The organism is Gluconacetobacter sacchari (assembly GCF_014174255.1).
GTDB classification, from domain to species: domain Bacteria; phylum Pseudomonadota; class Alphaproteobacteria; order Acetobacterales; family Acetobacteraceae; genus Gluconacetobacter; species Gluconacetobacter sacchari.
The window spans coordinates 56,512-114,182 of sequence record NZ_JABEQJ010000002.1; the positions used below are offsets into that span (position 1 = coordinate 56,512).

50 protein-coding genes (2 of these 50 only partly in view) are annotated in these 57,671 nt (G+C 60.8%); 23 read left to right on the forward strand and 27 right to left on the reverse strand.

Features of this window, described 5'->3' with window-relative positions; genetic code table 11:
- On the forward strand, positions 1-741 hold the end of the coding sequence (locus HLH48_RS02000) for a DUF6504 family protein (RefSeq protein ID WP_456305406.1). Its footprint begins 780 nt before the window's first position; 741 of the gene's 1,521 nt are visible here — the last part of the coding sequence; the start codon falls outside the window, past its left edge; it ends in the stop codon at positions 739-741.
- Complete coding sequence (locus HLH48_RS02005) at positions 738-3,908, forward strand: error-prone DNA polymerase (RefSeq protein WP_246386723.1); 3,171 nt, start codon at positions 738-740, stop codon at positions 3,906-3,908. The genes HLH48_RS02000 and HLH48_RS02005 overlap by 4 nt, the downstream gene beginning before the upstream one ends.
- 305 nt (positions 3,909-4,213) lie before the next feature.
- Here HLH48_RS02005 and HLH48_RS02010 read toward each other — a convergent pair whose 3' ends face one another.
- Positions 4,214-4,798, reverse strand: a complete 585-nt coding sequence (locus HLH48_RS02010; protein WP_182995830.1) for a recombinase family protein — start codon at positions 4,796-4,798, stop codon at positions 4,214-4,216.
- Positions 4,799-4,908: 110 nt separating this feature from the next.
- On the opposite strand from HLH48_RS02010, the gene HLH48_RS02015 reads away from it, so the two are divergent.
- From HLH48_RS02015 to HLH48_RS02035, 5 genes are all read left to right on the forward strand, one after another.
- The gene (locus HLH48_RS02015) at positions 4,909-5,238 is read left to right on the forward strand and encodes a hypothetical protein (protein WP_182995831.1); all 330 of its coding nucleotides are present in this window, start codon (positions 4,909-4,911) and stop codon (positions 5,236-5,238) included.
- A gap of 345 nt (positions 5,239-5,583) precedes the next feature.
- Positions 5,584-6,237 (forward strand): hypothetical protein, encoded by a 654-nt coding sequence (locus HLH48_RS02020; RefSeq protein ID WP_182995832.1) that lies wholly within the window; start codon positions 5,584-5,586, stop codon positions 6,235-6,237.
- 29 nt (positions 6,238-6,266) lie between these two features.
- Positions 6,267-7,253, forward strand: coding sequence for a hypothetical protein (locus HLH48_RS02025; protein WP_182995833.1), 987 nt, complete (start codon positions 6,267-6,269; stop codon positions 7,251-7,253).
- 80 nt (positions 7,254-7,333) lie between these two features.
- Positions 7,334-7,978 carry a hypothetical protein gene (locus HLH48_RS02030; protein WP_182995834.1) on the forward strand — a complete coding sequence of 215 codons (645 nt, stop codon included), beginning with the start codon at positions 7,334-7,336 and terminating at the stop codon, positions 7,976-7,978.
- A 204-nt stretch (positions 7,979-8,182) separates the two neighbouring features.
- Complete coding sequence (locus tag HLH48_RS02035; protein ID WP_182995835.1) at positions 8,183-8,980, forward strand: hypothetical protein; 798 nt, start codon at positions 8,183-8,185, stop codon at positions 8,978-8,980.
- 73 nt (positions 8,981-9,053) lie between these two features.
- On the opposite strand, the gene HLH48_RS02040 is transcribed toward HLH48_RS02035, so the two are convergent.
- The 7 genes from HLH48_RS02040 to HLH48_RS02070 all read right to left on the reverse strand — a co-directional run bounded on the left by HLH48_RS02040 (position 9,054) and on the right by HLH48_RS02070 (position 15,515).
- Complete coding sequence (locus tag HLH48_RS02040) at positions 9,054-10,136, reverse strand: hypothetical protein (protein ID WP_182995836.1); 1,083 nt, start codon at positions 10,134-10,136, stop codon at positions 9,054-9,056.
- Between the two features lie 102 nt (positions 10,137-10,238).
- Positions 10,239-10,859, reverse strand: a complete 621-nt coding sequence (locus HLH48_RS02045; RefSeq protein WP_182995837.1) for a hypothetical protein — start codon at positions 10,857-10,859, stop codon at positions 10,239-10,241.
- A gap of 175 nt (positions 10,860-11,034) precedes the next feature.
- Positions 11,035-11,235: a hypothetical protein gene (locus HLH48_RS02050; protein WP_182995838.1), complete on the reverse strand. Its 201-nt coding sequence runs from the start codon at positions 11,233-11,235 to the stop codon at positions 11,035-11,037.
- A 70-nt stretch (positions 11,236-11,305) separates the two neighbouring features.
- Positions 11,306-14,092 carry a type IV secretory system conjugative DNA transfer family protein gene (locus HLH48_RS02055; protein WP_182995839.1) on the reverse strand — a complete coding sequence of 929 codons (2,787 nt, stop codon included), beginning with the start codon at positions 14,090-14,092 and terminating at the stop codon, positions 11,306-11,308.
- Between the two features lie 73 nt (positions 14,093-14,165).
- Positions 14,166-14,318, reverse strand: a complete 153-nt coding sequence (locus HLH48_RS02060; RefSeq protein ID WP_182995840.1) for a hypothetical protein — start codon at positions 14,316-14,318, stop codon at positions 14,166-14,168.
- 53 nt (positions 14,319-14,371) lie between these two features.
- Positions 14,372-14,812, reverse strand: a complete 441-nt coding sequence (locus HLH48_RS02065) for a hypothetical protein (protein ID WP_182995841.1) — start codon at positions 14,810-14,812, stop codon at positions 14,372-14,374.
- 4 nt (positions 14,813-14,816) lie between these two features.
- Positions 14,817-15,515 carry a hypothetical protein gene (locus HLH48_RS02070; protein WP_182995842.1) on the reverse strand — a complete coding sequence of 233 codons (699 nt, stop codon included), beginning with the start codon at positions 15,513-15,515 and terminating at the stop codon, positions 14,817-14,819.
- A 605-nt stretch (positions 15,516-16,120) separates the two neighbouring features.
- Between HLH48_RS02070 and HLH48_RS02075 the strand changes: the two genes are divergently transcribed.
- From HLH48_RS02075 to HLH48_RS02090, 4 genes are all read left to right on the forward strand, one after another.
- Positions 16,121-17,887, forward strand: a complete 1,767-nt coding sequence (locus HLH48_RS02075; RefSeq protein WP_182995843.1) for a ShlB/FhaC/HecB family hemolysin secretion/activation protein — start codon at positions 16,121-16,123, stop codon at positions 17,885-17,887.
- Positions 17,888-18,944: 1,057 nt separating this feature from the next.
- Entirely contained in the window at positions 18,945-19,286 is a 342-nt protein-coding gene (locus tag HLH48_RS02080; RefSeq protein WP_182995844.1) for a hypothetical protein, read from the forward strand.
- Positions 19,243-20,007, forward strand: a complete 765-nt coding sequence (locus tag HLH48_RS02085; RefSeq protein WP_182995845.1) for a nucleotidyl transferase AbiEii/AbiGii toxin family protein — start codon at positions 19,243-19,245, stop codon at positions 20,005-20,007. The genes HLH48_RS02080 and HLH48_RS02085 overlap by 44 nt, the downstream gene beginning before the upstream one ends.
- 32 nt (positions 20,008-20,039) lie before the next feature.
- Complete coding sequence (locus tag HLH48_RS02090; protein ID WP_220794969.1) at positions 20,040-20,915, forward strand: Fic family protein; 876 nt, start codon at positions 20,040-20,042, stop codon at positions 20,913-20,915.
- A 38-nt stretch (positions 20,916-20,953) separates the two neighbouring features.
- On the opposite strand, the gene HLH48_RS02095 is transcribed toward HLH48_RS02090, so the two are convergent.
- Together HLH48_RS02095 and mobF are read right to left on the reverse strand one after the other, a co-directional pair.
- Complete coding sequence (locus HLH48_RS02095) at positions 20,954-21,256, reverse strand: helix-turn-helix domain-containing protein (RefSeq protein WP_182995846.1); 303 nt, start codon at positions 21,254-21,256, stop codon at positions 20,954-20,956.
- Between the two features lie 108 nt (positions 21,257-21,364).
- Positions 21,365-24,550, reverse strand: a complete 3,186-nt coding sequence (gene mobF, locus HLH48_RS23490) for a MobF family relaxase (protein WP_182995847.1) — start codon at positions 24,548-24,550, stop codon at positions 21,365-21,367.
- 111 nt (positions 24,551-24,661) lie between these two features.
- Here mobF and HLH48_RS02105 point away from each other — a divergent pair, with 111 nt between their 5' ends.
- The 6 genes from HLH48_RS02105 to HLH48_RS02130 all read left to right on the forward strand — a co-directional run bounded on the left by HLH48_RS02105 (position 24,662) and on the right by HLH48_RS02130 (position 33,027).
- Positions 24,662-24,937, forward strand: coding sequence for a hypothetical protein (locus HLH48_RS02105; protein ID WP_182995848.1), 276 nt, complete (start codon positions 24,662-24,664; stop codon positions 24,935-24,937).
- Between the two features lie 302 nt (positions 24,938-25,239).
- Complete coding sequence (locus HLH48_RS02110) at positions 25,240-25,809, forward strand: hypothetical protein (protein ID WP_182995849.1); 570 nt, start codon at positions 25,240-25,242, stop codon at positions 25,807-25,809.
- A 178-nt stretch (positions 25,810-25,987) separates the two neighbouring features.
- Positions 25,988-26,749 carry a nucleotide-binding protein gene (locus HLH48_RS02115; RefSeq protein ID WP_182995850.1) on the forward strand — a complete coding sequence of 254 codons (762 nt, stop codon included), beginning with the start codon at positions 25,988-25,990 and terminating at the stop codon, positions 26,747-26,749.
- 14 nt (positions 26,750-26,763) lie between these two features.
- Positions 26,764-27,387 (forward strand): hypothetical protein, encoded by a 624-nt coding sequence (locus tag HLH48_RS02120; protein WP_182995851.1) that lies wholly within the window; start codon positions 26,764-26,766, stop codon positions 27,385-27,387.
- A 27-nt stretch (positions 27,388-27,414) separates the two neighbouring features.
- On the forward strand, positions 27,415-27,669 hold the full coding sequence (locus HLH48_RS02125; protein WP_182995852.1) for a hypothetical protein: 255 nt from the start codon (positions 27,415-27,417) through the stop codon (positions 27,667-27,669).
- 105 nt (positions 27,670-27,774) lie between these two features.
- The gene (locus HLH48_RS02130; RefSeq protein WP_182995853.1) at positions 27,775-33,027 is read left to right on the forward strand and encodes a beta strand repeat-containing protein; all 5,253 of its coding nucleotides are present in this window, start codon (positions 27,775-27,777) and stop codon (positions 33,025-33,027) included.
- 359 nt (positions 33,028-33,386) lie between these two features.
- Here the strand turns inward: HLH48_RS02130 and HLH48_RS02135 are convergent, their stop codons facing one another.
- Entirely contained in the window at positions 33,387-34,283 is an 897-nt protein-coding gene (locus HLH48_RS02135) for a helix-turn-helix domain-containing protein (protein WP_182995854.1), read from the reverse strand.
- Positions 34,284-35,189: 906 nt separating this feature from the next.
- On the opposite strand from HLH48_RS02135, the gene HLH48_RS02140 reads away from it, so the two are divergent.
- Entirely contained in the window at positions 35,190-36,161 is a 972-nt protein-coding gene (locus tag HLH48_RS02140) for a phage antirepressor KilAC domain-containing protein (protein WP_182995855.1), read from the forward strand.
- Positions 36,162-36,718: 557 nt separating this feature from the next.
- On the opposite strand, the gene HLH48_RS02145 is transcribed toward HLH48_RS02140, so the two are convergent.
- From HLH48_RS02145 to HLH48_RS02200, 12 genes are all read right to left on the reverse strand, one after another.
- Positions 36,719-38,173 (reverse strand): DNA-primase RepB domain-containing protein, encoded by a 1,455-nt coding sequence (locus tag HLH48_RS02145; protein ID WP_182995856.1) that lies wholly within the window; start codon positions 38,171-38,173, stop codon positions 36,719-36,721.
- 22 nt (positions 38,174-38,195) lie between these two features.
- Positions 38,196-38,576 carry a hypothetical protein gene (locus tag HLH48_RS02150; protein WP_182995857.1) on the reverse strand — a complete coding sequence of 127 codons (381 nt, stop codon included), beginning with the start codon at positions 38,574-38,576 and terminating at the stop codon, positions 38,196-38,198.
- Positions 38,573-38,926 carry a hypothetical protein gene (locus HLH48_RS02155; RefSeq protein WP_182995858.1) on the reverse strand — a complete coding sequence of 118 codons (354 nt, stop codon included), beginning with the start codon at positions 38,924-38,926 and terminating at the stop codon, positions 38,573-38,575. Before HLH48_RS02155 ends, HLH48_RS02150 begins: the two co-directional genes overlap by 4 nt.
- Before the next feature lie 30 nt (positions 38,927-38,956).
- The gene (locus tag HLH48_RS02160) at positions 38,957-39,331 is read right to left on the reverse strand and encodes a hypothetical protein (protein WP_182995859.1); all 375 of its coding nucleotides are present in this window, start codon (positions 39,329-39,331) and stop codon (positions 38,957-38,959) included.
- Positions 39,332-39,353: 22 nt separating this feature from the next.
- Positions 39,354-39,770 (reverse strand): hypothetical protein, encoded by a 417-nt coding sequence (locus tag HLH48_RS02165; RefSeq protein WP_182995860.1) that lies wholly within the window; start codon positions 39,768-39,770, stop codon positions 39,354-39,356.
- Positions 39,745-40,128 carry a helix-turn-helix domain-containing protein gene (locus HLH48_RS23645; RefSeq protein ID WP_306309970.1) on the reverse strand — a complete coding sequence of 128 codons (384 nt, stop codon included), beginning with the start codon at positions 40,126-40,128 and terminating at the stop codon, positions 39,745-39,747. Before HLH48_RS23645 ends, HLH48_RS02165 begins: the two co-directional genes overlap by 26 nt.
- Entirely contained in the window at positions 40,058-40,840 is a 783-nt protein-coding gene (locus HLH48_RS02175; protein WP_182995861.1) for a hypothetical protein, read from the reverse strand. Before HLH48_RS02175 ends, HLH48_RS23645 begins: the two co-directional genes overlap by 71 nt.
- A gap of 1,080 nt (positions 40,841-41,920) precedes the next feature.
- The gene (locus HLH48_RS02180) at positions 41,921-44,596 is read right to left on the reverse strand and encodes a DUF927 domain-containing protein (RefSeq protein ID WP_182995862.1); all 2,676 of its coding nucleotides are present in this window, start codon (positions 44,594-44,596) and stop codon (positions 41,921-41,923) included.
- Positions 44,597-44,779: 183 nt separating this feature from the next.
- Positions 44,780-45,109, reverse strand: coding sequence for a relaxase domain-containing protein (locus tag HLH48_RS02185; RefSeq protein WP_182995863.1), 330 nt, complete (start codon positions 45,107-45,109; stop codon positions 44,780-44,782).
- A gap of 41 nt (positions 45,110-45,150) precedes the next feature.
- Positions 45,151-45,459: a helix-turn-helix transcriptional regulator gene (locus HLH48_RS02190; RefSeq protein WP_182995864.1), complete on the reverse strand. Its 309-nt coding sequence runs from the start codon at positions 45,457-45,459 to the stop codon at positions 45,151-45,153.
- A 640-nt stretch (positions 45,460-46,099) separates the two neighbouring features.
- Positions 46,100-47,047 (reverse strand): glycosyltransferase family 2 protein, encoded by a 948-nt coding sequence (locus tag HLH48_RS02195; protein ID WP_182995865.1) that lies wholly within the window; start codon positions 47,045-47,047, stop codon positions 46,100-46,102.
- Positions 47,048-47,211: 164 nt separating this feature from the next.
- Entirely contained in the window at positions 47,212-48,585 is a 1,374-nt protein-coding gene (locus HLH48_RS02200) for an O-antigen ligase family protein (protein ID WP_182995866.1), read from the reverse strand.
- 305 nt (positions 48,586-48,890) lie between these two features.
- On the opposite strand from HLH48_RS02200, the gene HLH48_RS02205 reads away from it, so the two are divergent.
- From HLH48_RS02205 to HLH48_RS02215, 3 genes are all read left to right on the forward strand, one after another.
- The gene (locus tag HLH48_RS02205; RefSeq protein WP_182995867.1) at positions 48,891-49,844 is read left to right on the forward strand and encodes an NAD-dependent epimerase/dehydratase family protein; all 954 of its coding nucleotides are present in this window, start codon (positions 48,891-48,893) and stop codon (positions 49,842-49,844) included.
- Positions 49,844-50,818: a glycosyltransferase family 2 protein gene (locus HLH48_RS02210; protein WP_246386746.1), complete on the forward strand. Its 975-nt coding sequence runs from the start codon at positions 49,844-49,846 to the stop codon at positions 50,816-50,818. Before HLH48_RS02205 ends, HLH48_RS02210 begins: the two co-directional genes overlap by 1 nt.
- 242 nt (positions 50,819-51,060) lie before the next feature.
- Positions 51,061-51,963, forward strand: a complete 903-nt coding sequence (locus HLH48_RS02215) for a cellulase family glycosylhydrolase (protein WP_182995869.1) — start codon at positions 51,061-51,063, stop codon at positions 51,961-51,963.
- 105 nt (positions 51,964-52,068) lie between these two features.
- Here the strand turns inward: HLH48_RS02215 and HLH48_RS23495 are convergent, their stop codons facing one another.
- The 4 genes from HLH48_RS23495 to HLH48_RS02235 form a co-directional block, all read right to left on the reverse strand.
- Positions 52,069-53,418 carry a glycosyltransferase family 4 protein gene (locus tag HLH48_RS23495; RefSeq protein ID WP_220794971.1) on the reverse strand — a complete coding sequence of 450 codons (1,350 nt, stop codon included), beginning with the start codon at positions 53,416-53,418 and terminating at the stop codon, positions 52,069-52,071.
- 64 nt (positions 53,419-53,482) lie between these two features.
- Positions 53,483-54,070, reverse strand: a complete 588-nt coding sequence (locus HLH48_RS02225; protein WP_182995870.1) for a phosphatase PAP2 family protein — start codon at positions 54,068-54,070, stop codon at positions 53,483-53,485.
- Positions 54,067-54,744, reverse strand: a complete 678-nt coding sequence (locus HLH48_RS02230; RefSeq protein WP_182995871.1) for a P-loop NTPase family protein — start codon at positions 54,742-54,744, stop codon at positions 54,067-54,069. The genes HLH48_RS02225 and HLH48_RS02230 overlap by 4 nt, the downstream gene beginning before the upstream one ends.
- Positions 54,744-56,180 carry a GumC family protein gene (locus HLH48_RS02235; protein ID WP_182995872.1) on the reverse strand — a complete coding sequence of 479 codons (1,437 nt, stop codon included), beginning with the start codon at positions 56,178-56,180 and terminating at the stop codon, positions 54,744-54,746. Before HLH48_RS02235 ends, HLH48_RS02230 begins: the two co-directional genes overlap by 1 nt.
- A 102-nt stretch (positions 56,181-56,282) precedes the next feature.
- On the opposite strand from HLH48_RS02235, the gene HLH48_RS02240 reads away from it, so the two are divergent.
- Both HLH48_RS02240 and HLH48_RS02245 read left to right on the forward strand, forming a co-directional pair.
- A complete protein-coding gene (locus tag HLH48_RS02240; RefSeq protein WP_182995873.1) occupies positions 56,283-57,098 on the forward strand; it encodes a polysaccharide biosynthesis/export family protein in 816 nt (271 codons plus the stop codon).
- A gap of 86 nt (positions 57,099-57,184) precedes the next feature.
- Positions 57,185-57,671, forward strand: partial view of a glycosyltransferase family 32 protein gene (locus HLH48_RS02245; protein ID WP_182995874.1) — the 5' portion only. Its footprint extends 446 nt past the window's final position; only the first 487 of its 933 coding nucleotides appear in the window; it begins with the start codon at positions 57,185-57,187; the stop codon falls past the right edge of the window.

Sequence of the window (57,671 nt, forward strand, 5' to 3'; positions counted from 1 at the left end):
CGCTATATCGGCAAGCTGGTTCCTGTCCTGTGTGAGGGGCTGGATGCGAGGGGCGACGGCATCCGCATGCTCGACCTCCTGTTGCACCGGGTGGACAGCCAGACCCAGATGATCCGGATCGCCACGGCCCGGCCGGCAAGGGACGCGAAGCATCTGACGCGCCTGCTGTGCGAGAAGATCGAGACGATCGATCCGGGCTATGGCATCGAGCGCATGGAACTGGTCGCCGTCCTGGCCGAGCCGATGGAGGTCAGGCAGCGGGTTTCCTCGCTGATCGAAGAGGAAGAAGCTGACATTTCCGGCCTGATCGACACGCTGGCCAATCGCGTCGGCGGGGAATCCCTCTACCGGTTTGCCCCTGTGGAGAGCGACATCCCCGAGCGGTCAGTCTGCCGGGTGCCGGCACTGGCTCCGGATGACGGCACCACCTGGCCGGCCGGATGGCCACGACCGACCCGGCTGCTCTCCCGGCCGGAACCTGTCCAGGCCATGGCCGAACTGCCGGACCAGCCGCCGATCTTCTTCATCTGGCGCGGCATCCGGCATCGCGTGCGTTGCGGCGACGGACCTGAGCGCGTCTTCGGCGAGTGGTGGCAGGGCGATGCGGAACTGACGATCGCACGGGATTATTTCCGGATCGAGGACACGGCCGGCGACCGATTCTGGGTCTTCCGCGAGGGCGACGGCGAGCATGGAGAAACCGGCTCGCAGAGATGGTTCATGCACGGACTGTTCGCATGACCCGCTATGCCGAGCTTCAGGTCACCAGCTATTTCTCGTTCCTGCGCGGGGTGTCGTCGCCTGCCGAACTGTTTGCCCAGGCCAAGCGCCTCGGGCTCTCCGCCATCGGGATCACCGACCGCAACACGCTGGCCGGAATCGTCCAGGCTCATATCGCCGCGAAAGATACCGGCATGCGGCTGGTGGTCGGATGCCGGCTCGACCTCGCCGACTTTCCGCCGGTCCTGGTCTATCCGATGGACCGTGCTGCCTATGGCCGCTTATGTCGGCTGCTGTCGATCGGCAAGGCGCGCGCCGGCAAGGGGAAATGCCTGCTGAACTGGGCAGACCTGGCCGAGTGGGGCGACGGGCTGCTGGCCGTGCTGGTGCCTGATGTCGCCGATGATGACTGCGCCCTGCATCTGCGGAAGCTGCGGGATGCCTTCGGGGACCGGGCCTATATGGCACTGACCCTGCGCCGCCGGCCGAATGATCAGATGCGGCTCTATGAATTGGCGAACCTGGCCCATGCGCGCCGGGTGAAGACCGTCGTCACCAATGACATCCTGTTCGATATCCATGACCGCCGCATCCTCCAGGATGTCGTCACCTGCGTCCGGCACAACACGACCATCGACCGGGCCGGCTTCGTCCGTGAGCGTCATGCCGATCGCTATCTCAAGCCGCCCCAGGAAATCGCGCGCCTGTTCGGTCGGTATCCCGAAGCGATCGACCGGAGCATGGAGATCGTCGAACGCTGCCGGTTCAGCCTCGACGACCTGGCCTATCAATATCCGGACGAAATCACGACGCCAGGCCAGACACCCCAGGAGGCACTAGAGGCCCTGACATGGGAAGGTGCCCGCGCCTTCTATACGGATGGCATCCCCGAGGACGTGGCCGAAATCCTCCGTCATGAACTGGCGCTGATCGGGCGCATGTCCTACGCGCCCTACTTCCTGACGGTGAACAGCATCGTCCGCGAGGCGAGGCGGCGGGGCATCCTGTGCCAGGGTCGCGGATCGGCGGCCAATAGCGCCGTCTGTTTCGTGCTGGGGATCACGGCAATCGATCCATCGCGGACGACATTGCTGTTCGAGCGGTTCATCTCGGAAGAGCGGGGCGAGCCGCCGGACATCGACGTGGATTTCGAGCATGCCCGTCGCGAGGAAATCATCCAGTGGATTTATGACCATTACGGTCGCACCCGCGCGGCACTGACCGCCGTGGTCACCCGGTATCGGGCCAAGGGGGCTCTCCGGGATGTTGGCAAGGTGATGGGGCTGCCGGAAGACCTGATCTCCCTGCTGTCGAAACAGATATGGGGCTGGTCGCGCGAGGTCGATGCGGAGAAATTCGCCGAGACCGGAATCGACCTGACCGACCGGCGTATCCGTCTGACGCTCGATCTGGCGCGTGCCCTGATCGGCGTGCCGCGTCATCTGTCGCAGCATCCGGGTGGCTTCGTGCTGACCCACGACCGGCTGGACGAACTGGTGCCGATCGAGCCGGCGGCGATGGATAACCGTCAGACCATCGAATGGGACAAGGACGATATCGACGCGCTGAAATTCATGAAGGTGGATGTGCTGGCACTCGGCATGCTGACCTGCATGAAGAAGAGCCTCGACCTGCTGGCCGAGCATAAGGGGCAGGCGCTGACCCTGGCCACCATCCCGGCCGAAGACCCGCGAACCTACGCCATGATCCGCAAGGCGGACACGATCGGCGTGTTCCAAATCGAATCCCGCGCCCAGATGTCGATGCTGCCGCGCCTGAAGCCTCGGACCTATTATGACCTGGTGATCGAGGTCGCCATCGTCAGGCCCGGTCCGATCCAGGGCGACATGGTTCATCCGTATCTGCGCCGGCGGGAGGGATTGGAGCATCCGGACTATCCGACGCCGGAACTGGAAGAGGTGCTGAAGCGGACCCTCGGCGTGCCGCTCTTCCAGGAACAGGTAATGCAGGTGGCCATGGTGTGCGCCGGGTTCACGGCGGCCGAGGCGGACGGCCTGCGCCGGGCCATGGCAACCTTCAAGAACACCGGCACGGTATCGAAATTCCAGACCCGTTTGCTCGAAGGCATGAGGGAGAACGGCTACCCGGAGGAATTCGCCGAGCGCATCTACCAGCAGCTTGAGGGCTTCGGCTCCTACGGCTTCCCGGAGAGCCACGCCGCGTCGTTCGCCATCCTGGCCTATTCGTCATCGTGGATGAAATGCCGCCATCCGGACGTGTTCCTGGCCTCATTGCTGAACAGCCAGCCGATGGGCTTCTACGCGCCGTCCCAGCTTGTCCGCGACGCTCAGGCTCATGGGGTGGAAGTCCGGCCGATCTGCGTGAACCGGTCCCGGTGGGATGCCACGCTGGAAGGGCCGGAACGGGCAAACGGCCTGTTCGCCGTCAGGCTTGGCATGAACCTGGTGAAGGGACTGGCCAATGAGGATGCCGCGCGGATCGTGGCGGCGCGTGGGAATCGGCCTTTCGCATCGATCGATGATCTGTGGCGACGATCCGGCGTGAAGGCCGCTGCCCTGACCCATCTGGCCGAGGCCGATGCATTCCGTCCGGGGTTCGGGCTGGCCCGGCGCGAGGCATTGTGGGCCATCAAGGCGCTACGGGATGAACCGTTGCCCTTGTTCGCGGCTGCGGCCATCACGCGGGAGGCCGAGGAACCCGATGTCCTGCTTCAGCCCATGCGGGCCGGCGCCGAGGTTGCGCGGGACTATAACCGTGTCGGCCTGACCCTGCGGGATCATCCGGTCGCCTTCCTGCGGGATGATCTGCGCCGGGAAGGCGTCCTGTCATGCCGGGACGCCATCAGCGCCAAGGACGGCAAGCGGATGACGGCAGCCGGAATCGTCCTAGTGCGCCAACGGCCGGGATCGTCCAAGGGGGTGGTCTTCATGACGCTGGAGGATGAGACGGCGACGCTGAATGTCATCGTGTGGGCGGACGTGTTCGAGAAGTTCCGGCCGGTGGTGCTGTCCGCCAGCATGGTGGCTGTGAAGGGACGGCTTCAGAAGGAGGGGGAGGTGATCCATCTTGTCGCCTTGGAGATTGTCGATCGATCTGCGCTGCTGGCGGATGTCGGGAATCGGGCGGGGCGTGGGGATGGGGTCGGGATGGGGGCGGATGAAATCGACGGCGATCTGATCGCGATTAGGGCGCGGAATTTCCACTGAAGCTGGGGGCTGGCCGTGTTCCTCCGGAGGGCGGACGGTGAAGCCTCTCTGGGGGGATTGTCCGGCTGCCGCCGGATGTGGCGGTTACGGGACTGCTGGCGGCCAAGGGTCGATGAGCGGCACCGTGACGCGGATAGGGACGTGACCACGATCTCCCGGCGGAGCCGGGTATCCCGTCAGCCTCTTCCGAGGCCCCCTTCAGCCATCTGCATAAGCGCCAGGACCTATGACATCGCCGAAGAGTCAAAAACGGTGGTTTCCGGGTTCCGGTCAAGCACTCATGTTTTGATCTCATTATTAAGTGTTCAAAAAGCGGCTTTTTGGTGAGCATTCTGGGCTGTGAGACGCTGCACCGTCGAGACCGAGACGCCCAGGACGCTGGCAATCTGCCCGTTCGTGCTGCCTGTCGCCGCCATCTCCAAGGCGTGGTCCTTCTGTCTGCCCGACAGTTTCGGCCGCCTGCCCAGCTTCCTTCCCGCCGCCCGCGCAGCCTCCAGGCCAGCGATAGTCCGTTCCTTGATGATCTCCCGTTCGAACTCGGCGAAAGCCGCCAAGATGGTCAGGAAGAGGCGTCCGTTTGGCGTGTTCGTCTCAACACCGACGTTCAGAATCCGCAAGTTGATAGAACGGGCGTTTAGAATCCGGATCAGCCCAATAACGTCTGCTGTGTCGCGTCCCAGCCGGTCCAGCTTCGCCGCCACCAGGCTGTCTCCGGCCTCTAGTGTCCGCAACAAGGAGGACATGCCGGGACGCGACAGGGCGGGCACTCCGCCAGAGATAATGTCCTGGGTAATCATGTCGTCAGACAGTCCCTCCCGTCGTAACGACAATATCTGCGCGTCGTTTGTCTGACTATCCGTTGATACCCGCGCGTAACCGAAACGTCTCATGCTCAAAAACCTCGTTTTCAATCTGTGGTTCTGGGCGCGCCTGAATACGACGCGGGCATGTTCAAAAACCACGGATTCTGGTCACTGCAATCAGTGTAGCGTGGCCAGAAATGCATTTCATATTTCTGGCCACACTGCGTTCGGGCTTTGGCTACGGGGATGATGGGCGGCAGATGAAAAGTCATCAAAAGAAAATGTTTCGTATCAAGGGGGCGGTGATTGCCGCCCTTTCCATTTATGCATCCGGAGCGTTCCTATTTTCTTCGGCGCAGGCTGAATCGCCCCGTGAAGACCAGACCCGTTATGGGGTGGCGTCCGGAAGCGGGCCGCTCAATACGCTGCTTATCAACGGCCACCCCACGGCCCCCAGGATCGCCGGGAACAGCGCCCTGTTCGTCGCCAAGATCGCGGAAGCCTGGCCGCCGACATCCTGCTACTGACCTCCGTCGGCGGCCAGGCTTGCGACGCACAGTATGCGATCGTCAAGGTCACGCCGACCGGAATCAAGCCTCCGACGGCATTTTTCGGAAATTGCATCTCCGTCCGGCCAACGATCTCCGGGCAGACCATTACGATGAAATTCCCCCGGAACGTGGGACGCTACGCCACCATCCCGGCTGAGATCGACGCATACGACATCGCGACCGGCCAGATGACGAAGAATGGGAAGCCGATCAGCACGGTGTGCCGGCTCGATAACGGCGTTTGCCAAGGATAATCCGACCGTAATCTGCCGGCAGCACAAAACAACCCAGTAATGCAAACGAACTGTCAGGATTCACAGAATGAATATCAGAGACGTGTCGCTGCATTTCGATCGCATGACCGGCGTGATGATGGCCTATATCGGCACATTCGCCATTTGCGTCATCGTGTGCGCGGTAATGGGGGAATACTCTCTGCTGCTGGGATATTTTCTGGTGACGTGCCTGACTCTGTTCCAAATTCAGGCATGGCTCGGAAAACTCATTGCGCGTCGGATGTTCGGTGACCCAATGGCCGCGTTTCCGAAAATGTATGGTGAACTGTTTGCCCACCCACCTGTGCAGATCGATTACAGACTCGATTTCGACAATTACCTGACTGCCATCTGCTACGACGGAGAGTTCCTTTATATCGTTGACAAAAACAAGATGGTTACGCTGAAATGGAGTGATGTAAGGTCGTGGTCATGGGAAATCATCGATCCTGCCGTGCAGGTAACGACCGCCAACACACCAGGTCTCGCAGTGCAGGGGGCAGTCAACGATGCCTGGGCCAATCTGGGACCGAGGGTAAACGCGATCAAGAGCAGCGGTATCCGGCTGACCGTCAAGGACGTCAACCACCCGCAATGGTTCTACAACACCGGGAAAGATAAAAAGGCCGAGGCGGTCTGCCGGAAATGGGAAGAGATTTTCAGGCAGTTCAGCGACGGATCGCTCAAGATCGCGGCCTGATCGGGCGATAGCAACAGGGGGGCAGGATCATGGGACCGGAAGAGCTTTCGATCATTATGAGTCCGCAATTTATCAACGCGACGTTCCGTGCGGGCGAAGACTGGTATAACAACCTGATGGAGCGGAAGCGGGCAGTTGAGCAGCAGGCGCAGGAGGCTGCACGACAAAACCAGCTTCATGCCCTCCGCGCTGCCAACGCGAATCTCTGGCAATTCAACTCCGACCTCCTGCGTGAACTGTCTAACAAGCGGCTGGAGAATCGGGAGCAGAGCGCAGCACTGAGTGTCGCCGAGCGTGATCTATTCCTAGCTAATGCTGCGAACGCTGGACTCAGTAGCCGACTGGAACAAGTGACGTCGCCACCCAAGCCCGTCGGAGCCGTGCCTGATCTCGCGACGTTCACGTCCGACCTGCAAGCCAGTGTCCAGCGTGCCATCGCAAACGAACAGAAGCGAAAGGCCGATGAAGCGGCCAGCGCAGCGATGGCGAGTGAGCGTCGATCTCAGGAACGCATTCTGGCGCAAGCACAGGCCCAGGCGCAGGAACTGGCACAGGTCCGGGCCGAGAGAGATGAAGCAAAAACCGGTTTGGAGGCCGCCAGGGCGGACGGCTATCGGCTCCAGTCGGAGGTTGATCTGGCCACGAGTGCCCTGAAGACGAAGGATATTCTGGTCACCGCTCTCGAAGCCGAACGCCGGGACAACGCGCTGGCGGCTCAGGCCATCGAGGCGGCGGGTATGACGGTGATGTATGTCACGGCACAGGCGATGGAGGCATGGGCGGCCCAGGGCAAGGCGCCGATGCTCGACAACCTGATGACTTCGCACACCAAGGCTGGCGGTCGTCCGATGACGATGCGGGAATACCTGTGGTTTGCGACGCTGATCAAGGAGATGAAGGCGCGCGATGTTCCCGATCACCTGATCCGCGCCCGCTGCCCCGTGGACGGGATCGAGGACTTCCTGGCACGGGAGGTAGTCGTGTCGGATCGGAAGGTGGCGTTGACCCTGCCCTGAGATGGGGCCGGCGCGGACGGGCGAGAGCCGATCACGTCATATTCTGAACGCAACGACCATTATAACTGGGGATGCATGTCATGGCCGAGATCATCAATCTGAATAGAACGATCCAGCACAGAAGCCGCATGAGCGTCTTTGTGGGCTACCTGACGGTGGACTGGAAATGTCATGCCTTCGCCGCCGAGACCAAACGCGAATGTATGCGCCAGATGGCCCTGTTCATCTGCGAAATGGACGAAATGCACCGTGCGGACGTGCGGGATTATCCGGAAGTCGCGGCGTTGCGGCCATATTATTACTCCGGTGTTGTTGCGTCGAATGACATCTGTCGGATCGCATCTCTTGCCGAGATCGATCCTGACCATCTCGACGCAATGTTCGTTGACGCGATCGATGCATATCTCGTCGATCCAGATGTCCGGATCACATCCCACGCGACCCCCGTTGTCGTGCCTGTCCACGGCGTCGATTTCGGGAATGCGCTGCATGCGGCATTTGTCGAAAGCGAAAGCGGGATCGCCGGACATGTCAGCACGAAGAAGGAAGCGGCGCAGGTCTGGATGACGGATTACGTCCGAGACCAAATGAACATGACCGTGCCCCAGGCGGAGCGGCAGTTTCGGAACTGGAACGACGGGTTCCTGGATGTCGTGCAGCTTCGGCTGTCTCCCAACCTCCAGACCGTCGTCACGCTCGCCTCGCTGACGCCTACGGCGGGCTAATCAGAATCATCGGATTCAACCCGTCCGCTCTTTGACCTGATAGCGTTAATACCCCGGAACCCCGCAGGAAACAGCCATTCCTGCGGGGTCATCCGTGTGTTTGACGTGGGGGTCGGGATGGTGCTGCCGGGCTGCTGGTCCGGGCATTGTCGGGGCCGACATTACAATCAACTGGAGAGCCACGAGAGGCCCCAGGAGATTGATATGCACGACAGAAGCACCCATTTTGACGATGCAGAGTCCGGTTTTATCCGTGACCTGATGCATTTCACACTCGACGAACCCGACGTTCAGCCGCTCGTCTGCGCGAGCCGTGACTTGGATTTCTACTACGGCGCGGAGGGGCCGGATAGCGTCGGTCCGCTCTGTGGCGTGCCAGGTCGCGAGCCGATCCCGTCCACCTCTGCCGATCTCCGCTATGAAGACCGAAAGTGCATTCTGACCGTCCAGGAGGCAAAAATCCTTCGCTGGACGCAGAGGAATTTCGATCAGTCGGGGCGGAATATCTATCTCGCCCTGATCGCGCTCAGAGTGATGATCGGTGCTGAGTCACCGACGATTGCGTGCTATCGCTGTCAAGTGAGTGATGCCGTCGTGTATCCGGACCTGCCTGTACAAATGGCGTTGATGTCTGTCCTCGGTGTGCATCGCGATGACGTGCCGGCCTGGGCGGATATCGTTCATGCGCTTGCTCGGGCGACCGGTCGGGTCAAACAGGATGTCAAACCGCTGAAGCTGCTCCTGCTGCGCCTGTTGAGCGGGATACTGTTGAACATTGTGGACGCCCGCACGAGCGCCTTGAATACGCCCGGTTTTAATGACCGATCTGGCGAAGTCGAGGATCGCGTGCGGGCCATTATCGAGACAATACCTAAACGTGACCTCGCCGAGAGTGGGGCTCATGGCCAGGCCGGACGGGCGTCGGAGGGCGGAAAGAGGCCGACGCCCGCGCCACGAGGGCCGAGGCCACGTCCGCGCTCGCCTCGGCCCAGGATGTTCTGAGTATGTATTCCCCGTCCCTGCATGCGCGGAGACGGGGAATACGCCGCCAGGTTCTTGCGGCCCTGAGACGGCATCAGCGACGCTTGTGTGCCGCCTCATCCTCCTTGTGCTGCGTCGCCTGGTGCTGGGCGAACGACTGGTCGGCTTTCTCGATCTGTCGCTCAAGAGCCGTTTTCGGCGCGGTCTTCACGTCCTGAGACGACCCTCCCAGCGTCATCTCCGGCTCCAGCTTCTGCTCCTGTCCCCTGTCCTCGTCGGGGTTGCGGGACAACTTCGCGGCGTCACGCTGCCGGTCCAGTTCGCCCTGTGGCAGGATGTGCGCGGCTTCCCGGCCCAGGAATTCAGCGTCGGACCGGCCCTGTTCGCGCTCGTCGGGCTGCTGACCGATGTGGGGGCCGGGCGGGGTCAGTTCGCGATCACGAGACTGCCCGGCGCGGCGCTCGTGATCCTCGTTGAAAGATTCGTTGGCCTCCTGCTTCTGATCACGGGCGTCACGCATCTCTGCAAGCCGGTCTTTGAGTTCATCCGCGTTGGGTCGCCGGTCGATTTCCTGCTCGACCTCCTTGACGTTATCGCGCGCGTCCTGGGCGAAATGCCGTTCCTCGACGGTGCGCCAGTCGTCGGTCAGGCCCCGCGCATCAGCCACGGTCCTGGCACGCATCACCGCATCGTCGGCCTCTCGGGCCTCGCCCTGCGCGTCGTTCTTCAGGTCGAAGGAGGGCTTGTCGGGCGATTTGATCAGCGCATCGATGTAGGGGCTGTTCGATGCATCCAGCCGCTCATTGTATGTTTTCCGGAGATCGTCGTCGCTCATTCCGATCAGCGACTGCCAGTCTCGTTTCGTCGCAGAATCGTCCGGCAGTTTGTCGGCCATGTCAGCGACATCGCGGATATGCCGTTCGCGCTTGACTTCCGCCTTGTCGATTGCTTCAGCCAGGTAGCCGTCGCAATCCTGAGAGTATTTGTCCCACAGACCGGCCTCTGCCAGCAGATCGCGGTCGGACATTTTCGCGTAGTTCTCGTTACGCTCATCAGCCGATGCCGGTGCGGAGTCCGCGCCAGGGAACCGCCGGCTGAGAACAATGTTGTTTCCGGTCGTCCGCAGGGCGCTCTGTTCCCGTTCCTCAGCAGCAAGTTCTTCAGCAGTGCGTTCCATTTTATTCATCCATTGTCTTTACCGTCAGCATCATCGCCGCCGGTTACGACGAAGCCCCGTGTCGAGGCCCCCTCGAAACCAGCAGGGAAGTCGCCTCGCCGGTTATCGGGTGACCGCCCGTTTCTCATTTCGCTGGTCAGTCTGATGGCTGGCGTAAGCGCGATCCGCCATATCGATCTGACGTTCGAGCGACGTTTTCCGCGCGCCAGCAATGGGCCGGTATGGAATCCCTGGCCTCGGCGGCAGAACGGACGCCCTCTGTTTCGCTCCCTGTGCCTGCTGCCGTCCGCTAGAATCCTGTCGGGTCGGCACCTGCACATTTGTAGCCGTCTCCGGAATCCGCGTATCTGAAGCGGCCTTGTCCTGGCGCCAGGTGTCCGTGATCCCACGCGCGTCGCCGACCGCTAATGCTCGCAGATGTGCCCGGCTCGGGAATGGCTCGCCTGGCTTGGCCGAGAACATCCGGTCATCGATTTCTTTTTGAAGCCGATCCGCCGGCATTGAGAAAAGAGCCTCGTAATCTTGACGGCTTTCCGTCTCGTGCCCTTTGGTCTTCACCATGAAATGCAGGGAATACCGCTCGTCCGCGCGTTCTTTCTGTGCCTGCTGCGGCGAGAACAGGTCGGCCGGGGCGGTGTCGGCAAAACCGACGTCAGCGTCGCTCACTTTCTGGAAGTGCCGCCGATACGTCTGTTTCAGGATGTCGTCTTCGTTGAATGACACGATCATTCTCCGTATATTTGCCGGCGTGTTGTTCGCTCGGGCATCCAGGCCGTCCGGGACGGGCGACGGGCGGCCTGGATGACTGAGTGATGAATTGATTGTCTCTATATTATATCGTGGATTTCAAATTTCCGGGGTGGAGGCCGGGATGGGCAGTCCGGGCCATCCATGTCGATCAGTTCGCCCAATCGTCGTCGGTGTTGTCGCCGTCGTCCGGCCCGGTCGGGACGTAGTTGCCAGGGATGATGACCGGCTGCTGAACGCTGACCGGCTGCGGAACGACCGATCCCGTGGCCGGCGGAAGCCTGGGGGGCTGGCTTGGGGAACATGCAGCCAAGATCAGAAGACCGGCCGCGAGGATGAATTTCTTTGTCATTTCATTGTCTTCCAAATTTCCGGGGTGCAGTGATGGAGACCCAGACTGTCCATCCGGGCCTCCATGACGATCAGGCGGCGAGGTCGATCACGTCGATCGTGTGACCGCCGGCGCGCTGGACATAGGCAAGGGCGAAATTGGAGCCCTGCTTGATGTCCGTGGCGGTGAAAAGCGGCTTGTTTTCAACGCCATGTCCGCGCATTTCGCGCTCTTTGTCTTCCTGGCGCCAGTAGGCGTCCTTGATCGATCCGGTCACAGCGTCCGCGTTGTCGCTGTGTTTGTTCGCGTAGTATCGCAGGATGAATCTCGGATCGAACCGCTTGAGCGGCCGCATCTGATGGGTTTCCAAGCCGGGCTGGGCCGGACGGAGGCTGATCTGTTCAGCGCCGGTCAGGAATGGAACCGGCAGGTCCGGGAACTCGATCTCGCGCTGCCCCTGGGTCTCGAAATATTCGTCATCGACCACCAGACCACGCAAGGTCTCGCCGGCCATTTTCTGGAAATATTCGAGCGTTTCCTGCTCTTCGATGCGGAGACAGACCTTGGTGCGCAGGTTGTTCAGGAGGTCCTGCGTGTGCTTCTCACCGAGCCTCTTCTGCAATGATGGCAGGCCCTGCGTCGCCGCAACCATGAAGACGCCGGTGCTTCGTGCGATATTGAAGAACTCAGCATCGGATTCGCTGCCGCCCTTGGTCGCCAGCATCTGGAACTCATCGACGAGCAGGGCCACCGACTGCCGTTTCGCGGCCTCCGGATCGGCGATCTGGCGTTTACGGGCTGCGATAAACAACCTCGTTTTCAGCCACACCGCCACCACCTGGCCGACGGTGCCCCATTCACTCTCGCCGATGGCGACGGCGAGAATCCCGCCGTTCAGGGCATAATCGACGTCGGTGATCTGGTCGGGCGGGAGCAGGCCGGAGGCGAAACGGGCTGCGACCGGTGGGGCGCCCGAGAATTTTCCGGTGACGCTCGACACGTTTGCGATGATTCCGGACCGGGTGTCCTGGGCCATTTTCTTCCACTCGCCGAGCGCATAATCGCCGGAGATCGCGACCTCGCGGCTGTTGATGAGGTCGCCCAGTTCCTGGTCCTTGCCGCTGTCCGCAATGAGTTTTCCGTGCGCCGCAATGCGCCGGAATGCTGCATCGAGCGCATCAGGGTTGGTTGCGAGGTGCGCGATGCCCTGAAGGCTCCAGGGGCGGAAGTTTTTCCAGGTCGCGTCGGAGTCATCCGAATCATCGCCCTGGTCCGCTCCCTCGGCAGCGGCAGGTTGAGCGGCAGGCGGCTCATCGAAATCGCCCGACGACAGGAGGTCTTCCCATGACGCCGACGCATCGGACACCGCATCGTCAACCTCCGCTGCGTCAGGTTCTTTGGCGCTCTCGGGAAGCGGCACGATCTTTTCGAGAACGCTCGCGATCACTGCCGAGTGATACACGATGATGCTGGCCTGCTCTGACCAGAAAACGTCCTCTTTTTCGCCGATTACCTGCGCCGACACCGTTTTCAGCATCGTTGCGACTTCGAGAGGGGTCATGCCCGCAACCAGGTTCACGCCGTAATGACCGTCGTCCGTTCCCAGCACACGGAGATCGCCACGGCCCGCCAGTTCCGGCAATGAAATCAGGTCTTTATACAGGACCCCCTTGCCGTCGGTGATGTAGCCGCCGATCCGGCGAGGGGGCGTGCCATCGGTCGGCTTGTCCCACGTCGCGCCGAAAATGCGCCGGGCCATCGGCTGGAGGAACGCGCGGGTTTTGCCTTCGCCGGTGCCTCCGAAAACGATGACGTGCTGGCGGATGGATTCCGCATCGAGCGCGACGTCCTGACCGACACCTGGCGACCGCATCGAACCACGGGCGCGCGCGATGCCGGTCGCCACACCGACTTTGATCACCGGCGCATCAGGATTCATCAGGGCCAGATCGACCTGCCTCGCATATGCCTCCTGCTCGGTGGCGCGGATATCCGCCCGGTTCTTGTATGCGACGATCGCGTCCCGCGTGGGTGTCGCCAGCGCCGACGATGCACGGGCGAAATAAGACTGGAGCCCGCGCACGACGTTGAACAGGGCCAGACCGGGGGCCATGACCGCCGCTGCAAGCAGGGCCAGGCCGAGGGTGCCGGCGGCCGAGACAGCGGTCGTGATGATGGCGTCTGCATACCACGCGATCTGAGGGATCAGCGCGTGCAGTTCACCCGAGCGCGCCCAGTCCGGGTAAGGGAGCGCACTGTGCAGGCCGGTCAGGCAGACAGAGAGCAGGGCCGCCGCCGCGAAGACGACAGCCATGCCGGCGGAGTAGCGGACAGACCGTTGAATCTGGGTGCGCGCGATTGTCGAGATTGCGTCGATCGTCAGATGGCGCCAGGCGAGCCAGGTCACTGGGATACCGCCGGGGAGCCGCCCATCCCAGGTCGGGGGGCGCACGAGATCGTCGGGGATGTTGCGATACAGCCAGCGGTAGCGATCCTCCGGCCACGTCGCGTTTGCGGCGGCGCGGATATCGCCGTCCAGGAGAGGATTGCCCGTGCCCGCTGTCCGGGCTGCGAGCCATTTGTCCAGGCGTGCGGGCTCGCAGAATGCGTCGATGCGGCTGGTCACGCCGTGGGGGATCAGGCGGTCGATCAGGCGGCTCCACAGTCGGCCTGCGATCCGCCGGGGCGCGCGAGCGGTGCGCACGGTCAGACGGCCCAGCAGGGGGACGAAACATGCGACGGCCGCGAACAGGGCGCCGCCGACAACGACCTCGCCGAACGAGGACATGATCGAGTAGGGCATCAGCGTCGAAGCCAGCGCCGTCGTGCTGTCGAGGCTTGCCAGATTCCGCGCGAGGTTCTGCTGAAACAAATCCATTGTCGTATCTCTCCATAGAGTGTGCGGTGACCGGAGCGGTCGATGCCGCTCCGGCTCGATGGGGCGGGTTGGGTCAGCCCATGTTTCCGCTGACCAGAGCCGCGATGCGGACGTTCGTCGAACGGGCGTCGTATGCCGCGGCGGCGCGACCCCAGGCGACCGTTCCGGCCGACCCAACGGCGCCGGTGATGACGATGGCGATTGCAGCGGCGATGATGATTTTCATTGTTCTAATTCCTTGATTTCTTTGCGGCATGCTTGCGGTGTGAGTGGGGTCGATCAGGTCCGCTTCGGACGGAGATCAGCGGCCAGCCCCTTCGCGCAGGCTTCGTGACGAAGAGCAGCCAGGCGGCGGTCGGGACGGGCCGAGGCGTGGAGGGCGGCTTCCTCGCGGCTGATGCAGACGTTCAACCCAGTGCGGATTGTGGGCGCATCGCTCGGCTGCATTTCGGCGAGTTCGAGCAGAGCGGCATCGACGGCATCCGCGTTCTGGCGGGCGCCCACATAGTTCGCGGCGGTGTCGGGAACGGACATGATGCGGTCGTTGATGAACTGGCCGATCAGATGCGGCTGTGCGGTCGCGCTGGTGTCGTCATTCAGCGTGATCGAGGGCAGCCCATCGACATGGACCGGCCCACAGGCGGACAGAGCCAGCAGGGTTCCCAGGCTGTATGCTGTCGCGATCAGGCGACGGGTTGAGCGGTAATGACTTGAGAACATTGTCTTATTCCATCTCGGTCATGCCCGTGAGCAGATCGCGGACGCATGTGCGGTTGAAATCGAGCAGATCGAGTTGAGCGCTGCCGCGAACGATGTGATCGGGGGCTGCTGCGCGCAGTTTTGCGAACATCGCCTCCCGCCGGCGGCCACACGCTTCGTAGCCATTGGTTACTCGACTGCTGATTGTTGGATTTGGATCATTGACGAGACCGGTCATGATCTCGTCGATCTTGCGGCCCATGGCAGCGCCCTGAACGGTGTTCTCAGGCCGGCTCATGCGGCCAATCGAGGCCAGAGCAGCGGTCACCGCCGGAGAGGACACTGGGACGGCCGGCGCAGCGACCGGGGCTGGGGCGGCGGACTGAGTGGCCGGTGCCGAAGTCGAAGACGCCTGCGCTGCCGATGCGGCCTGAGCCTGGGCCTGGGCCTGGGCCGCATGTTTCCTGGCCTCGGCGGCGGCGAGGGCGGCCTGGGCGCGGGCATCGGCCGCCCGCTGATACACGATCTCGTCAGCAGTGAATGCACGATCGAACCACGCCGGCATCGTCAGCGCATGGCCGCCGACGCCGGAGATGGCAGAGAGCGCGAGGACGATACCGGCGCCGTAGGAGACCAGGGCGGGCGTGTAGAACGGCCGCATTGCCGCCCTGACACGGTGCCCGGCGACGTGGCCGGGCGTGATCAATTTTTGGAACTCCTGCATGTGAGAACTCCAGTGTTAGCGAGCGAGGATCGCATCGCCGTCACTGTTAGATTATCACGGAAGTTGCACACTTACCTGTCGTGAGCCGGTTTCCAGGGAGGCCGCCACTCACCTCGATGCGGAAAAGAGATGAAATATAAAGGGTAATTGCGATATTGATGGTAAGTGACTGATTGCATTATTGATTTATCGCCGCGCTAATCCTTGAAAATATTGCGTCGGGAACTGGTCTGTTTTGAATCGGCGAGTTTCTGGTGCCTGCCGAGGTGCGCAGAAATGGCGGAAAACGGCCATTCCTGAAAACGGATTCCAGGAAGATTCCGAATGGATTCCGGCCGATTCATTTTTCTCGAAAAAATATTTGTGACGCTGGGGAATGTCGGAATCCGGGGGGCGATCGGATGGTCGGATTCCCGGCGGATTCAGAGAAGATGCTATTCGCTGAATGACATAACCATCTGAAAAGGCGCGATAATTATTAATGAGGTCTTCATTGGTGCCTTGCCGAGCTTGGCCGAGAACGGAATCTGGAGAGAGAGGCACTTACCATAGTTCCGAAAGCCAATGTGTAGTCCGTCGATTGTCGCGGATCGGCTTCGGAGATTATGACGATGATGCGCCGAAATATGGTGGTTACTGCGTCCGCGATTGCGATGATTGTCGGATGGAGCGCAAATGTTTACGCGCAGGCATATAACAGGGTCGCACCGCATGCGGCCGACGTGTCCAGCCCGGTCCTGGCGAGCGAGCCGGCGGTGACGCCGAATCTACTGCCGGATACGGAGCAGGTAGGGACGAAACGGCTGCTGGGGATATCCGTGGTTCCGCCGGGTCTGGACGGATGGCAGGGGGCCGGTGACGGGGTGTTCGTCAGTCGGGAACTGGACGATACGCTGAGGGGGACTTCGTTCCAGGCGGCGATGCGGGCCAGGATCGGCAAGCCGCTGACGATGGCGGACATCAATGCCGTGGTGGACGCTATATATAAAGAGTATCGCCGAGCCGGTCGGCCATTCCTGTTTGTGTCCATCCCGCCGCAGAAAGTCTCTGGGGGCCACATCCAGATCGTCGTTGATGAGTATCGCGTCGGGAAGGTGAGCGTGAGCGGGAGCAGGTGGTTCCGGACTGCTGATCTGCTGAACGTCGGCGGGCTGGAGAGCGGGCAACGGCTGACGTTGGGGCGGGAGCAGGAGGCGCTGGATCGACTGAATGGCAATCCATTTCGGTCCGCCGTTGCCGTCACGTCGTCCGGGACTGAGCGAGGTCAGGGCGACGTGACGCTGAAAGTCTCCGATCACATGCCGCTGCGCGGATACGCCGGGTTCGATACGGGCGGAACACCTATCCTTGGCAGGCAGGAATGGTTCCTGGGTGGCTCTGTGGGCCGGTTGCCGCTCGACGGGACGCTGAGTTACCAGTTCACCCATGCTGTCTCTGAGCGGTATTCAGCGCATGCCCTGAACTACTCGATGACCCTGCCGTGGCGCGACCGCATCCAGGTCTTCGGCGATTACGCATGGGAGCGCCCGGAGATCAGCATGGGGAGCGCGCTGGGGCCGATCCGCATGACCGAGAACGGCCATTCCGGGCAAGCGTCGATCAGGTATCTCCACGATTTCCGGCCATTGTTCCTGGGTGACGTTCTGATCAGGCAGCAGCTTTCTGGCGGATTCGACTACAAAACGACGAACAATGCGATCGAGTTCGGCGGGGTCAATGTTTACGCGGGCAGTGCTGAAGTCGCGCAGTTTCCGATCTCGTATCTGGTCGATGAGACGGACAAATGGGGTCGGACGACCTTCCGGAACACGTTGACGTTTTCTCCGGGGGGCCTGACCGGGGGCAATAGCAAGAAGGCCATGCAGGCCATCGTGCCGGGGGCGCGGTCGGATTACGTCTATGACACGATGTCGTTGTCGAGGCAGACGTATCTGCCGCTCGGGATGTCCTGGTCGATGGATGCGGTCGGGCAAGTCGCCAGTGGGAACCTGATGTATAGCAACCAGATCGGGCTCGGCGGCCTCTATACGACGCGCGGGTATTTCACGTCCTCTGCATATGGGTCGGTGGGTGTGACGGTGCAGAACGAACTGCACTCGCCGGCCTGGAGTGTCTGGAGGGGGTGGGATACGGAGCAGATCGGGGCGTTTGTCGATTATGGACATGTCTCGCAGGTGAAACGGATTCCCCAGGGAGTGAATCGCCTGGACCTGGCGTCGGTGGGGCTGGATGCGAAGATGAAAGTCAGGGACTACCTGGATGTGACCTTCAATGTCGGGTGGCGGCTCGCGGGGATGCCAGCGGAAAGGCGGAGTGAGGGCTACGGCGACCGGGGCGCGTTCGGGAATGTCGCAGTGACAGTCGGATTCTGATTGCGAGAGGTAACACCGAGGCGACAGGTAACACGAGTGGTAACAGAGAATTCTGTGTCGTATCAGTGCGTTATTGAGGCGTGTTACCTCTGTTACCGGTGTTACCTCGGTTTTTGGGAGAGGGCTGTAGTGTGGGTGGAAAAATAAATAATTACCGGAGCAGCCTGGACGGACCGCATTGAGGGGGCAGGCATTGTTAATTATTTTCGTCTCGCGTGAAGGTGTCCTTTTTGACTGGTAACAGAGGTAACACTGGTAACAGATATAAAGAATGGCGGTTTTCTGCCGTTTTCCAGGCATTGAGTGTTACCTGTGGTGTTACCTCTGTTACCACTGAGGGGCAGGAACGGGGCTGCCTTGGGGACGGTTACGGGATTTCTGAAGGGGGCGCTGAGAGACGCTCGGGGGATGCCCGGCTGCCGCCGGGGGTGGCGGTGATGGGGCATGTGTAGGGCTGACTAGATGATGGGTTCAGCGACCTGCTGCCGAATGCCATCTTGATGCTGATCATTCATCAAGCCGCCCGGCGGAGCCGGGAATACCAGAGCCACGCTCCGCGAGGCCCCCTTCAGCCATCTCATAAACGCCTCACACAGCCCCCGAGACCTACATCAGAGACCTACAGACCTACATGGACCTACAGCCTAAACGCCATGTAGGTCCCTCGAAAAAGCGCGGAAGACTGCCACTTTTCGGCTACGAGACCTACAGACCTACATGATTCTTAAAAATACATATTTTACGCGGGGCATCCTCCCGCCTCCAGCCGCCCGCCGCGCCTCGTGTCGCCATACGTCAACGCGATGCGTATAACAGCGTGTTTTCTGCCGGTTATGTAGGTCTGTAGGTCTCGTGGCATGTTGTCTAATAATATCAATGCGTTGCGTGGGACCTACATGCGTTTATGATGTAGGTCTCGTGTGGGTCTCTGCGGTGACCCATGTAGGTCTCCACAATAGACGGTCGCCGGGCATCCTCTCGTCGCTTATCGTTCTCCGGCTCGACCGGGTGTGCTATGAATCTGCGAACTCAACCGGCCACCAGGAGGGGGACCGCAATGACGCTCGCATCATCTGACCGCCTCGCCGATCCTGATGGCCGTGCCTGGCTCCGGGCCGCACTCAAGACGGTAAACGCCCCTCTGCCGGTCGAGACAACTCCGGAAGACCTGGTGCATTACGTCCTGGACGATCATCCCGACCTCCATGCCGCCGTTCGGATCGGCGCGCTGATCGATGAGGTTCCCGGCCGGACCATCGCCAACCTCGTTTCCCGACACGTCTTCAGTTACAATGAGTTGAATGCCGCAATGGAGCGCATCCGCTCCGTTGGCATCGATGTGACGGGGACGGAAAATGGGCGCTGGGTCTCAGAGATGGCAGGGTTCGAGGTGGTTTGAACTGCTGCCCGATGCGATCCGCATCCTCGACGCTGCCGGGCATAAGGACTGGACGTTCGGGGGCGGGACGGCTCTCGCGCTCTGGCTTGATCACCGGGTCAGCTACGACATCGACATATTCACCCGAGGCAGTCTGATCCACCTGACCTCCCAGTTCTGCCCGGAGACCAAGCGTGTGCTGGGAGCCGATGGGCAGTCCCAGTTTCCGGGCCATTATCTGAAACTGGAACTGGAGGGCGGTGAGATCGATTTCCTGACACCACCCCCGCTGACCCGCAGCCCGACGCAGGAGATGCGCCTCGAAGACATTCTGGCCCATGCTGACGTGGTGGACGCCGGGCCGGCAGGTGACAGGATCATCAACGTCGAGGTTCCGACAGAAATCCTGACACGCAAGATCATGTTCCGGGGACAGGGGTTCAAGCCGCGCGATGTGTTTGACCTGGCGGCCTCTCTGCGATGGTCGCCTGATGTCCTCGTGCCAGCCGTCGAGGTGTTCAAGGTCCAGCCCGATGCTCTCGAACAACTGGGGACCCGGCTGACCATGATGCGGCCCGTTTATGAGAAGCAGGCTCAGGAGGTCATCAATCCGCGTCCTGGATACGAATATCTACTGTCAGTCGATGCGATTGACCTAAGCCTTGCCGGAATCAGCCGGATCAAGGGGATGGTGGTCGAGCCTGATCCGGGGCTGGAGCCGGGGCCGGCTCTATCTCCATAACGGACTGTCTCTTTGACGGGCGAGGGCGGAATATGAGCGACCACGACCTTGACCGATGCAAGGCAAACATCAGCGCAATGCGGCAACGGCTTGGTGAGATCAGGCCGCTGGCGTCTGACGCCATATCTTATGTCCGTCGGTTTTATGACATCGAATTCGTTTACGAGTCGAATGCGATCGAAGGAAACACGCTGACGCTACGAGAAACGTCAGAAGTCATCGAGCACGGCATTGCAATCGGGTCGAAGCGATTGAAAGACTACATCGAGGCGATCGACCATTACGATGCCGTCCTGCTGATGCGGAGCCAGGCGGAGAGGCGCGAGATTGCGATACGAGAGGGTGACATCTGCGCTCTGCATCAATGCGTCGTCGCCAGGAGCGAGCCTCATGTTGGAGGCCGCTATAGCGAATTCCAGCGGCGGATTGCCGGGTCAGGGGTGGTGTTTCCCGACCCTTCGGAAATTCCCGACCTGATGTCGCAGTTCGGGCAAGACCTCTCACGGATCGCGGCTGACGAAGAAAACTTGCCGGAACGCGCATTCGACGCCCATCTTCGGCTTGTCTCAATTCACCCCTTCTCGGATGGAAACGGCAGGACCGCCAGGCTGTTGATGAACCTGATTCTCCTGCGTGCAGGCTACCCAATGTTGTCCATCAAACCGGAAGATCGTGGCGCTTATCTCGACGTGATCGAACATGCGCAACTGAACAATGACGACAAGCCGTTCCAGGAGTTCATGCACTTCAAGCTGGAGCGCGGAATGTCGTCCTATCTGAGCGCGATCATCGAAAATACCCCGGCGTTGAGGGATATCAGTCCAGGCGACAACGTGCCTGCCGGCGAGACGAACAAGACAACGAGCCCACGATCATCTGATCAGGGCATGTCGCCGCTCAGGCCCTGATCGGATGCTGCCATCTGTGTCGCTCCCGTGAGGCCGTCTCATTGGAACTCTTCATCCAGGAATGACTTCCGGTGTTTTTCCATCGTGATAGCGAAACGGCTCGGCCCCTGCTGTTCCTGCGCGGCTGCCTCGGTGGATATATCCCCAACAACGATCCCCAGCGCCGACATGACCGCCAGGGCGCGCCCCAATTCGACCGATGTGTGCCCTCGCTCAAATGCGATGACCCAGTTCCTGGTCTGCCCGGAAAGCTCCGCGAGCCGCGCCTGCGACATACCAAGACTCTGACGCCTCGCCTTGGCTACGTAGCGAAACTCAAACTGCGTTGTCAGTTTTATCATGGTTCCCTCCCACCGATCGGGCTGCCCAGAATGTAAGGATGCACGCTATACCGTGCAACGAAGTGATGCACGGTTTAGCGTGCATGTGTGTGGCCGCGAGGTTGACGGTCACCGCCCACGGACCATCCCCTCCGCCCGGTGCCGTGCCGCCTCAGCTTCGGCCCGGCGCCTGGCCTCGGCCGCAACCTTTTCCGCCTCAGCCGCCGCTTTGGCCGACAGCCCGTCCGTCACCGCCGCCATCGTTTTTTCCGCCGGAGCCACCCTGTCCGGCGCGGGCACATTCTCATTGCCCCACGCCTCCTTCAGCGCTTCCATCCGCTCTTCAGCCGACTTTGGCGCTTCCTTGATACGCTCCAGAGCCACCCGCCGCATCTCGATGTCGTTCCGAACAGCCTCCTGAGCAGACGGCGCGGATGCCCATGCGTGCCGGTCCATCACGAAGTCGGCAGCGTTGCCCTTTTCGCGGCTTTGCTGTCCCTCGTAAACGATTTGCCGGACCACCGTCTCGCGATCGACGGCATCCCCGACATCGCCCCGGTCGGCCGCATCCGGGGCCTCCAAGTGGCCCTCGTCGCTGATCGTCGCAGTCACTCCGTCGCGCCGGATGCGGTTGTCCCTGACATTCAGGCCGATGCGCGTGACATCAGTATAGAGACGGCAGTCCTCGCGGTGTCTGGTCATCCCCACGTAGAGCGATTCCCTGTCCAGCCCGGCCGCGTTGAGAACATACGCCCTGTCCACCGACGCACCCTGGGCGGAATGCGCCGTGACGGAATATGCATGCTGGACACGCAACGGTCTGGTATCCGGCTCATTATCCTCGGCCAGCGACAGCCGCTCTAGGTCACTCCATCTCGTTGTCACCTCGAATCCGCGCTCAAACACTAGAGTCACGACAGGCTGGCCATCCGCATTGTCCCGACAGACGTCGCGAACAACCGCAACATCGTTGTTCCGGATCATGTCCTGCCCAGCCTTGATGTTCTCGCCGAAAATTATTCGATCTCCGGCCGCCAGCGCCATCATTCCGACCACAGGTTTCCGTCCCCGGCTCAGTGCCTCGATCTCAATATCGTCTCCAGCAATCCGTCCCTCCTGACGCAGCAGGGCACGCAGATCGGAGTTCAGGTTCCGGACCTCATTATGTGTCCGGGCCAGGACCATGCGCGTTCCGGCCGGGTTCCGACGAACGTCATCGAGATAGTCCCCGATCAGGCGGCCCCGTAGTTCCTGACCTTCGCCGATGACGATCCGTCCGTGGCTATCATAAGCGCGAACAGCTTTCTCGATATCACCCGCCGCGAAGTCCCGGCTAGCCTGCCGCTGCCAGTCTGTTCTCTGTCGCCGGATTTCATCGATGCGTTGCGCTCCCAACGTTTCCGCCAGAAGCCGCATTGGCGACCCAGGGGCTACCGGCTTCAATTGCCGAGTGTCGCCGGACAGGATCACCTTCGCGCCGACCCTGGCTGTCTCTCGGAGCAGTTCTCGCATTTCCGCTGTGCCGACCATTCCGGCTTCATCGAGGATCACGACATCGTTCCGGGTGAGCTTGATTGCCTGTCCGTGCCGGTCGTCGGCAATGCGGTTCAGGAATGACCTCAAGACCGCCGCTTGCGCCTGATCGGTGTTCGTGTCCTTGGCGATAACCGATACCGCCTGGTGGCTCGGCGCGGTCACCCAGACACGCATTCCAACATCCCGAGCGGCCTCGGCGGCGGTCCCCAAGGAGAATGATTTTCCAGTCCCGGCTGAGCCTTCGACGACAGATACACCGTCACGATTCAGCGCGTGCCTTACCAATGCCGCCTGCTCGTCAGATATGGTCCCCCGGCCGGCAATGGCCCGGTCAACGATGTCACGCGATACGAATTCCCGCTCACCACGCCTGGCGAGTGCGATCCGGACGATCTCCCGTTCCGCGTCGATCATCTCGGGCGTTGCGTAAAACCGTTCGTTGGTCCTTGCGCTGACACCTCCCGTCAACTCGATCAGGTGTCCCGATCGGCGGGCGGCATTGGCCTGCTCGATGGCGTGATCGACGGTGACGCCGCGTCCCTGATGATGCTCCAGGACCGTTCCGATCAGGCGTCGATCCTCGATCACCGATTCCGTCGATGTCAGTTCCGTCAGTGCCCGCTGGAATGCCGTCTGTTTGTCCTTCGGTTCGTCCTTGGCGATGGAAGATGCAGCCAGCGCGGATTCCCAAACCGACTCCCGTGTCCAGCCTTCCTCGCGCATCTCTTTGTCCCACCGCTCACGCAGTTCGGCGCGCGTCGGCATGTCTGCTTTCGATCCCCTTGTCGCCATTGAGATGTTAGCCGCCGCTTCGCGATGGATTTCTGTGTCGATTCCCATCTTGGAGGCTGCGGCTTCGATAGCAGCGCGGCGCTTCGAGAATTTCTGTTCCAGGACCTGCGGAACGCCGAGGACGCGGAAGTTCCGCTTGACCTTAACCGTTGTTACCCCCAGTTCCCGTTCGAGTCCTTGAGCCAATGCCAAGCGATACACTGCGCCCATCGCCTGCTGATGCCGAAGCAGTTCGAAATTATCGAGCGTCCCTGTCGTGCCGTCAGCCCGACGACACACGTTCGCTAATACCGCATGATCGTGGAGTTGGGGATCGCCAGCGCGGCTGTGACCCTGCTTCGGCTTGTGAGTGTCCTTCGGATCGCTGGGGCGGCTTGTTGTGTGCTGGAATACCGCAACCATAATCTCTGCTGGTATCTCCTTAATCTCCCCGTTCTTGCCACGGCGAGTTACGATGAGCCCATTCTTGTGTGCGTATTCCAGCGCAAAGATAGTTGCCTGACTCTGCGCCCGCTCGATTTTCTCACGCTGAATGTCAGTCCCGGCGGCCCACAAAATTGACACCGATTTTGGTGCCGCGAATTGCAGATCGTAGCCCACCCGTCTCTTCTTGCCATGTTGGACGATCGATTCCTTCGTGAGCGGATCGCGGCCCATAGAAAGGTTCCGAAAATCTTTGGAATCGACCTCCGTGCCATTCATCACGAACGGGAGCGGCTGTCCCGGTTGGAGTCGTGCATTCGTCCACCAAGTGCCCGGCCTCTCGCCGGTTCCATTGTCGAGGTAGTAGGCCGCGCGGTCCCGGCCAGACCAGTCGCCTCGTTTCCGGCCCGTGGTGGATTTCTGTCCCGATGACGCTGCGGGGCTGTCTCCGGAGCCTGCCAAAATCTGTTCCCCGGCAGCCGTAACGGCAGCCTCGTCGGTCAAGCTCTCGTCCACGGATTCAATATAGTACTCAACGTCGGACAGGGGCGTGCAGGTGAACATGATTCCGGTTCCTGGAGAGGTGGTGTCATCTGCTTGATGATACCTCGGGCGCTGGCATGTTTCCGGTTCCGGAGACGATCCGGCGGAGTGCCTCGCGGAATACAGCCAGAAATGATCGGGGTCAGTTTGAATCGGCGGCTGATCCCGTCCCAGAGCGCCGCGATGGCGGTTGCTGGAATTGGCTCCGTTTCGGCAGGGTTGAATGCGTGGGTGAGTGTCCAGGACAGGCAGGATGGAGGCTCGGGAACTGTCGTGTTCTCAGGGAACGCAGTTCCCGCGTCGCGAAGCGATAAAATGGCGGAAAACCGCCATTTTCTGTCCCTACCCAGCATCGAAGGTGCGTGGTGTGTTGAGAAAAAGATTCTATTGTTTTTGAAGTTTCGTTGATGCTGAGGGTGTCTTGCTAATGCTGAGGTGTAGGCGGGAATTGAGGGGGTGTTGGGGAATGGAAGAGAGGTTTGGAAATGGTGCGAATTGGCATGGTGATGATGGGATTCGGAAATGAAGAGGAATGTGGTGGCGAGGATATGGGATGTGGTGATTCTGAAATGTGGAGTGATTCTGTAATTGAGGATGCGGGAATGAAGAGATGGAGGTGATGGATTCTGGCTGATAGAGGCTGCTTCGGATCGGTAGCATGTGATCAAGATCGCTAGAAATGGACAGGAGGTCATCGGCGATCTGATCGGATGCGTGATTCGATCTATAATAGATTTAGACGATCAACGTCTGAACGCATCAGGAGACGAAGCATGTCAACAACAACGAAACGGTCGCGCCACAATTTCGTAGGAACGGTCGATGATCTGATTCGCGAACTGGAGAACGATTGCAAGGAGAGGGAGGCGCGGAACCCGGCGACGACGTTCGACATGATCCGCGCGATCCATCCGACACTTGTCGGCATGAAGGCCAAGGGGTGGACCGACGCCGATGTGTGCGATGCCCTGGGCAAACGCGGCCTCGTCATCAGCGCCGGAACGTTCGCGACGTATATGAAAAGGATCAACAGGGAACAGCGCGAAGGGCGGGCGAAACCGGGCCGCAAGCCGAAGAACGATTCCCGGACACCCGGCTCGTCCAAACCCCCTCGCGCCGCTGAGGATTCTCCCGTCCACCAGAAAAATGCTGCGGACGATTCCACGGATTCAAACGCGCACAGTTCCTCGCGTCCGCCTGTGGATTCCGGCGCGACACGGCCTGCTGCGCCGACGATGATGGGCTTCACGTCACGGAAACCGCCATCTCTGGACGCATAACACCAGACATGGCGGCGCTGGAGAGTGCATCGGGCGGATCGGGGAATGTCTCGGTCCGCCCGATCTGTATCCGGCCAATGGCGAAAACCTCCGCCGCGATCTGAGTTATTCACTCACCCACGCTACAATGATCTCAGGGAATGCAATCGCGCATTTCAGGAAAATTGGAGTGTGAACAATGACACAGTCATCAAAGCGGCTCGTCCTCGTCGTCTCGGGCAAAGGCGGCGTCGGCAAAACGACCTTCTCCCGCCTGCTGACAGACGTGTATCGCGAGAACAACACGAAGGCCGCGATCTTCGACGCCGACGGACAGATTGGCGGCCTGGCGCGCGTCTATCACAAGGCGGGCGTGGCCTTCTATGACCTCCGGCAGGACGCAGACAGGGCAACGCTATTGAACTCGATTGCGTCGGACGCGGACGTGATTCTCCACGATCTGCCCGGCGGTTCGCTGCCCGAGATCAGCAAGATCGTTGACGGCGACGGGGAAAGCGTCGGCGGATTCCTGGCGGCCCTGCGCGAGAACGATGTCCGCCTGACGTTGGTGCATGTCATCGATAACGAGATCGAGAGCGCACAGAGCGTCGGTCAATATCTCGATTCCTTCGGCACGGATTCCGTGGATCATGTCGCCGTCCTGAACATGCGCGAAAGCCGTGATCTGAAGGCCGACTTCCCTTACTGGTTCGGCTACGAGGTCGATGGCAAGCGCCGCCATGGCAAGGCGCGCGATCGTCTGATTGCCGCCGGCGGTGTCGAGATCACCATGCCCGCGATGCAGGCCGGGACGCGCGCCAAAATCAACGCGCTGAACCTTCGCTATTCGGAGTGCGCCCGACATCCCGAACTGACGATCACCGAACGATCGATCGCGTCCCAGTTCCTGCGCGGATTCCGGAAGGCGGTTGAACCGGCCGGCGGTTTCCTCGGGCTGTGATCGGAGGATGTGTCATGGCAACCATCTTCAACGATACGGCCGATGCCCTGGGCGTCGCCCCCGAGGCCCGCAACCGCGCTTGGGCTGCGGTCGGCGCGGCCGGGATCAGTCCTGATGATCCCGAGGTCGTGCGGTTATTGGTCAACGAGCATGTCCGTTCGACGATGGCCGCACTCACGAGCGATCTGGAGAAGGCAGCGGGCACGGCGATCCGGGAATTCGGGGACGCCCAGGCTCAAGGTGAGGCTGCGGCATCGGCACGGCTTGCGACGCGCGGGACGGAATTGGCCCAGAGCCTGTCGTCTGCAATAGCAGCGAACGTCGAGCGCACGCTGGATCGGCGGGCTGAGGCCAAACTGAACATCTCGATGACGACGCAATGGGCCTGCGGGGCGATCGTTTTCTCGGTCGGATTCTACTTGGGGTCGCTGAGTATCGGTTACGTCGATGTGCCTGACGACCAGATCACGCGCTGGCTTCAGGCCCGGACGCCTTGGTTTCTGCTGTCTGCCGGCGCGGTGACGTTTATGGCCCTGCGTCTGATCGTCGCTTGGGTCGCTTCGTCACCCCTGATCCGATTCCTGCTGTGCCTGCCTCCCCGCGAGAGCATCCGGGCGTGGATGGGCCGCGATTACTGAAACCACGAAAATACAAGGAGAGGACCGATGATCAAAATCGTCAGGACATCACTGAGTATCGCGGCGGGGACAATGTTCCTGTCCGCCGCCAGCCCGATCGTGAGCATCGCGAATATGACCGGCACCGGTGCCGCGCTGCCCGGCCCGGTTCAGGCACTCGGGCAGACGATCCATCAGATCGCCCAGGCCGCGATCAGCAACTCGGGTCTGCCGCTGCCATCGGCTGACCTGGCGATTGGGCCGAATCTTGAAGCGCCAGGGCGGCTGGAGTTCGGGCAGTGAAGCGCGACGGCAAGCTCGGCGCCGGCCGGCGCGGGACCCGCGCAGCAATCACGGCCGCATACAGGGCGCGGCGGATCGCAGCCGGCTGGGTTGATTTCCGCCGCTATGTGCCTGGCGAAATCCGGGGCGAGATCGGGAAATCAGTCAGCCGGAAAATTCGGCGCTGGCAACTCAAACAGAACAAACCGAACGACAACGACAAGACGGACGGAGAATGACATCATGTTCCGCAACTCACGTATTCTCACAGCACTCCTGCTCTCCACCGCCTTGGCGTCAGTCCGGGCCTCGATGGCGCTTGCTGGCACACTGCCGACGGGTGGCAGCTTCGTCGCCGGCTCGGGCCAGATCGCCACCAGCGGCTCGGCGATGACGATCAACCAGACCTCCGCGCGGGGCGTCATCGACTGGCGCGGATTCTCGATCGGCTCTGGCAACTTTGTGCAGTTCAATAACGGCGCCGGGGCGACCATGAACCGGGTCACCGGCGCCCAGATGAGCCAGATCGACGGCAAGCTAGGGGCGACGGGGAGCGTTTTCCTGATCAATCCGAACGGGATAGTCGTCGGCCCCGGCGGGCAGGTGGTCACAAACGGCTCGTTCGTTGCTTCTTCGCGCGACATCAGCGACGGTCAGTTCATGGCTGGTGGATCGATGACAGCCTCGGGCCGCTCGTCCAGTGCCGTTGTCAACAGGGGCACGATCAGGGCTGCGAACGGCAACGTCGTGTTGATCGGTCAGAGCGTCACAAACGAGGGCGTCATCGTAACCGGCCATCGGACTGCGGCCATGGTTGCGGCCGATTCTGTCGTTCTGTCAGAGACCGGCGGGCCATCTGGCATTTATGTTGCCGCCGGTTCGACCGGCCGGGGTGACGTGACCAATGCCGGCCGCATCCAGGCGGCGGCGGTTGAACTGGCATCCGCGCACGGCAATGTCTATGCGCTGGGTGGGAACCATACCGGGGCGATTCAGGCGACCGGGACGCGCGAGGTTGACGGCGAGGTCTATCTGACGGCCGCTGACGGAACGGTCGATGTCGGTGGCCGCATCACCGCCCACAACACCGACGGCTCGGGTGGCCAGATCGTCGCAAACGGCCATGACGTTGCGGTCGCTGCCGGCGCTGTCATGGATGCAGGATCGACGGTTGCCGGCCGGGCTGGGGGCACCATCCTCGTCGGCACGTCGGGCCACGGCCAGAACCTGGCCCAGACGGTCAAGCTCGCGGACGGGGCCAGTCTGACGGCCGGCGGCAAAGGGGCCGGACTGATCGAGACATCCGGTCATCACGTCTCGACCGGCGCGCTGACCGTCGATGCTGGACGGGGCGGCACATGGCTGACTGACCCTGATGACCTGACGATCGACAGCGCGGCGGCCGGGACGATTCAGACGGCGCTGAATGCGGGGACGAACGTCTCGGAGCAGACGACAGCGACCGGAACGTCCGGGGCTGGGAGCGTGGCCGCCGGGAACGGGGACATCAACGTCAATGCGCCGATCTCGTGGACGGGCGGCGCGACCCTGACGCTTGATGCGTATCGCAATCTGAATGTGTCTGCTCCGATCACGGTTCAGACCGGCGGCGGGGTAGTGATCCAGACCGGCGGTGATGACATTTTCAATCCCGGCGGATCGCTGACATATGCCACGTCCGGATCGGGCTCCTTGTCCGTTAATGGGTCTCCGTATGCGCTCGTATGGGACCGTGCCGGTCTTGAGAGCATTGGAACGGCAGGGACGATCAGCGGCAATTACGCGCTGGCGAAGGACGTTGACCTGGGGAATGTCGCGTTCACGCCGATCGCGCATACGGGGAATTTCGGCGGCACCTTCGACGGCCTCGGGCATTCCGTTGACAACCTCCTGGTCAACGACACCACGCATGCCCTGGACGGCCTGTTCGGCGCAGTCAGTGGCACGATCGCCAATGTGACCGTCTCTGGCCTGATCGATGGCCGTGGCGGACCATCGGCATATGCTGGCGGCATTGCCGGTCAGAACAACGGACTGATCCGCGATTCTCATTCGTCCGCAACCGTTTACGGATACTATGTTGGCGGCCTGTCCGGCGGCTCCGCATCCGGCACGGGGCGGATCGAGCGGTCCACGGCATCGGGTGACGTCTATGCCCTCGACGGCTCGCCTTATGCTGGCGGCCTGGCCGGCTATGCTGCATCGGTCACCGATTCCTCGGCATCAGGCAACGTGACTACCACCAGTTCCGGCTGGACCTACGCTGGCGGTCTGGTCGGCGAGGTGACCGGCGCGATCTCCGGGTCGTTCGCAACTGGCAACGTCACGGCACCTGGCAGCAACGAGCGGGTCGGCGGACTGGTCGGACTGACGAACGGCGCCATCTCTGACTCATATGCGACAGGCACTATCTCGGCCGGCAAAGACGCCTATGCCGGCGGCCTGGTCGGACAGTCGAGCGGCGATGTCACGTCATCGTATGCGACCGGCACCGTGACGGCGGGCGACGAATCATATGCTGGCGGCCTGGCGGGTATCGTCCGTGCAGTCACCGATGGCCGGGCGTCCGGCAACGTGACGGGCGGCGAGGATTCCACGGTCGGCGGCCTGGTCGGCAAGAGCAGTGGCCTGATTTCCGACGCTATCGCGGTCGGCAATGTGACGGCCGGCACCTATGGATCAGCCGGCGGCCTGGCGGGCGAGAACATCGGCGGTATCAGCAACTCGTATGCGACCGGCACGGTCACGGCTTCGGGCGCGGCCGATGGCGCGGGCTATGCCGGCGGCCTAGTCGGCGACAATGAAGCGGCCGTCTCCGATGCGTATGCAACAGGCGCAGTGACCGGGCTGGTCAACGCCGACATCGGTGGCCTGGTCGGCAAGGCCGGCGGCGGCATGAGCGGCACCCTGTCGGACGTGTATGCAACCGGCGCGCTGACGGGGCAGGCTGGCCAGATCGGCGGCGTGATCGGCAAGATGTCGGGCCAGCCGACCATCACTGACGCATATTTCGACACGACGACGACCGGTGCGACCGCCAGTGTCGGAGTGACGGACTCCGGGGTGACAGCATCGGGAATCACTGGGCTGACAACCGAGCAGTTCGCGAATGGGTCGGCCACGCTGGCGGGCGGGTCGAGCGTTTGGGTCTCTGGGGCGCCGTATCAGGTGCTTGCGGCTCTTCCATATATTGTCGTGACCGGCTCTCCGGGGGCACACGAGACGTATGGCAGTGCGAGCGTCACCGCCCCAACGACGGTGACGGCGGCGGCGTCGGACGGGATCGATACCTCGGCCGCGCTGGCCGGCATCGGGCCATGGCATGGCTATTCGACGGCCGATGCGGGGACGTATGCGACGTGGGCTGAGGGCGTTGCCGCGCCATGGCACCAGATCACGTATCGGGCTGCGCTCACGGTCGATCCTGCCGCGTTGACGATCGCGGCCGGGAGCGGATTGAGCGTTTACGGACAGCCCGTTTCTGCACCTGGATACACCGTCAGCGGCTTGGTGAACGGCGACTCGGTTACCGGTGCGACGGTCGTGAACGGAGCTACGTCGGCGTCAAGCGTCGGGCAGTATGCTGTCGATGTGTCCAGGGCGACCGGTCGCGGGCTCGGGAACTATGTCATCGACTATGTGTCCGGGAACTGGCAGATCACGCCTGCAACGCTGACGGCAACAGCCGGTGACGGGTCGAGCGTTTATGGCCAGATGCCGACTGTGGCCGGTGACGGATTCACCTCGAAGGGGCTGGTCAACGGCGACACGATCTCGGGCGTCACCCTGACGACACCAGCGACGAAGACCAGCAGTGTCGGCACGTATGCGATCAATGCATCGGATGCGACAGGAACCGGCCTCGGCAATTACGACATCTCGTATGCACCTGGCACGCTGACGATCACACCTGCGCCGCTGACGATCACGGCGGGCAGCGGGTCGAGCGTGTATGGTCAGGCGCCGGCGACTGCTGGGTTTACGGCGACTGGGCTCGTCAACGGCGATGCTGTCTCCGGAGCAACCCTGACGACGGCGGCGACGGCGACATCGAGCGTCGGACAGTATGCAATCAATGCAGCCAACGCGACTGGGACCGGTCTGTCGAACTATGACATCTCCTACGTGCCCGGCACCCTGACGATCGATCCGGCGGCGCTGACGGTTGTGGCGAATGACCAGGCGATGACCTACGGCAACGCGCCGTCGCTTGGGAACGCTGCATTCACCGCATCAGGGCTCGTGAATGGTGACAGCATCAGTGCCGTTGATCTGTCCACGACGGCCACGAAGACCAGCGCTGTCGGGACCTACGGGATCACGGCCGCAAACGCGGTTGGCCAGGGCCTGTCGAACTATGACATCGCCTATGTGCCCGGCACGCTGACGATCGATCCGGCAGCGTTGACGGTCGCGGCAAATGACCAGACCAGCACCTATGGCAACGCGCCAGCCCTGGGCACGACGGCCTTCACGGCTTCAGGCTTGGTCAATGGTGATGCGGTTTCTGGCGTCAACCTGGCTACGGCCGCGACCGGGGCATCGTCGGTCGGCACGTATGGCATCACCGCGTCCGGAGCAACGGGAACCGGCCTGAGCAACTATACCGTCACCTATGCGCCGGGCACGTTGACGATCGATCCGGCAGCGCTGACGGTGACGGCGCTCGACCAGACCAGCACATACGGGCAGGCTCCGGCCTTGGGCACGACGGGCTTCACGGCGCAGGGCCTGGTCAACGGCGATGCGATCTCCGGGGTCAGGCTGACGACGGCGGCGACAGGAGCGTCCAGTGTCGGCGACTATGTGATCGATGCGTCGTCAGCGACCGGGCACGGGCTGGGGAATTATGCGATCACCTACCAGGGTGGCACGCTGACTGTCGATCCGGCGACGTTGACGGTGACGGCGGGCAGCGGGAGCAGCGTTTATGGCCGGGCGTCGGAGTCACCCGGCTATCAGGTCCTGGGGCTCGTGAATGGTGACAGCGTGACATCGGTCGATGTCACGAAGTCGGCGACCATCGAGTCCGGAGTCGGCAGTTACACGACGACGGCATCCAACGCGACGGGGCAGGGCCTGTCGAACTACACGATCGGTTACCAGAGCGGGACCTGGACGGTGACGCCTGCGCCGCTCGGCGTGACAGCCAGCGACCAGACCTCGACCTATGGTCAAACTCCACTGTCGCCAACCTCTCCGTCCGTCATTGCGGTCGCGGCCGTCACGCCGACCCTGCCGCCGGTCACGACGGTCGCGCAGGCACCTGGGGCTGAGGTTCAGCAGGAGAAACTGTCGGTCAGCCCGACCCTCTCGTGCAGTTCGTCGGGCAGCCTCGTGGGCGAAACCCAGATGACCTGCCAGACGCGCGGACGGTGACACGCTGCGACCAATGGTCGCATGACGAAGGGGGCATCCTGGCGACGGGGTGCCCCTTTTCCGTTCGCCGATCGCCATCGCTTGCCCTGGGGTGCGACCAATGGTCGCGTGGTCGATGACGATATGGGCTGGGGGCTGGCTCTGGATCGGGGCCGTTACGCGACCATTGGTCGGGGGAGCGGGCGGATGTTTCCGTTCGGGATGCCTCCGGCGGGGAGAGCGAGAGGGCTCTCGGGATGCCCGGCTGCCGCCGGGGTGGCGGTCACGGCGCATCCGTCTGACCGTCCTCACCATCATCGAGCGACACAAAGGAAAAGGCGACCCGCAAGAGCCGCCTTCTGTCCTCTCCCTGGATTTGTTCAGGATGCGCGCTCCATGCGGATAAATGCATCTCTCCAGTGCGGAATCCCCATAAGGATAGCCGACAGGCCCCTCACAACCAGATCATCATCCCTGCGGATGGACCAAACGTCATACTCGCCGCCACTCAGGACCGGCATTTCGCGACCGGGTGCCGCCGCAACCCATCTCTCCGCCCGCGCCGTCGCGATGGTGTTGACAGTCTGCTTCAGATCGGCCGGCTGGACGTAGCATATCCCCACCGCGATGACGTCACGCGGGCGAGGCGGCCAGCATCCATAGATGCCACCCGTCGGGACTGACTCGTCGTAGATTTCTGCATAGAGATCGTTCGCACGCCAGGCCGACCAATCGGACCAGATCGGGTCGGATGGTGCCGGGATCGCGTTTACCGCGCGCCGCACTGCCTTTATTCGCGCTGGAGTGAGTCCCGGCCATACGCTCAGTTGGCGCGCGAGCTTCGGCGGCAAGGACTCTCTGAGGTTCTCGTTATCGACTATCAGAGTCATCGTGTGCTTGATGATCCGGCTCGGGTCTGATCGCCAGCCATCCTCGTCGAACCTGAGTCCAACGTCGTAATACTCTCCGTAAGAACGGCGCCATTCGGCTTCATCTTTCCAAATCGGAGCGTCCACGGGCGGCAGGATACCAACGATCGCCTCGGCGATGAACTGGCTGACGCCTGCCATGCAGGCGATGCTTTCGATTACATCGACTTCGGCGAGATGATCGAACGTCCGGCGGGGCATCTGGTGCTTGCCGGATTCCCACCGTTTCCATGTTGAAAGATTGACGCCTGCGAGACCTGCGGCCTGAGCCTGAGTCTTGCCCATCTCGGCGCGCAGATGGCGAATTTCGTCCGGGGTGACCGGAGAACGATTATGAGAGATATCCATAGTGAATCTCCAGATTTCGGGAGCGGCTAGGGTCAGTCGCTAGGGGCAGCTAGGGTCGGTGGCATCTGCCACCTGCCATCATCGATATGGGGCGATTGCCACCATGGTCAAGAAAGAAATATCAAAAAAACTAGAAATAATAAGGAGGTAAACATGTTTACCGTGGAGAAATATTGCCTCGGTATTTAGGATTCTGCGATGATGACATGCTGCGACCTGTCGATGACATGACGTTGACGGGGTGTGTCATGGGGATGACTTGGCCCCAGTGCGTCGCTCCTGGCTGCACCATCCTGGAGCGGTTAGCTGTCCCCGACATCGCCAATCGACATTTAGTGCGCCCAGAATGCGTCGGCCTTACGTGAATATTATGTTGTTATCGAGACGAATGCCGATTTCAGCATGATGGCGGCGCGGTCCGGGACGACGAATGCTCCGGAGCCACGCGCCCCGGCGGCAGCCGGGCATACCGTCGCCTCCCTTCGAGGCCCCCTTCGCCTACCGCGTAACGGCCGGACTCCCAGCGACGATTCGCACGATTCCCCGATTCCGGTGCTCTCTGTCCTCCAGCCGACCATTCGGGAGCGACGTGCTTAATGATCCACGCTATTCCGCCGTGGCCGCCCATGAGACCCGTTTGCCGTCGCCGGGCAATTAGGCAGCAGGCGAATAGGCCCCCTCCAGGAGAAAATGATCGACCTGCGGGCAGAGGCGCGGCAACGGATTCTCGATGATTCCGCCGAGCTATTGCGGAATTCCGGGCCAGATCAAGCGGCCGGCAGAAAATCGGTGCGCGATTTATGAAATATGCCGCCAGATAGATTATAGAATAGGGCTTGTGCAATCGCACCGGTGCCCCGGCCGCATGACCGGCCGGGGCTCACTTGCAACGATGGATTGAACATCATGCAAGCCGACCTTTTTAACACGCCAGATCGCAACCCCTCAAATTCCGGGCTGACCGCTTTCGATTTCGAGGGGGTTCCCGTCCGCGTCACCGATATCCATGGAGAGGCATGGTGGCTGCTGACGGATGTGTGCCGGGTGCTGGAGATCAGCAACACAGGGAACGCCTCCGCGCGGCTTGATGGCGACCAGAAGTCCACTATCCGTATTGCGGACAGTGGCAATCTCAACGCCGATCGCGTCATCGTCAACGAATCTGGCCTCTATTCACTCGTGTTTGCCAGCCGCAAGCCGGCGGCCCAGCGGTTCAGGAAATGGGTCGCGTCGGACGTGTTGCCAGCGATCCGGAGGACCGGCTCCTACCATCTCAACCCGGCCCCGGAGCCAGCACGAGCCCGCCAGATGACCATGGCCGAGATGACCCTGGCCGTGATCGGCAACCTGCAAGGCCAGGTCGCAGAACAGGCGGCCACGATCCATGCCCAAAACGCCCTGCTCAATGCGAACATGCCGAAAGCGGCGGTCTATGACCGGATCGCCGACGCGGACGGGAGCATGTGCATCTCAGACGCTGCGAAAACGCTCGGCATCGGCCCACAGGCGCTGTTCCGGTGGATGTCCGCGAATGCCTGGATATTCAAGCGCGGACGCGGCGCCTCATGGCTCGGCCGTGAGGAAAAGGCGGAGAATGGCACAGGCTACCTGACGCATATCGCGACGACTGTCCTGCGTCCTGACGGCCGCGAGATCGTAACGAAGCAGGTCCGGGTGACGGCGAAGGGACTGGCCCGGCTGGCCCGACTGGTGCCTGGTGCGCGGAGCCACGCTGCGCCTGTCGCGGTGGCCTCGGAACGGGTCCAGCATGGAGGGTATTTCCATGGTCGCCGCCGGAGTGTCCATGCGGGCATGGACCCGGACGATATCGACGCCCTGGGCCGGCACGACGGCGCTCCGCCGCTCTGGCTCAACTGATCCACCATCTCAATAAGTTAGGCCCCGGCGATAAACCGGGGCCTTTCCATTTTATAGAGACCGCCCGTCGGTCTTTGATTCTGATCCAGAGCGAGTCTGGTGCTTCGTGTAGGACCGGTCCGCCGCCGCGATCTGCTTGTCGAGCGGCGTCTGGTCTGCCGCCCGCACCCTAGACGGGGATGCTGAGGTTGGCGGCCCGGAAACCTTGTTGGGGGTGGCCATGGGACCAGCCTTCGGTGCCGGCTTCAACGGCGGCGGCTTGTTGATCGGCGCCAGCTTTTTCGGAGGCAAGGGTGGCGGTGGTTTCGGTGCCGGACCAGGTGGTGGCGGCTTGATGCTGGGCTCATCTGGAAGCGGAATTTCCGGCTCGCCCTTGTGTGTGACCGCTGGGGTAACCTCTTGTTTATGCGGGTCGTTACCATGCTGGTCGCATGGGCTCTTCGTCGCCGGGCTGCTGATGTTCGATTGTGTCTGCTTCTGGACCTCCGCGCCGGCTGCGTCCGCCATCGAGGACGGGACGGCCCTGATCGCGGACACAAACGACAGCAACGATGACATTATCGACATTGTGGCTTCTCCGCCGTTTTCTGTGCGTTTTCAGCCTGATGCCGCGCATACGACCGGTCCGATGACGCGATCTGTCGCTCCAGGGGCGTGGGTCGTGCCGGCGAGACCATGTTCCGGGCCGGCAGCACGCCACCGCGCGGTGGCAAGGTCGCCCTCGGCGCCGGCTGATCCGATGCACATCCAGGCCGCTCGACCGGCGCCGAGGTGATCGCTCGCGATGGCGGGCTTGGGGCCGGACCGGATGCGACCATGGTCTTGACCGGGGGGACGCCACCGCGCGGGGGCAGGACCGTCCTTGGTGGCGGTTGATCCGGATCGCGGCTGGCGCGCTCGGCCATGTGCTGGGCTATGGCATCACGACGGGCCTCGATATTACCAACGACATCCGATGCGCAGAATTTGAGTGCATCCCTCATCGTCTTCTCACAAAAGACGCTCTCTGCATGCGTGATCTCGATGAATGGGAATTCGACTGACCACGCCTTACCTTCCACGTCGCGCGCGTGCTTGGGCTTCATGTTTCGATACCCGGCCAGGCGTATTCCATGGCGCAGTCCGCTGATGCGCGGATCGCCGTGTTTCTGGTTCAGGTCTGTAAAAAACTGGTTCAGGCCACGACGATCGAACATCTGATCATCAGTTCCGCTGGTGACGCCCTGGCGCCGGAACGGTTCTTTCGGCACTCGGAAAATGATCTGGTGACTGTTCCATGATGTTTGCAATGCGAGGCATGGTTTGTAGCCAGCCTCAATCCACGATTTCACCGGCAACTCAGTATCCGATCCGGTGATGGGTCGGGCATCGTCGATCAAGACATAGAACGCATGGTTGTCCATCGGCGTGATCAGGACGTTCATGCCCTCACTGTTCTTCTTTCGTAAGAGGCCGACCGAGTTCTGGATGTCTTTGGTGTTGAAGAACTTCTCGCGTTTCTCGCCGTTTTCGGTGCGCTTGCCGACGAGATAGCCGAACTTCGTCTTCATCTTTCCGGGCTTGTCTTCCCGATCCGACGCCGCATTTTCCAGGTCGGATTCTGTTACGGTGTCGGTTTCGGCATTAGCCTGGATCGTTTCGTCCGCCTGCTTGAACATCAAGGTGAGCCTGGCCTCGCTGCACCCCAGCGCGTCCATCTGCTGTTTGACCAGCTTGTTGATGACCGCTTCGGAGCCGAACAGGTCGCGGCTCATCTCGCCTTTGCCGACATTCCGTTCGTGCGTTCGATCATCTCCAAGATTCTCGTGGAGCCAGCCAAGCGACTGATTGTAATCGCATTTCCGTGCCCACATGACCGCATCGATAGCGTTGTCGGCCGGCCGCAGGTCGCCGACGCGCTTCGGGAGAGGGGCCGATATCGACAGGTCACCGGCCGCAATCAGAGCGGCATGGACGCCGGCAGGATCGAGCCGGCGCAAGCGGGCGACTTCTTCAGGGGTGAGATCGGCCATGACGATTCTCCAGGCGCGTCGGTCAGGTGGTCGCGGGCACGGGCGGGCTGGGCACACGGTCGCGATAGAGATGTCCCAGCGGATATGCATTGATTCTATCATGGATTCTGGAGAGGACGGACCAGACGACCCTCTCGGACGGGCCGGACCATGTGCCGGCCAGCGCGTCATACGTGACAGGCCGATCGCGGGGAAACGTAATGCCGGCCATGTGTTGGTTCGTCGAACGAAAATGGACGCGGCATACGAGCCAGTCGCGGGCGTCGTCGTAGAGAATGAAGCCATCATCTGACTCAGGCTCCGACTGGCGCCATGCACGGTCGGACGGAACTTGCTCGATCTCGCCATCAGCCTCGCGCATCAAGAAAACGTCCAGGTCCGGATCGAGTTTGCGGGCGATCATGGTGCGTCTCCAGGAATCATCACGGCAGAATCGAGACGTTTGCGGACGGCTGCAATCACGGATTCTGTGTGTTCTGTGCTGTCCGCAGACCAGCGGTCACGAAGGGCGTCGTAGTGAACCGACGGCAGGTCATGGAAGTCGATGCCGGCCAGCATCGGCGCCTTGCGGTTGAAGAAAATGCGATAGTCTCGCCAATATCTGGTGTCATCCGGCTCGACGTGCCGCAGTTCGCGATCTCTGTCATCTGGATCGTCGTGCCATGATCTGACTGGCGGCGGCTCTGGGTGCTTGATAACCATGCCGCCGGCGGCGATGAGGCGGCTGATCTTGGCTGTGTCGATTTTCGGCATCATCGCGGTCCTGTGTATGTCGATTCGGAATCACTCAGCGGCGATCGGCATGGTCTCGGCCTCAGACTGCCCGGCCATCATCGCGGCGTCGCGAGCGGCCTGGGCCTCAGCCTCGCGGCGACGGACCTGCTCCAGGAATTCCCGGCCGGTCAGGACCATCCTGGCCATGATGGCGCCTTTGCGGTTCTCCAGGTCGATCTCGTTGCGGCTGTCGGCGTCCAGTTCCAGACGGGCGCCGTTGGGCCAGACAAGGCTGCCGTCGCGATAGGTCAGGTGGGCACGGGTGGACAGGTCGATGATGATGCCGGCGGCGGCGTTGATGACGATCTCGACGGCGGTGCCGGGGGTGATGTCGCCAGCCGGATCGTGGGCCTCGCCGGCGATGGTGAGTCTGGAAAATGACATGATGGAAACTCCGGAAATGCCATCAGGGGGCGGCTGGACGGCCGATAATTCTGTTCGGCGACAGGGAGCGCATGAACGTGGCGATCCGGGTTTCGCTGCTGAGGTGGATCGGCGTTTCGTCGATCGTGATCTCGACGACCCCATCAGGACGGCGCCAGACGACGATCAGGTGGTCACCGAGGCGCATCGTCAGCGCGTTCCCGTCTGGGCCTCGGCTGGTCTTGCTGTCCCAACCGGGCAGCTTCATGAACAGGGCGAGTTCCAGAACGGCATCGCGGGCCAGGATGTCGTGGATATCAAATGATTGAAATTCCAGGGTGAATCGGCCGTCCTGGTGGAACACGGGCTTGAACGCGGGTTGTGGGCGGGTGTAAGGGGTCATGGCGCCACCGTCTTGTTTTCGGATTCGGACATCATGGCTGGGCTCCTGCTGAGGCACTGCTGCCGGTCTCGATCAGAAAATAATCGAACAGGGCTGGAGACATGCGGTGAATGCCGCCCTCCCAGCGTCTCCAGGACGTTTGGGTCTTGGAAACGACCTGGGCGGCCTCGGCCTGGGTCATGCCTGCCGCTCGCCGCGCATCGCGTATCTGCATAGGCGTCGGGGATATCGTTTGCATTTTATGTTGCCTGTTTGAGATGAAATTGCTAAAAGGAAATCGCTGAAGGGCACCCGCCATGCGGTTGCTAGTTCGAGGGCCGGGTAACTCCCGGCCCTGAACACCCTCAATCTCCGAATCTCTCCGAGAAATCCCAGGCGACCGCCTCGTCTGCGAGACGGATCGAGAACCAGCCATGATTGCCGGACCGAGGGGCCGACACTGTGGCGTGCTGCCCCTTGCTGTGGCGGAGGATTGGGTGTTTCGCGAGGACGCGCGATACTGATCCGCCGGGGCTGCGGACGATCAGGATTTCCTCAGCCTGCACGGCATGGGACGAGACGAGGAACGTGGCATCCAGGCCCGTCAAATGGTCGATCCGCAAATTCGGATATTTCCGTTCCAATGCCGCCCGCATGTCGGCCTGACGCTCGGGAACGATCAGGATATCGCCCTGGCGGCGGCTCTCGGCGAGCTGCTTTGCCGTGACACCCCACATCCAGCGCTGGGCGGCTGCGACCGTTTCGGCGGGAGAACCGGAGCATGCACGACGCACGGCATGGGCGGAGACCGGGTGCCGGAAGGGCGTGCCGCTCTCGTTAAACCCGCACAAAACATAGGTTTTCCGGACGTTGGTGAACTCCTGACGCTTGTAGATCCTGAATGCCTGCCGGACCTGCACGACACCGACGGACTGGTCCTGATCCCAGCCATACAGGTCGAGGTTCAGCGCGTCGCCCCGGCGGTGCTTGTCGAACTCTGCGTATTCGTCCGGCAGGGCGGGCTTCAGGAACGACAGGACCTGGTAAGCGTCCGCTCCAATCAGTTCGTTGTAGTCGCCGCGTCGCCCTGTGACGGACAGGGTGGAACGTGGAACATAACTCCGGGCGTGAGTCACCTTTGACGCCATGACGGCCATCTCCATCAGAAATCTGTTGTCTGACGATGGGCCTTGCTGAAGGGCACCCGCTCGTCATCAGCGCATGGGTCACGCTGACAGATTATACATAGTACGTTTCGACCTATTGTTCAAGAAATAATCGCAGAAAATAGATGAAGGATCGTACATGTGTGCGAGTTGTATTGAATTCGTGACGACATTTCGATGGTGTCTATTTCGGATTCGAGGAATAGATGACAACATGTTGTCAGAGAACTGCAATATGTTGTTGGGGCAGCACCTGGTCTGGGTGGCTGAGTGGATTCCGAGATGGCGGGGAGTGGGGTGTGGCCATAGGGGGCTAAGGAAAAGGGACGTGGCTGGCGGGATGTTTCGTCGAGGGGGCATCGACGGATGGCGGGAGGATAGGGGCTGCCTGGGGGAAGGGGCCTTTACCAGATGGGCTGAAGGGGGCGCTGAAGGCGGCGAGGGGATGCCCGGCTGCCGCCGGGGTGGCGGTGATGGGGCATGCGCTGGGCTGGCTGGCTGAACAGATCAGCGACCTGCTGCTGAATGCCGGCTAGACGATCTGATCAGCCACTGGACGCTGATAAATGCATCAGGCCGCCCGGCGGAGCCGGGAATACCAGAGCCTCCCTTCGAGGCCCCCTTCAGCCATCTCGTAAACGTTCTATCCTGCCCCGAGACCTACATCAGAGACCTACAGACCTACCGGGACCTACAGCCTAAACGCCATGTAGGTCCCTCGAAAAAGCGCGGAAGACTGCCACTTTTCGGCTACGAGACCTACAGACCTACATGATTCTTAAAAATACATATTTTACGCGGGGCATCCTCCCGCCTCCAGCCGCCCGCCGCGCCTCGTGTCGCCATACGTCAACGCGATGCGTATAACAGCGTGTTTTCTGCCGGTTATGTAGGTCTGTAGGTCCCGTGGCATGTTGTCTAATAATATCAATGCGTTGCGTGGGACCTACATGCGTTTATGATGTAGGTCTCGTGTGGGTCCCCACGCTGATCCCTGTAGGTCTCGACAAAAATGGGCGGCCAGTTGCCTGACCGCCCCCGATCGTCCCCGCTTCAGGCGACTTATTCCTGATCGTCGTCGTCAGCGTCGTCAGCGTCGCCTGCTCGCATGATGGCAGGGGTGATGACGTAAACCCTGACCTTGCCGACCCCAGGGATCATTTTTTTCATGGTGAGATTCCTGCCAGCGCCGGTCTGGAGGGCTCCAGCGTCGCGAACCGCCTTGGCCGCGCGGGTGGAGTCGATCCCCTTGCAGACGGCGTTCTTCCATTGCTCCGCTTGGACATAATATGAATACGCTTCGGTTCCGTCGCTGTCCCTGGTCAGTTCACGGAATCCGACAGCATCCCGGACGTTAGACAGATAGCAATCAGCGCCCTCCTTGCCAGTCGTGCCGATGGCTGTCCGGGCGGCGTCCACGTCCTCGAATCGCGAGAACCTGTGCTGCTCGATGAACCGACGAACCTGCTGGACGGCCAGGATATCCTCACGCGCGCCCAGGCCGCCCCGGTCAGCGAGCCACGATTGGAAACACGCCCCAACGCCACGGAATGCCTCCCCCTTGGCCCAAGGCAGCGTGCCATATTCCAGAGCGAGTTCTCCGACCGTCGCCATCACGGCGAACCGCTTTGCGACGCGATGGATCATTTTATCTGCACCGGCGGGGACGTAATCATCAATGAATAACTCAATGGATTCGGCGAACCATTGCCTGATGCTCTCGCGACCGGTCTGCGTAAGGTCCTCGATCAATCGGGCGACGAAATGGCGGCCGGCCGTCCCGTGGTAGCATTCGCAATCATCTTTCATGCGATCGACGAACGCCTTCGACGTGTGGGCATCGTGAATAGTGTCGAGCAATCCGTAGCCCGATCCATCCGGCTCGGCCTTTATGGATGTCATGCGAGCTTCTATGCCGCCCGTATATGTGCCGCCTGATGTTTCGATGACGGTCTTGAGGTGGTATTCGCCAGTCGAGCAGAACATGATGTCGAATTCTTTTGTTTCACGCAGAGCAATGTTCGGCCCGGATCGCAATCCGCCCTTCCTGTTCGCCCACATATAGATGATTCGGCCAATCTCTTTATTGATGCCCTTGTCGTCGTTTTTTAGTTCTTCAAGGAACAAGCCGATGCACGATGCGAGTTCGGCCGCGTTCTCGAAGCCCGTTTTCGTTCCATCGAGTTCAGTCATCAGCTTGCGCGGATCACCCCAGACACTCGTCAGGACATGAGAGTATGTTGATTTACCCAGACCGTTTCCGCCCCAAATGTGGACACCTCCGGCTTCGATCACGCTTCCCAGGACCTTCAGGAGCGGGCTTGTCAGCGCAAGGCAGATACCCAGGACAAGACGGCTGTTTCCGGCCGCTCGCGCTGCGACATATTCCTGCCACTCGTCGAGGGTGCCCGACGGCGTGTATTTCAGGCGCTCCTTCGCGGCATTGACATTCGGTGCGGCAAAGCGGATTTCCGAGTGCCCTGATCCGACGACGTCACCGCCGGGCATCACGAATAGAGGCCGCTCCCAGCCTGAGCCCTGATCCCACCCAACAGTATTGACCGTTCGGATAAATTTCCTGGCCTCGACGGTGCCCAGGAAATCAAGCAGTAGCCTGGCCATGCTTTCGGGAAAAAGCATCTTGTTCTCACGGAGTTCCTTCGTCAGGCTTGAACCTCGCGCCGAAATCTGGCCGCGCAGAGCGACAAACTCGACGGTCTGACCACGATTCTGCCAGCGCAGAATCACGCCGGCCGCACCGTTTTCAGCAAGGTCAGACTCAGCGACGACACGGAATGGCGTCTTGGTGACCTGATGGGTGACATCATCGTCGCCCTTAAAGACCAAGCCGGTCTTCGACATTTTGTAGCCATGGGGCATGATGACGAACGGGCGAAACGCCTGCTCGGTTGGCACCGGGTTCCGGGCGAGTGAAGCGATGTCGATGCCGAACTGTTCAGGATCGGAGACTGCCGGATTCCAGCCATCAGGCAGGTTATCCGGCAAGTCGATGCCGAGCGTCTGGCCCCGTGACTCTCCCGTGCTGTATCGGACTTTTTTGATGGCGTCGGCCGCTTCGATAGCGGCATTGGTGCCAGCCTCGCCAGCGTCGGGCCAAATGGTTACCGCCCTGGCGGACAGGGGGTCGAGGCACGTTTCGTTAGCCCCCGAGACGACGACGTGATCGGGAAGCATCTCCTGGGCGACGTCTGCACCATATTCATCAAACATATAGAGAACCGGCGCATCGGGTCGGGCGAGCAACCTGTCGAGGCCGTAGAGTGGCACTTTCCCGCCGTGGACCGCCTTTCCGATCGCATCTTTGGCATCAGCAGAATCAACAAGATGCCAGCGCTCGATGCCGTGTCGCGTCCCGTGAACGATGACCTGCCGCTGGAACCCGCCGTCCTCCGGCACCCGCAGGATGCCGAACAGCGGACGCGAATTGGCATCGTTGTAAACATGGATCGACGCCGGGCCAGGCGACATAAAGCCGAAGTCGGCGAGAGTGGGGCTCGTTGCCGGCATCGTGGGGTTTAGCTTCGACGGGTCGGGCGTCTTCTCCTTGGGCGCTCCCTGGGACCGCTTCGCGTTGGCGTTTTTTTTCCGTGAGGCGTTAACCGCGCGATCGTCCAGGTCTTCGTCTGCATGATGGGCCGGCGCAGGCGGAGGCGCCATTGGACGCGAAGGAGTCGCGATCGTGCGGGGCGGCAATTGAACGACATTGGTGGTAGCCATCTTCGTTTTCTCCAACAAAATGAATGAGAAAACGCTTGACCCTGCGAGTCCGATACCCATATCTGGGGACGAGTCCCCTGATATCTTTGCTTGCGGCAAGTGTTGGTGGGTGTGGTTGTGGGTATCGGATCGCTGGCTTACCCCTTCGCCGGGGTGGGTCAGCGTTTTCGTTTTTGGGCGAGGTTATGCGGCCGGTCCGGACCTGACCTGGATCACTAGATGATGTCCTGGATGTCCTGTTCCCAGCGCGAGTGCCATACGGCGAGTTACGGTGAGCCCATTCTTGTGTGCATATTCCAGCGCAAGTGCCGTCGCCTGGCTTTGCGCTTTGTCGATCTGTTCACGCTGATCGTCAGTCAATGCTGCACAGAGAATCGATACCGATTTGGGTGCCTTGAATTGCAGATCGCGGGGACTCGCAAGGTCGGGGTTCAGGCGCTCGACCGGGCACGGGGGCTCGCGCCGGCTGCCGCGAAAAGGGTTAGCGGTGCGGGTGGCAGTGGCAGCGTTCATCGGACTGCGACTCCTTATATATAGAGAGAGGTGTGCGGGCTTCAGGCCGCGATCTCGGTCTTGCGGGGCCGGCGGGGGCGGCGGGTCTGGCCGCGCGCGGTCACGAGAACGTCTGCTGGATCGACGGTCTGCGCCGCAATCCAGTCATGGATGTCAGCGACTCGATACCGGACAGCCCGCCCGAGTCGGATGAATCGCGGTCCGGCTGGCAGTCCGTGGCGGTTGTTGTCCGGACGGAGGTCACGGAGCCGGATCAGGGTCCGGACCGGAATGTTGAAGATTTCGGAGACCTGAATGTCGTCCAGCAGGCGACAGTCGGAGGTGGTATCCGCTGCGATTTCCGTGGTCATTTCTGGCGTCCTTAATGCTTTTTAGGCATCCAGCGCGATCTAGATCGGCGCCGTTGCAATACACATAGTGCATTGGACGTCATTTTGTATCTCATGACCTGAAATGCCTTCGCCTATGCTTGGGAGGGTGTTGAAGTCATGGAGTCGCGAAGGCAAATCACGAAGGCCGTGGCGGAAGTCATGGAGTGCCCGGACAAAGATGTCGATATGTCCTCGGGACAGACATCACATATTCGTGAGGTGCTATTTCAGGGTGGAGTGAGCATAAGCTGGAACGGACGGAGAGGGCTCGGCGGCCTACCTGGACACGGCCCTGTCAGTCCAGTATCAGGCGCCCATCGTGAGCCATTTTTGAGCCACGGTGGGGGTGATTTAGGGTGACAACGGGTGACGCGGGGTGACAAAATAATCTTGCAAGATCAACGCGATAACCACGGAGCCCGCAGTCTTCCATGACTACATTTTGCCCTTTCACGGCGGTAACACGGGTTCGAATCCCGTACGGGACGCCATAGACTGTTTCGGTCGATGGCATGAATGGCCAATCGACAAAAAGCAGCCGCTGATCGATGTTCGTCCAGTGCCGAGCTAGGAATGGCCGGACTTGGCGCGGATGGTCCTGATGCCGCGCCTTCCGCCGTTATTCCGGTATGAATTCGAACCGGGCGAAGCCTAATTTTCCGAGGGCTTTGCAGATCTGGAGCACGTAGGCGGGCTTTCGGCGCAGCGCCCACAACGTTCCGAAGACCGATAGCTGCGACAGGGCGATAAAATAGACGCTCATGCGGGTCAGCAGCTTATGGGAACTGATGGCCATGCGGACTTCTGCCGAATGGCGGGAACTTCGCTGAACGCGGCGACACATATAGCGAAAGCTCTGCCGCCCGGCTTCATTGAACTCGACGACCTCGGCCCCCACGCACCAGACGAATCGCCTTCCGGCCTGCGCCAGGCGCAGGAGCAGGAGCGTATCCTCGCCTCCGGTGCGCCCGAAATCCTCGTCGAATGGCTTGTCTCCTGAAAAACAGGAAGAGCGTTTCAGCATGACATTCGCGGTGCTGACCCCGCGGGGGCGGGGGGGAAACCATTTCAGCGGCTCGATCGTCGTGCCGTCGGGCAACCCGAAATCGGTGCTGTAATAGCGGCCCTGGGGATCCCACCCCGGAGGGGAGCCGCCTTCGAAGATCGGGGAGATGGCCCCGAAACTGGCATCGGCGCCGGTTCGGGCCAGGCACCGGTAATGGGCCATCAGCCAGCCTGGCTCGGGTGCCTCGTCATCATCGACGAATGCGATGAAGGCACCTCTCGCGGCCTTGACGCCCAGATTGCGTGCCTCGGCGATGTTGCGGTCGCCGGCCGCGATATGACGCAATGGGATCGTGCTGTCGAAAGCCGATACCACGGGTGCGGCCAGGCGGTCGGGGTGGTTGTCCGCGACGACGATCTCCCACGAGATCGCGGCATCGACCTGTTGGGACAGGCAGGCCTGGATCGTGCGTGTCAGCAGGTTCAGGCGATCGTAACATGGCACCACGATGCTGATATCGATGGCGGGTTGGGATAATGCCCGCTCTCCGGCCTCTGTCATGGGTTTGTCAGTTCCTCAGCCGTTTCGAACGGGATACGATTCTCTCGCGATGCTAACACAGTCATGAGGCATGGGCATGTCTTCAGGATGCGAACGCGATCGACGATGGGGGGAGCCCATCTGGACCATGCCTTTGCCGTCATGTTGTTCATGCTCAAGGGACATCATGGGACGAGTTGTGCCTCGTGCGTGCGGGAAGGCAGGGTGACCGATCCGTCCCATGGCTTGTGCGCCGGATCGTGCATGATCCGTTGCCTGTTCCAGGATGTCAGTTCGAACAGTGAGAAATAGAGTGCCACGGCCAGCAAGCCATTATTGCTGAAGAGATTGGATTCCGTGAAATTATGGATGCTCAGGGCGAGAAGAAAGGCAAGGTGGAAGAACGCCACGGGCCTGATCATCGTCGCCGAATGAGGCCCGTGCCATATCGGCGCCTTGGCGACAGCCTTCACGGCCAATGTGATGGCATAAACCAGAATCCCGACGCCCATGGCCAATCCGACCAGTCCGCCTGTAGCGATCAGATCGATATAGCCTTCGTGGCCTTCATTGATATGGACTTCGTTACCGAACCACATGGATGACTTCAGGCTGGGTTGAACGGCGGGATTGATGGCCCAGAATGAATAGAAGCCGGCCCCGAACCATGGACGCTTCTGGATTTCAAGAAGCATGAAGCTCCAGAGATCCGTGCGGCCGGTGAAGGTCATGTTCCTGAAGAGAACCATCGGGTCGCTATTGGTCGTGCTGCACCAGATCAGATAGCCGAAGACCGTGCCTATCGCGCTGCCCACCGTTCCGCAGGCGATGGCCAGCGCCGCGGATTTACGGCTGCGGGTGAGCATGAAAAACAACCATAGCAGCCCGGGCATCACGAGGATGATGGCAAGGCTGGTCTTGGAGCGACTTGCAAGAAGGAGGGCCAGCAGCAGGGCGTTTCCCGCCCATGTCAGTCGACGCTCCTGCTTGCCGAGGCGGCAGAAGAGCAGCGTGCCGCCGGCCAGGAGGCCATACATCATGATCAACCCGGTCAGGTTTTTCTGCGGTTGCAGGCCAGCCAGGCCTTCGTCGGTCATGGCAAAACCGGGCATGACGACCCATGTGACCAGATCGGCGCACGCCGTGATGACGCAGCTCATGAAGATACAGCGAATCAGGATCAGCCTGTCGCGTATGGAGCTTGTCAGTGTTGCCACAAGGATAATCTGTACCCATGCGAGCAGGACACGGCGTCTCGATGCATCCGGGTCGAGTGCCCACACTGTGCTGCATGTAAAATAGACAAACAGGGCGATAAGGGGCCACCCCGCCTTGAACGTGTCCTGGAGCCCCGTCCACCTGCTTCTGATCAGGGGAAGGGCCGCGGCCATAAGAGCCAGCCAGATGAAGCGATTGATCGGATTGACGGAATCCGTGCTGGCAACCGTCAAGGCATCGCGATGGAAATCGGGCGTGCCGATCGCGGAGTACAAAAGCGTGAGAAGCAGAAGCCAGGAAGAGAGGCGATGGACCCAGCTTGGTGTCGGATGCGTTTCCATGCGTGTTCCTGCTACCGTCACGACGTGGGGCGGGAAGGCGCGCCGGTGTCGTGCTTCTTTATTCAGCCGTCTTCGTCAAGTCATGAGCGCCTTGTCTCTCGTGGAGCTTCCGGCTCCGGCCTGCAAGGGCGATCCATATGATCTATCCATGCGGCGGCCATTTTCCAAGCTCGTTTACGTATGCGCCGGTCGAGCGGCCGGCGCGTGCGTGAACAGGCCCGGTTTCTCCGGAATTGCAACTTTTCTCCGATCTTCTATAGTTTTTCTTCGCAGGACGGTAGAGACGCTCCCCGGAGGACATTTTCATGAAGGTGCTCGTGACGGGAAGCAACGGCTTTCTTGGAAAAGCCGTCGTAAGGACTTTGGGCGCGCGGCCCGACATGCGGGTATTGGCCACGGCCCGTCAGCCCAGCGATCGCACGGCAAGGCTGGATATCACGGAGGATGCGGCGATACAGGCCGATATTCTGCGGGGCGTCGACGGTGTGGTCCATTGCGCCGCCGGTGGGGCGGACGTGGTGATCGACGGTACGCGGAAGCTGCTCGAGGCCTGCCAGATGGCGGGTGTCAGACGTGTTGTGCTGATCAGTTCCATCTCGGTTTATGGCGGGGCCGCCGGCTGCGTTTCGGAAGCCACACCGCGTATCAAGGGGACACGGTCGAATTACGCGGGCTGGAAGGCCATGGCGGAAGAGGCAAGCGAAGGTTTTCCCGGTGTGGAAATCGTCATCCTCAGGCCGACCATTATCTATGGGCCGGACAGTCCGCTCTGGGTGACGGGTCTTGAGCGGCGTATCCTTGGCGGATATTGGGGCGAGTTCGGCGCGTTGGGGGACGGATCATGTAATCTCGTGCATGTCGACGACGTCGCGGGGGCGGTTGAGGCCGCTCTCGTCGTTCGCTCGGCCGCGGGACATGTTTTCAACGTCAATGGTCCGGACTGCGTGAGTTGGAACAGTTGGTTCCAGAAAATGGCGGACCTGGTGGGCTATGGGCCGCTGCGTCATATTACGCCGCCTGTTCTATACGGGCGGGTTCTGGTGGCGCTTCCCTTCAAGGCGTTGAGAAAACTGTTGCGGTCGGACAGATTCGCCTGGGTCAGCGGTGCTCCGGCGCTCAGTGAGCTTGCTCTGTTCAGACGGAAGGTCTTCTACCCGACGGACAAGGCAAAAGCGATTCTGAACTGGTCTGCGCACATGACGCTGGCGGACGGTCTGGCGACCATCGGGCATTCGAGGGCGGGGAGTGGGCGCACGTGATGGAACCGCCGCTCATTTCCATTGTCATCTGTACGTTCAACCGTCCCGACTCCCTGGCGCGACTGGTCGATGATTGCATCGGGCGAGCCAGTCCGAAGGGATTGCGTTTTGAGGTGGTGATTTCCGACAATAGCCCCGCGGGCTATGGACGCGACATTGTGGCGGGCTATCAGCGGGGACCCGTGCCGGTCCGATATGTCAGCGCCCATCCGGCCAATATCTCGATTGCCCGTAATCGGGGCATCGGGACGGCCCATGCTGATATCATCGCGTTGCTGGATGACGACGTCACGATAGCGAGCGGATGGCTGGATCGGATGTACGCGACTTTGGACGCCAGCGGCGCGGATTGCGTGCTCTCGGCCGTATCCGTGCGGCCCGCCGAGGACCCTCCCGTATGGGATAGGGAAACCCGGCAGTTCGTGCGCGCCTGGCCCATGCCGGACGGTACACCCATACCTCTCGGGCGTGGCGGCGGATCGCCGGTGACGGTGTCCACCAATGCCTCGATGTGGCGACGGCAGAGATGTTTCAGGGACGGTGAGCCTTTTGACCCGGCGTTCGGGAAATCGGGGGGCGAGGATCTGGACCTCTTTCTCCGGCTGCGGAGAGAGGATCTACGCATTGCCTGGTGTGGGTCGGCCGTCGCGTACGAATGGGTGCCGGCCCATCGCATGAACTTCCGTTATCTCTTCCTGCGTGCGTTCAGCGGGGGCCAGGTCTTTGCCGCCGCTGTGATTCATAATGCCGATCGTGCATGGTTGTCCGCGTCGGGGCTCATGCTGCGCGGCCTGCTGCAATGCGCCGGCGGTTGCCTGCTGCTGCTGTTGCGTGTCGTACCCTATGTCATGCGTGGTGGCTCTCTGACACCGGCCTTGGCCGTTCTCCTGCTCAAGATGGCCGGGGCGGCGGGCAAATGCTTCTGGTTTTATAAAATTCCGCTTTATCCGATCGAGGCCGCCGGTCAGCGTTGAATGTGCTTGCGCGGGTTGGCGGCCATGTTCGGCAGGCCGGCGACAACGATCTCGTGGAAGGACAGACAGTGCGTGTCTCACGTCGAACAATTCTGGCAGGTGGCATGGTTGTTGCGGGTAGCGGACTGCCAAACCCGCGACGCTCCATCGCTCGCGCTACGAAACGCGTGAGGAAATCATTTGTCTGCGGCCTGAATTGCTCGGGGCTGGAAGATAGCCCGCCTGGGGCGCCGACCCTGGCCATGCTCCGTTATTATGCCCGCAAGGGCATACGATATATTCGCCTGCCCGGGCGGTGGGAGCATTTCCAGCCCGCGCTGGGGGGAGGGTTCGACGCGCAATATTGCAATCTCTACCGATCGGTACTGGAATATTGCAAGGTTGCGGGTATCCGGGTGATCTGTGAACCTTGCCACAATTTTGGCCGGTACAAGGAGAAGGGGCAAACATACCGCTTTGGTGACGGCAGGCTGACCCCGGCCGCTTTCGCGCAATTCTGGTCGGAATTTTGCCGCAGGTTCGGCGACATGTCCTGTATCGCCGGGTGGGATCTCATGAACGAGCCATATGACCTGGCCGGTCAAGGGGGACTGTCCTGGCAGGAGGCGGCCCAGGCGGCCATTCTTGCGATCCGCGATATCGATGGCGTGCGACCCGTTTGGGTGGAGGGGTACGGCTATTCGAACCCGGCAACATGGCCGGCCGCGAACCCCACGTTGCATTTATTGGACGACCCTGCCCGGAATCTGATTTTTTCGGCGCACTGCTATCTGGATCGGGATAATTCCGGCACGCATTATTACTGGGATGAGGAGGCTCGCATTGGCGACCAGATCCTTGGCGCCCCTCTTGACCGTGACACAGGCATAAGGCGGATAAGGCCGTTTGTGGAATGGCTGCGGACTCATTCGCTCCGAGGCAATATCGGGGAATGCGGCGCCGGACGGCAGGATGCTGCCGGTAGGCCGGGAAATGAAGGCTGGCTCGCTGCACTGGATGCGACCATGCGGTTTTGCGACGCGCTGGACATGCCGATTTATTATTGGGGCACCGGCACGGATCTGGGGACCGCGTATCCGTACGGCCTGGAGCCGATCCATGGCAAGGATGCGCCGCAATGGAGAATTTTGCGCAAATACCTCTGAATAGTCGTTCGGGACGCGGCGTGGTGTGACGGTCCGAAGCGTGACCGGACATGTGTCCGCGGCGTTGCGACCGACGCGCGGCTTCTCCAGGCGCTTCGGCCTGGTTCAGTCATCCTTGAAGGGGATACCCCAGTCGGGGCGTGTCGTTTCCTGTCCGAGCACCCAGCGATAGACCGCCAGGATCTGTTCCGCCTTTTGGGGCCACGTAAACAGTTTGTCAGCCCTTTGACGCCCGTTTTCCGCCAGCGGAAGAAGCCGGGCCGGGTCCGATGCGATCGTGTGCAATACGTCGCGAAACGCCTGGATATAGGCATCCCGTTCCTGCAAGGGCACCAGAAAAGCGCAATGGGGCGACGCCAGTTCTGCCGGACCGCCGTAATCCGAAATGACAGGCACGACACCCATGGCCATGGCCTCGAGCACTACGGCGCCGCCGAATTCATGTACCGAGGGGAAGGTCAGGATATCGGCCCGTCTCAGATACTCCGCGACCTGACGATGGGGGAGTTCGCCGGTACATTCGACGGCGTGACCGATATCAAGCCGGGCGATCAGGTTCCGAATCCGCTTGCTTTCCGGACCTGAGCCGACGACGGTCATTGTCATCCGTCCCTGGCGCAACAGGTCTGCCGCAGCCTCCAGCAGCATGTCGCAGCCTTTATAGGGGACCAGTCGGCCAAGATAGATGGCGCGCAGGGGGCGCCCCTGATAGTCCTGCGCGGAGCGGCGGTGCGTCGGTACTGGAAAACGAGACGGATCAAACGCATTTTCCGGGATGTAGACGACCTTGTCTTTCCAGATGCCGGGAATTTCGCGGAAGGCGCTCTTTCCGCCGGCGATAATGGCGGCAGCGGCGTTTCGTGTGGATCTGTAACCCGGCAGGGCGCGGAAAAGCGAGCGAAAGCCCGACAGCCATTCGCCCTCCTGTTTGCGCAGGTTGGGAAATTCCTTGGGCCAGGGTAGGCCGCCATTAAGGGGGCCAAGAACAAACGGCACGCCGGCTCTGCGGCACCATGTTGCCATCGGGCTGGGAACCGCCGGACTGACCGGCGTTATTCTGTGGACGAGATCGAACTCCCGCAAACGCTTCTTGAAACGTTTGCGGGCGATCAACTCGAACAGCAGGTAGGACGGAATGGTGAGGGCCGTGACGACCGCCCATCCCTTGTTGGGACCGCTGATCCAGCGGACCAGCCGCGCGATCGGTTCGAACAGGAATTCCGTATTGATCGCTGTGTAGTCCTGTCCTTCCTTCAGGCCGCAACGGTCGAGGGCGGGACGATTCCGCACGCGCGTGACCAGATGCACATCCGCAACACGAGACAGGGCCTCGTAGTGCGACCACCCGACGAGCGGGACGCTTGACCATTCGGGATTACAGGATTCTGCCAGAATCAGAACCCTCAGGCGCCGAGCCGAACTATTATTGCCCCGAAAAGGAGACACTGAAACCACGCACGCCTGTTTTCATATTCTACAGTCTTTATCATACTTGAATTTTCAGAGAAGTGTAATGGTTTTATAAGTCCGGCGTCCAGGCGGAAAACTGGGTCTGAAGCAGCGTCTCCGTGTGGGAATGATCACCATGAAAGAACATTATGGTGATAAGCATGATCGCAAATGTCGGAATAATCAGCCGAGAGGGCAGGGGGATGAGCACGCGGCTGGAGATCAAAGCGACCGAAACGCCAAGGATGGCTCCTAACGCCACTTCGGCGGGTGTATGGGAATGAAGCGCGAGCCGCGTATAGGAGAACAGGCTGGCAACGAAGACCGGAACCGGAAGACAGGCGAGCAGGCTTTTTCTTTTGCGGAAGATCAGCAGATTGAGCAGGCTGCCGTAAATCGCACTTCCGGCCGCGACATGGCCGCTGATACTGAACGCCCGGCCGGGAGCGTCGGAAAGATATGCCCACTCCAGACCTATGAACTTGACCGTCATCAGCAGGGCAAGGGCCGTGCCGGCCAGTCCTCCCCACACAATGGCGCCACGCACCCAGCCAAAGACTGCAAACAGGATAATGGACAAGCCGAAAATCGGAAGCAGGACGGCGCCGTCTCCAAAATCGGTGGCAAACCGATCCATTCCCAAATAATTAAAATTCATATTGGGAGATTGTAAAGTGCTTTTGGAATATGATGACGCCGTTTATTCAGTATTGCTCCGATAATATTCCCTTTCAATTCTTCTATTCTGAATATGAGATCCTTCGCGTCGCTCTTATTCGTATCTTCCGCCCCGATTATGATAATTGATGCGTCAACCTGGGATGCCAGTGCCACGCCAAGATAAGACTGCTTGAGAGGGGGCGCATCGATCAAAATCAGGTCGAAGCAAGACCGCCAGGTCTGGATTTGTGTGATCCAGTCAATGGGATGTTTTTGCTGGTCCACCGCCGTCATTGCAAAGGTCAGCGTTGAATCTCGGACCATGCGAAACCGTACCCAGTCCGGACCGGGCGGATCGGCATCGGGTGACGACAGGAGGGTGGGCGACAGATGATATTTTTGCGCCAGACCCTCGTCGGTGAGTGCCGTGGATTCGTCGAGCGAGAGGATGAGGGTGGAAATTCCCATGTCGCCGCCTGCTACGGCTGCGAATTCACGCGTAATCGAACTTGTGCCGACACCGGCCTGACTGGCGATAAACTGCAGGACCGTCGCGTTGTTCTTCCTGCGCGGCACCATGTAGAGGAGCCGCTTTATTTCGTTCTCCGCGACGAGATGTGAGTGGAGATCGTTCGCGGTGGCCCGTACCGGAATGGAGGATATGTCGTTCACTATTCGTTACTTTTATATAAAGGAATGGATAGAAGAACGGGCAGATGGAGCCCTAGCTCGACGTCGCGAACCGTGACGAATATTTTCTGGGTGGAAACGCGGAAAGCCAGCACACCGACAGCGGCGATCATGCCAAACATCAGCCCGGTCGCCATGATCGGCAGCCGCAGGGTGGTGCCATGCATGGAAGCATTCGGCGGATGAACGACGCGGATATTGGTGCTGGCCACCTGGGCGAGGGTAGAGCCCATCGTCGAGACCCCGACATTGGTTTCGAGCGTCCGATAGCTTTCGGTGAGTGAATCGCGCGCCGTTTGCAGATCGCGATATTGACCCGACAGACTGGTCAGTTCGGCGAGGCGCGCCTGGAGGGCATTCTTCTCGGCTTCGATCGCGACCCGCTTGGCGCGGAGGCCTGCTGCCCGCGAACTCAGCAATATCCGCTGCTGGTTCAGCGCATCATAGACGGTATTGACGCCGTTGCGCTTCACGTTCGTTTCGCGCGGTGTCGCCTGAGCGATCTGCTGCTTGATATCGCTGATCTGGTGTTCGATATCGACGACCAGCGGAAACGTGTCCTTGTAGCGTTGCCGGGCGTCGGCAAGCTGGATTTGCAGCCGCGCCAGACGTTCCTGCATGGTTTTGCGGGCTTGCCCGATATCTGTCTCCGAAAAAAGCTCGACCTGCGACGGGGTCAGCCGCAATGCGCTGTCCAGAGTCCTGATCTGGCCATCGAAATCGTCCACCTCGCTGGCGTTCGTCGTCAGTTGGTCCGACAGATCGCCCAGGCGGCGCAGGATGATGGTGGTCTGCTGCCCCAGGTCGCTGATCTTGTGCGCCAGGCTGAAGGCAACGAGCTTGTCTTCCGCGGCATTCAACCGGGCGGCCATCTGGGCCAGCAGGCGCATCGGTCCGCTGTCCCGGTTCGCGGCGAAGATTTCGCCATGATAGACGATATAGTCGTGGATAATGACGTCGAGCGTGTCCAGGGCCGTCTGACGCCCGCGGTTGCGCAGGGAAAGTTCCAGAATATTGGATTGCGGGATGGCGTCGACCCGCAGATCGCGCAGAAGACGGGTGGCCGCCTGCTGTTCTCCCTGCTGGTTGGCGGGGAGGTCGGGGTAGAGGCGCCGAATTCCGACGTCCTGGACCACCTGCGCCGCCAGCGCGGGACTTTGAAGAATCTCCAGCTCGCCCTGAATGATCTGATTCCGGTCCAGGGCGACGTCGCCGCCCATTTCCTGCCCCAGCGGATGGAAGACATATTCGCCGCCATACAGGACCAGCAAGCGCGCCTGCGCGGTATAGACACGCTGCGCGGCGGCGACGGCCAGGAGGCTGAGCGCGACTGGAACCAGCGCGGCGACCAGGAGGCTTCTTTTATAATAAAAGACGGCTGCCAGAATATCGCGAGTCGAATGCCGAGCGTACGACATCGACCTGCTGGTCAGGCGGAGCTGAAAGGATTCTTTCATAGTATGTTCAGACCGCCAAAGCTCTCATTATGTATTTGAATGCTAGCATGGATAAGGGCCGGTGTGAAATGCGAAACGTTGCGCGGCATCGTATTACGTCGATTGCTCTGGTCCTCGGAAACCTTTATTAACGAAGCAACATTGGCCAGAAGGAACAAGTTGGTTGTGACATTCTTGCACCGGTTGTTGGTAATATTGTTTGCCATAGGCGTCACGGGCTGCGTCCAGCATCTTGATCCTCAACCTCATGGCGCACGTAATTTCGTTCCCTGGACGGACGAGCAGGTTCCCTACCGGCTTGCGCCTGGAGACACATTGGCTCTTCGTTATACGCTTAATCCAGAACTCAACGAAAATGAACTGTCAATCGCCCCCGACGGTACAATTACTGCGCCGTTGCTGGGAACGGTCATGGCGGCGGGACAGCCGCTTGCGACCCTGAAGAGTACGATGCAGAAACGATATGCCGCTTATCTTCGCGACCCGGCATTCGATATCATCGTGCGCAGTTATGTGGCCGCGCAGATCTATGTCGGTGGCGAGGTGAAGACGCAGGGGATCTATCCGCTCAAGGGCGAAATGGATGCGATGCAGGCGGTTGTTACCGCGGGAGGTGCCATCGATTCCGCCAAATTGTCCCAGGCGGTCCTGATCCGTCATCGCAGCGACGGGCGTCCGATGATGCGGACGATCGATCTGCGGCATTACATGAATACCGCGGACATAAGTGATCATGTTATGCTTCAGCCGGGCGACCTGGTTTTCGTGCCCAAGACCACCATTGCATCGTTCGATGTCTTCATTGATCAGTATCTGAACAAGAGCGTGCCGTTCAACAAGACATTGAATTACAATATGGGGTCGAGTGTTTTCTATTGATCGCATTCCTCCGGACGAATTATCGAGTCGGGGACTGATGTGTATTGTGAATTTTTGCCGGTGAATGGCGGACGAGGAACGAAGTTATGATCCATTTTCGAGAGAAAATGAGAAAAATAAAGTCGTTCCTCATGTATTTTGTTTTTTATTATCCGTCTTCACGTGCAATGTCCGCTGGGGCTGGTGCAGTCGGTGATATTTCTCTTTTAAATACCGAAGGAGAAGTCTCCTATCTTCCTAAAATTGTTTGGATGTATTGGGATAATCCGAACTATCCAAAATATATAGATAGCCTGATCGAACGGGTGCGCGGTCTGAACCCGGATTGTGACGTTCGGCTTCTGAACCGACACACCGTGTCCCACTATATAGACGACTATATGACGGGACAGGACGATTTGTCCGCCGCGATGAAGGCTGACCTGATCAGGCTGGAATTGATCCTGCGATATGGCGGGATTTGGCTGGATGTAACCAGTCTCGTGTTTGACGATTTTTCCTGGATTTATGAAAAATTTGCCAGCGGGCGCTATAATTTTGTCGGATATTATTATGAGAAATGGACGAAGATAG

Excerpts from the sequence above, each read along its gene's own strand:
- HLH48_RS02005 (WP_246386723.1), top strand. The coding sequence starts at position 738 with ATGACCCGCTATGCCGAGCTTCAGGTCACCAGCTATTTCTCGTTCCTG.
- HLH48_RS02010 (WP_182995830.1), bottom strand. The coding sequence starts at position 4,798 with ATGAGACGTTTCGGTTACGCGCGGGTATCAACGGATAGTCAGACAAAC.
- HLH48_RS02015 (WP_182995831.1), top strand. The coding sequence starts at position 4,909 with ATGCATTTCATATTTCTGGCCACACTGCGTTCGGGCTTTGGCTACGGG.
- HLH48_RS02020 (WP_182995832.1), top strand. The coding sequence starts at position 5,584 with ATGAATATCAGAGACGTGTCGCTGCATTTCGATCGCATGACCGGCGTG.
- HLH48_RS02025 (WP_182995833.1), top strand. The coding sequence starts at position 6,267 with ATGGGACCGGAAGAGCTTTCGATCATTATGAGTCCGCAATTTATCAAC.
- HLH48_RS02030 (WP_182995834.1), top strand. The coding sequence starts at position 7,334 with ATGGCCGAGATCATCAATCTGAATAGAACGATCCAGCACAGAAGCCGC.
- HLH48_RS02035 (WP_182995835.1), top strand. The coding sequence starts at position 8,183 with ATGCACGACAGAAGCACCCATTTTGACGATGCAGAGTCCGGTTTTATC.
- HLH48_RS02040 (WP_182995836.1), bottom strand. The coding sequence starts at position 10,136 with ATGGAACGCACTGCTGAAGAACTTGCTGCTGAGGAACGGGAACAGAGC.
- HLH48_RS02050 (WP_182995838.1), bottom strand. The coding sequence starts at position 11,235 with ATGACAAAGAAATTCATCCTCGCGGCCGGTCTTCTGATCTTGGCTGCA.
- HLH48_RS02055 (WP_182995839.1), bottom strand. The coding sequence starts at position 14,092 with ATGGATTTGTTTCAGCAGAACCTCGCGCGGAATCTGGCAAGCCTCGAC.
- HLH48_RS02060 (WP_182995840.1), bottom strand. The coding sequence starts at position 14,318 with ATGAAAATCATCATCGCCGCTGCAATCGCCATCGTCATCACCGGCGCC.
- HLH48_RS02065 (WP_182995841.1), bottom strand. The coding sequence starts at position 14,812 with ATGTTCTCAAGTCATTACCGCTCAACCCGTCGCCTGATCGCGACAGCA.
- HLH48_RS02070 (WP_182995842.1), bottom strand. The coding sequence starts at position 15,515 with ATGCAGGAGTTCCAAAAATTGATCACGCCCGGCCACGTCGCCGGGCAC.
- HLH48_RS02075 (WP_182995843.1), top strand. The coding sequence starts at position 16,121 with ATGACGATGATGCGCCGAAATATGGTGGTTACTGCGTCCGCGATTGCG.
- HLH48_RS02080 (WP_182995844.1), top strand. The coding sequence starts at position 18,945 with ATGACGCTCGCATCATCTGACCGCCTCGCCGATCCTGATGGCCGTGCC.
- HLH48_RS02085 (WP_182995845.1), top strand. The coding sequence starts at position 19,243 with ATGGGCGCTGGGTCTCAGAGATGGCAGGGTTCGAGGTGGTTTGAACTG.
- HLH48_RS02090 (WP_220794969.1), top strand. The coding sequence starts at position 20,040 with ATGAGCGACCACGACCTTGACCGATGCAAGGCAAACATCAGCGCAATG.
- HLH48_RS02095 (WP_182995846.1), bottom strand. The coding sequence starts at position 21,256 with ATGATAAAACTGACAACGCAGTTTGAGTTTCGCTACGTAGCCAAGGCG.
- mobF (WP_182995847.1), bottom strand. The coding sequence starts at position 24,550 with ATGTTCACCTGCACGCCCCTGTCCGACGTTGAGTACTATATTGAATCC.
- HLH48_RS02105 (WP_182995848.1), top strand. The coding sequence starts at position 24,662 with ATGATCGGGGTCAGTTTGAATCGGCGGCTGATCCCGTCCCAGAGCGCC.
- HLH48_RS02110 (WP_182995849.1), top strand. The coding sequence starts at position 25,240 with ATGCGTGATTCGATCTATAATAGATTTAGACGATCAACGTCTGAACGC.
- HLH48_RS02115 (WP_182995850.1), top strand. The coding sequence starts at position 25,988 with ATGACACAGTCATCAAAGCGGCTCGTCCTCGTCGTCTCGGGCAAAGGC.
- HLH48_RS02120 (WP_182995851.1), top strand. The coding sequence starts at position 26,764 with ATGGCAACCATCTTCAACGATACGGCCGATGCCCTGGGCGTCGCCCCC.
- HLH48_RS02125 (WP_182995852.1), top strand. The coding sequence starts at position 27,415 with ATGATCAAAATCGTCAGGACATCACTGAGTATCGCGGCGGGGACAATG.
- HLH48_RS02130 (WP_182995853.1), top strand. The coding sequence starts at position 27,775 with ATGTGCCTGGCGAAATCCGGGGCGAGATCGGGAAATCAGTCAGCCGGA.
- HLH48_RS02135 (WP_182995854.1), bottom strand. The coding sequence starts at position 34,283 with ATGGATATCTCTCATAATCGTTCTCCGGTCACCCCGGACGAAATTCGC.
- HLH48_RS02140 (WP_182995855.1), top strand. The coding sequence starts at position 35,190 with ATGCAAGCCGACCTTTTTAACACGCCAGATCGCAACCCCTCAAATTCC.
- HLH48_RS02145 (WP_182995856.1), bottom strand. The coding sequence starts at position 38,173 with ATGGCCGATCTCACCCCTGAAGAAGTCGCCCGCTTGCGCCGGCTCGAT.
- HLH48_RS02150 (WP_182995857.1), bottom strand. The coding sequence starts at position 38,576 with ATGATCGCCCGCAAACTCGATCCGGACCTGGACGTTTTCTTGATGCGC.
- HLH48_RS02155 (WP_182995858.1), bottom strand. The coding sequence starts at position 38,926 with ATGCCGAAAATCGACACAGCCAAGATCAGCCGCCTCATCGCCGCCGGC.
- HLH48_RS02160 (WP_182995859.1), bottom strand. The coding sequence starts at position 39,331 with ATGTCATTTTCCAGACTCACCATCGCCGGCGAGGCCCACGATCCGGCT.
- HLH48_RS23645 (WP_306309970.1), bottom strand. The coding sequence starts at position 40,128 with ATGGCTGGTTCTCGATCCGTCTCGCAGACGAGGCGGTCGCCTGGGATT.
- HLH48_RS02175 (WP_182995861.1), bottom strand. The coding sequence starts at position 40,840 with ATGGCGTCAAAGGTGACTCACGCCCGGAGTTATGTTCCACGTTCCACC.
- HLH48_RS02180 (WP_182995862.1), bottom strand. The coding sequence starts at position 44,596 with ATGGCTACCACCAATGTCGTTCAATTGCCGCCCCGCACGATCGCGACT.
- HLH48_RS02185 (WP_182995863.1), bottom strand. The coding sequence starts at position 45,109 with ATGAACGCTGCCACTGCCACCCGCACCGCTAACCCTTTTCGCGGCAGC.
- HLH48_RS02190 (WP_182995864.1), bottom strand. The coding sequence starts at position 45,459 with ATGACCACGGAAATCGCAGCGGATACCACCTCCGACTGTCGCCTGCTG.
- HLH48_RS02195 (WP_182995865.1), bottom strand. The coding sequence starts at position 47,047 with ATGACAGAGGCCGGAGAGCGGGCATTATCCCAACCCGCCATCGATATC.
- HLH48_RS02200 (WP_182995866.1), bottom strand. The coding sequence starts at position 48,585 with ATGGAAACGCATCCGACACCAAGCTGGGTCCATCGCCTCTCTTCCTGG.
- HLH48_RS02205 (WP_182995867.1), top strand. The coding sequence starts at position 48,891 with ATGAAGGTGCTCGTGACGGGAAGCAACGGCTTTCTTGGAAAAGCCGTC.
- HLH48_RS02210 (WP_246386746.1), top strand. The coding sequence starts at position 49,844 with ATGGAACCGCCGCTCATTTCCATTGTCATCTGTACGTTCAACCGTCCC.
- HLH48_RS02215 (WP_182995869.1), top strand. The coding sequence starts at position 51,061 with ATGCTCCGTTATTATGCCCGCAAGGGCATACGATATATTCGCCTGCCC.
- HLH48_RS02225 (WP_182995870.1), bottom strand. The coding sequence starts at position 54,070 with ATGAATTTTAATTATTTGGGAATGGATCGGTTTGCCACCGATTTTGGA.
- HLH48_RS02235 (WP_182995872.1), bottom strand. The coding sequence starts at position 56,180 with ATGTCGTACGCTCGGCATTCGACTCGCGATATTCTGGCAGCCGTCTTT.